General features: G+C 69.7%; 49 protein-coding genes, 1 tRNA gene and 1 pseudogene (2 of these 51 only partly in view). 27 read left to right on the top strand and 24 right to left on the bottom strand.

The annotated features are described in order from the left end of the window. Both WME75_RS06810 and WME75_RS06805 read right to left on the bottom strand, forming a co-directional pair. Window positions 1–422 carry the start of a DNA topoisomerase IB gene (locus WME75_RS06810; RefSeq protein ID WP_437487394.1) on the bottom strand. Its footprint begins 943 nt before the window's first position, so only the first 422 of its 1,365 coding nucleotides appear in the window; its start codon is at window positions 420–422; its stop codon lies beyond the left edge, outside the window. Between the two features lie 12 nt (window positions 423–434). Next, window positions 435–773: a polyhydroxyalkanoic acid system family protein gene (locus WME75_RS06805; protein WP_437487391.1), complete on the bottom strand. Its 339-nt coding sequence runs from the start codon at window positions 771–773 to the stop codon at window positions 435–437. Between the two features lie 387 nt (window positions 774–1,160). On the opposite strand from WME75_RS06805, the gene WME75_RS06800 reads away from it, so the two are divergent. Together WME75_RS06800 and WME75_RS06795 are read left to right on the top strand one after the other, a co-directional pair. Next, window positions 1,161–3,008 (top strand): hypothetical protein, encoded by a 1,848-nt coding sequence (locus tag WME75_RS06800; RefSeq protein ID WP_437487388.1) that lies wholly within the window; start codon window positions 1,161–1,163, stop codon window positions 3,006–3,008. Between the two features lie 66 nt (window positions 3,009–3,074). Further along, window positions 3,075–4,058, top strand: coding sequence for an N-acetyltransferase family protein (locus WME75_RS06795; protein ID WP_437487386.1), 984 nt, complete (start codon window positions 3,075–3,077; stop codon window positions 4,056–4,058). 60 nt (window positions 4,059–4,118) lie between these two features. Here WME75_RS06795 and WME75_RS06790 read toward each other — a convergent pair whose 3' ends face one another. Further along, a complete protein-coding gene (locus WME75_RS06790; RefSeq protein WP_437487383.1) occupies window positions 4,119–4,442 on the bottom strand; it encodes an ArsR/SmtB family transcription factor in 324 nt (107 codons plus the stop codon). A 149-nt stretch (window positions 4,443–4,591) separates the two neighbouring features. Here WME75_RS06790 and WME75_RS06785 point away from each other — a divergent pair, with 149 nt between their 5' ends. Further along, the gene (locus WME75_RS06785; protein WP_437487380.1) at window positions 4,592–5,074 is read left to right on the top strand and encodes an SRPBCC domain-containing protein; all 483 of its coding nucleotides are present in this window, start codon (window positions 4,592–4,594) and stop codon (window positions 5,072–5,074) included. Between the two features lie 96 nt (window positions 5,075–5,170). Here the strand turns inward: WME75_RS06785 and WME75_RS06780 are convergent, their stop codons facing one another. From WME75_RS06780 to WME75_RS06750, 7 genes are all read right to left on the bottom strand, one after another. Beyond that, a complete protein-coding gene (locus WME75_RS06780; RefSeq protein ID WP_437487378.1) occupies window positions 5,171–6,763 on the bottom strand; it encodes a pectate lyase in 1,593 nt (530 codons plus the stop codon). 118 nt (window positions 6,764–6,881) lie between these two features. Further along, window positions 6,882–7,376, bottom strand: coding sequence for an alpha-ketoglutarate-dependent dioxygenase AlkB (locus tag WME75_RS06775; RefSeq protein WP_437487375.1), 495 nt, complete (start codon window positions 7,374–7,376; stop codon window positions 6,882–6,884). After that, on the bottom strand, window positions 7,355–8,071 hold the full coding sequence (locus WME75_RS06770) for a cysteine hydrolase family protein (RefSeq protein WP_437487373.1): 717 nt from the start codon (window positions 8,069–8,071) through the stop codon (window positions 7,355–7,357). Before WME75_RS06770 ends, WME75_RS06775 begins: the two co-directional genes overlap by 22 nt. 15 nt (window positions 8,072–8,086) lie before the next feature. Then, entirely contained in the window at window positions 8,087–9,280 is a 1,194-nt protein-coding gene (locus WME75_RS06765) for a PAS domain S-box protein (protein ID WP_437487370.1), read from the bottom strand. 181 nt (window positions 9,281–9,461) lie between these two features. Beyond that, window positions 9,462–10,004 (bottom strand): YkgJ family cysteine cluster protein, encoded by a 543-nt coding sequence (locus tag WME75_RS06760; protein WP_437487367.1) that lies wholly within the window; start codon window positions 10,002–10,004, stop codon window positions 9,462–9,464. A 10-nt stretch (window positions 10,005–10,014) separates the two neighbouring features. Beyond that, complete coding sequence (locus tag WME75_RS06755) at window positions 10,015–10,710, bottom strand: uracil-DNA glycosylase family protein (RefSeq protein ID WP_437487364.1); 696 nt, start codon at window positions 10,708–10,710, stop codon at window positions 10,015–10,017. Between the two features lie 195 nt (window positions 10,711–10,905). Continuing rightward, window positions 10,906–11,184: a hypothetical protein gene (locus tag WME75_RS06750; protein ID WP_437487361.1), complete on the bottom strand. Its 279-nt coding sequence runs from the start codon at window positions 11,182–11,184 to the stop codon at window positions 10,906–10,908. Window positions 11,185–12,362: 1,178 nt separating this feature from the next. On the opposite strand from WME75_RS06750, the gene WME75_RS06745 reads away from it, so the two are divergent. From WME75_RS06745 to WME75_RS06735, 3 genes are all read left to right on the top strand, one after another. Further along, the gene (locus WME75_RS06745; RefSeq protein ID WP_437487358.1) at window positions 12,363–14,168 is read left to right on the top strand and encodes a hypothetical protein; all 1,806 of its coding nucleotides are present in this window, start codon (window positions 12,363–12,365) and stop codon (window positions 14,166–14,168) included. A gap of 140 nt (window positions 14,169–14,308) precedes the next feature. Next, entirely contained in the window at window positions 14,309–15,172 is an 864-nt protein-coding gene (locus WME75_RS06740; RefSeq protein ID WP_437487356.1) for an AraC family transcriptional regulator, read from the top strand. 236 nt (window positions 15,173–15,408) lie between these two features. Beyond that, window positions 15,409–15,816 carry a DUF6223 family protein gene (locus tag WME75_RS06735; RefSeq protein WP_437487353.1) on the top strand — a complete coding sequence of 136 codons (408 nt, stop codon included), beginning with the start codon at window positions 15,409–15,411 and terminating at the stop codon, window positions 15,814–15,816. 232 nt (window positions 15,817–16,048) lie between these two features. On the opposite strand, the gene WME75_RS06730 is transcribed toward WME75_RS06735, so the two are convergent. Beyond that, on the bottom strand, window positions 16,049–16,558 hold the full coding sequence (locus WME75_RS06730; RefSeq protein WP_437487350.1) for a DUF3943 domain-containing protein: 510 nt from the start codon (window positions 16,556–16,558) through the stop codon (window positions 16,049–16,051). 373 nt (window positions 16,559–16,931) lie between these two features. On the opposite strand from WME75_RS06730, the gene WME75_RS06725 reads away from it, so the two are divergent. Then, on the top strand, window positions 16,932–17,678 hold the full coding sequence (locus tag WME75_RS06725; RefSeq protein WP_437487347.1) for an SDR family oxidoreductase: 747 nt from the start codon (window positions 16,932–16,934) through the stop codon (window positions 17,676–17,678). 22 nt (window positions 17,679–17,700) lie between these two features. On the opposite strand, the gene WME75_RS06720 is transcribed toward WME75_RS06725, so the two are convergent. Next, window positions 17,701–17,907 carry a hypothetical protein gene (locus WME75_RS06720; RefSeq protein WP_437487345.1) on the bottom strand — a complete coding sequence of 69 codons (207 nt, stop codon included), beginning with the start codon at window positions 17,905–17,907 and terminating at the stop codon, window positions 17,701–17,703. A 93-nt stretch (window positions 17,908–18,000) separates the two neighbouring features. Here WME75_RS06720 and WME75_RS06715 point away from each other — a divergent pair, with 93 nt between their 5' ends. Then, window positions 18,001–19,380, top strand: a complete 1,380-nt coding sequence (locus tag WME75_RS06715; RefSeq protein WP_437487342.1) for a hypothetical protein — start codon at window positions 18,001–18,003, stop codon at window positions 19,378–19,380. On the opposite strand, the gene WME75_RS06710 is transcribed toward WME75_RS06715, so the two are convergent. Then, window positions 19,278–20,705, bottom strand: a complete 1,428-nt coding sequence (locus tag WME75_RS06710; RefSeq protein ID WP_437487339.1) for a sensor histidine kinase — start codon at window positions 20,703–20,705, stop codon at window positions 19,278–19,280. The two genes, WME75_RS06715 and WME75_RS06710, sit on opposite strands and share 103 nt — an antisense overlap. Window positions 20,706–21,289: 584 nt before the next feature. Between WME75_RS06710 and modA the strand changes: the two genes are divergently transcribed. Genes modA through WME75_RS06695 form a run of 3 tightly spaced genes read left to right on the top strand, consistent with a single transcriptional unit; the run spans window position 21,290 to window position 23,687 of the window. Continuing rightward, on the top strand, window positions 21,290–22,126 hold the full coding sequence (gene modA, locus WME75_RS06705; protein ID WP_437487336.1) for a molybdate ABC transporter substrate-binding protein: 837 nt from the start codon (window positions 21,290–21,292) through the stop codon (window positions 22,124–22,126). After that, on the top strand, window positions 22,123–22,932 hold the full coding sequence (locus WME75_RS06700) for an ABC transporter permease (RefSeq protein ID WP_437487333.1): 810 nt from the start codon (window positions 22,123–22,125) through the stop codon (window positions 22,930–22,932). The genes modA and WME75_RS06700 overlap by 4 nt, the downstream gene beginning before the upstream one ends. Further along, complete coding sequence (locus tag WME75_RS06695; protein WP_437487330.1) at window positions 22,929–23,687, top strand: ABC transporter ATP-binding protein; 759 nt, start codon at window positions 22,929–22,931, stop codon at window positions 23,685–23,687. The genes WME75_RS06700 and WME75_RS06695 overlap by 4 nt, the downstream gene beginning before the upstream one ends. 138 nt (window positions 23,688–23,825) lie before the next feature. On the opposite strand, the gene WME75_RS06690 is transcribed toward WME75_RS06695, so the two are convergent. The 4 genes from WME75_RS06690 to WME75_RS06675 form a co-directional block, all read right to left on the bottom strand. After that, a complete protein-coding gene (locus WME75_RS06690; RefSeq protein ID WP_437487329.1) occupies window positions 23,826–24,359 on the bottom strand; it encodes a GNAT family N-acetyltransferase in 534 nt (177 codons plus the stop codon). Between the two features lie 3 nt (window positions 24,360–24,362). Next, window positions 24,363–24,764, bottom strand: a complete 402-nt coding sequence (locus WME75_RS06685; protein ID WP_437487326.1) for a hypothetical protein — start codon at window positions 24,762–24,764, stop codon at window positions 24,363–24,365. A gap of 144 nt (window positions 24,765–24,908) precedes the next feature. After that, the gene (locus WME75_RS06680; RefSeq protein WP_437487323.1) at window positions 24,909–25,145 is read right to left on the bottom strand and encodes a hypothetical protein; all 237 of its coding nucleotides are present in this window, start codon (window positions 25,143–25,145) and stop codon (window positions 24,909–24,911) included. Window positions 25,146–25,319: 174 nt separating this feature from the next. Next, a complete protein-coding gene (locus WME75_RS06675; RefSeq protein WP_437487320.1) occupies window positions 25,320–25,886 on the bottom strand; it encodes a Uma2 family endonuclease in 567 nt (188 codons plus the stop codon). 223 nt (window positions 25,887–26,109) lie between these two features. On the opposite strand from WME75_RS06675, the pseudogene WME75_RS06670 reads away from it, so the two are divergent. Then, window positions 26,110–26,307 (top strand): annotated as a pseudogene (locus WME75_RS06670) (SDR family NAD(P)-dependent oxidoreductase); the annotation flags it as partial. Window positions 26,308–26,360: 53 nt separating this feature from the next. On the opposite strand, the gene WME75_RS06665 reads toward WME75_RS06670, so the two are convergent. Continuing rightward, entirely contained in the window at window positions 26,361–27,317 is a 957-nt protein-coding gene (locus tag WME75_RS06665) for a LysR family transcriptional regulator (protein ID WP_437487317.1), read from the bottom strand. An 84-nt stretch (window positions 27,318–27,401) separates the two neighbouring features. Here WME75_RS06665 and WME75_RS06660 point away from each other — a divergent pair, with 84 nt between their 5' ends. Next, on the top strand, window positions 27,402–28,607 hold the full coding sequence (locus tag WME75_RS06660) for an FAD-dependent monooxygenase (protein ID WP_437487315.1): 1,206 nt from the start codon (window positions 27,402–27,404) through the stop codon (window positions 28,605–28,607). A gap of 423 nt (window positions 28,608–29,030) precedes the next feature. Here WME75_RS06660 and WME75_RS06655 read toward each other — a convergent pair whose 3' ends face one another. The 3 genes from WME75_RS06655 to WME75_RS06645 all read right to left on the bottom strand — a co-directional run bounded on the left by WME75_RS06655 (window position 29,031) and on the right by WME75_RS06645 (window position 30,788). Further along, a complete protein-coding gene (locus tag WME75_RS06655; protein WP_437487312.1) occupies window positions 29,031–29,285 on the bottom strand; it encodes a UPF0175 family protein in 255 nt (84 codons plus the stop codon). A gap of 206 nt (window positions 29,286–29,491) precedes the next feature. Beyond that, a complete protein-coding gene (locus WME75_RS06650) occupies window positions 29,492–29,863 on the bottom strand; it encodes a hypothetical protein (protein ID WP_437487309.1) in 372 nt (123 codons plus the stop codon). A 766-nt stretch (window positions 29,864–30,629) separates the two neighbouring features. After that, a complete protein-coding gene (locus WME75_RS06645) occupies window positions 30,630–30,788 on the bottom strand; it encodes a hypothetical protein (RefSeq protein ID WP_437487306.1) in 159 nt (52 codons plus the stop codon). 6 nt (window positions 30,789–30,794) lie between these two features. Here WME75_RS06645 and WME75_RS06640 point away from each other — a divergent pair, with 6 nt between their 5' ends. Next, window positions 30,795–30,971: a hypothetical protein gene (locus WME75_RS06640; RefSeq protein WP_437487303.1), complete on the top strand. Its 177-nt coding sequence runs from the start codon at window positions 30,795–30,797 to the stop codon at window positions 30,969–30,971. On the opposite strand, the gene WME75_RS06635 is transcribed toward WME75_RS06640, so the two are convergent. Then, window positions 30,968–31,834, bottom strand: coding sequence for a hypothetical protein (locus WME75_RS06635; RefSeq protein WP_437487300.1), 867 nt, complete (start codon window positions 31,832–31,834; stop codon window positions 30,968–30,970). The two genes, WME75_RS06640 and WME75_RS06635, sit on opposite strands and share 4 nt — an antisense overlap. A 339-nt stretch (window positions 31,835–32,173) precedes the next feature. Between WME75_RS06635 and WME75_RS06630 the strand changes: the two genes are divergently transcribed. From WME75_RS06630 to WME75_RS06595, 8 genes are all read left to right on the top strand, one after another. Then, entirely contained in the window at window positions 32,174–32,755 is a 582-nt protein-coding gene (locus WME75_RS06630; RefSeq protein WP_437487297.1) for a helix-turn-helix domain-containing protein, read from the top strand. 34 nt (window positions 32,756–32,789) lie between these two features. Next, entirely contained in the window at window positions 32,790–35,528 is a 2,739-nt protein-coding gene (locus WME75_RS06625) for a DUF499 domain-containing protein (RefSeq protein WP_437487295.1), read from the top strand. Further along, entirely contained in the window at window positions 35,528–36,544 is a 1,017-nt protein-coding gene (locus tag WME75_RS06620; RefSeq protein WP_437487292.1) for a hypothetical protein, read from the top strand. The genes WME75_RS06625 and WME75_RS06620 overlap by 1 nt, the downstream gene beginning before the upstream one ends. Before the next feature lie 2 nt (window positions 36,545–36,546). Next, window positions 36,547–39,780: a DUF1156 domain-containing protein gene (locus tag WME75_RS06615; RefSeq protein ID WP_437487290.1), complete on the top strand. Its 3,234-nt coding sequence runs from the start codon at window positions 36,547–36,549 to the stop codon at window positions 39,778–39,780. Beyond that, window positions 39,777–40,298, top strand: coding sequence for a hypothetical protein (locus tag WME75_RS06610; RefSeq protein WP_437487288.1), 522 nt, complete (start codon window positions 39,777–39,779; stop codon window positions 40,296–40,298). The genes WME75_RS06615 and WME75_RS06610 overlap by 4 nt, the downstream gene beginning before the upstream one ends. A gap of 92 nt (window positions 40,299–40,390) precedes the next feature. Then, complete coding sequence (locus tag WME75_RS06605; protein WP_437487286.1) at window positions 40,391–41,356, top strand: HNH endonuclease; 966 nt, start codon at window positions 40,391–40,393, stop codon at window positions 41,354–41,356. Window positions 41,357–41,443: 87 nt separating this feature from the next. Beyond that, window positions 41,444–44,218 (top strand): DEAD/DEAH box helicase, encoded by a 2,775-nt coding sequence (locus WME75_RS06600; RefSeq protein ID WP_437494763.1) that lies wholly within the window; start codon window positions 41,444–41,446, stop codon window positions 44,216–44,218. Window positions 44,219–44,811: 593 nt separating this feature from the next. Beyond that, on the top strand, window positions 44,812–46,059 hold the full coding sequence (locus WME75_RS06595; RefSeq protein ID WP_437487284.1) for a Fic family protein: 1,248 nt from the start codon (window positions 44,812–44,814) through the stop codon (window positions 46,057–46,059). 197 nt (window positions 46,060–46,256) lie between these two features. Here the strand turns inward: WME75_RS06595 and WME75_RS06590 are convergent. After that, window positions 46,257–46,332 (bottom strand) — tRNA-Asn (locus WME75_RS06590). A 190-nt stretch (window positions 46,333–46,522) separates the two neighbouring features. Here WME75_RS06590 and WME75_RS06585 point away from each other — a divergent pair. The 4 genes from WME75_RS06585 to WME75_RS06570 all read left to right on the top strand — a co-directional run bounded on the left by WME75_RS06585 (window position 46,523) and on the right by WME75_RS06570 (window position 55,772). Continuing rightward, window positions 46,523–48,145 carry a lipopolysaccharide biosynthesis protein gene (locus tag WME75_RS06585; RefSeq protein ID WP_437487282.1) on the top strand — a complete coding sequence of 541 codons (1,623 nt, stop codon included), beginning with the start codon at window positions 46,523–46,525 and terminating at the stop codon, window positions 48,143–48,145. 214 nt (window positions 48,146–48,359) lie between these two features. Continuing rightward, window positions 48,360–50,033: an energy-dependent translational throttle protein EttA gene (gene ettA, locus WME75_RS06580; RefSeq protein WP_437487281.1), complete on the top strand. Its 1,674-nt coding sequence runs from the start codon at window positions 48,360–48,362 to the stop codon at window positions 50,031–50,033. A 92-nt stretch (window positions 50,034–50,125) separates the two neighbouring features. Then, window positions 50,126–51,250, top strand: coding sequence for an endonuclease/exonuclease/phosphatase family protein (locus WME75_RS06575; protein ID WP_437487279.1), 1,125 nt, complete (start codon window positions 50,126–50,128; stop codon window positions 51,248–51,250). Window positions 51,251–51,284: 34 nt separating this feature from the next. Further along, a complete protein-coding gene (locus WME75_RS06570) occupies window positions 51,285–55,772 on the top strand; it encodes a translocation/assembly module TamB domain-containing protein (protein WP_437487277.1) in 4,488 nt (1,495 codons plus the stop codon). A 27-nt stretch (window positions 55,773–55,799) separates the two neighbouring features. Here WME75_RS06570 and WME75_RS06565 read toward each other — a convergent pair whose 3' ends face one another. Beyond that, window positions 55,800–56,612 carry a phosphate/phosphite/phosphonate ABC transporter substrate-binding protein gene (locus WME75_RS06565; protein WP_437487275.1) on the bottom strand — a complete coding sequence of 271 codons (813 nt, stop codon included), beginning with the start codon at window positions 56,610–56,612 and terminating at the stop codon, window positions 55,800–55,802. Between the two features lie 335 nt (window positions 56,613–56,947). Here WME75_RS06565 and WME75_RS06560 point away from each other — a divergent pair, with 335 nt between their 5' ends. Then, a protein-coding gene (locus WME75_RS06560) for a BamA/OMP85 family outer membrane protein (RefSeq protein ID WP_437487273.1) crosses the window boundary here: on the top strand, window positions 56,948–57,304 show its 5' end (the start). It continues 3,126 nt past the right edge of the window; 357 of the gene's 3,483 nt are visible here — the first part of the coding sequence; it begins with the start codon at window positions 56,948–56,950; the stop codon falls past the right edge of the window.

Raw genomic sequence — 57,304 nt, 5'->3', positions numbered from 1 at the left:
TCCCGGCCGGTGGCCTGGATGTGCCCGCGCTCGCTCTGGCAGATCCACACCCCGGTCCAGGCCGGCGGGATCGCGAGGTGGCGGATCCGCTTCAGGGTCGCCTCGTCCCTGACGAGACGCCCCTCGGGGTCGAGGTACTTGAAGCCCTTGCCCGCCTTCCGCCTGGAGATGCCCGGCTCGTCGTCGTTCACGTACCGGAGCCCGGCCGCCTTCGCGGACTCGATCGGCGACGGCGTGAGCGGCGCGGCCGCCGAGAGCTCGCCCACGGTGAGCGCGAGCTCGACCGTCTCAACGGACTCGATCGACAGGCTGACGCGGCGCCGCCGGACGGCGACGTCGCTCGGGGCGGAGCGGCGCGCGCTGTGTGGAGTGCTCCGCGGGCGGCGCCTGGATCGGGGGGTCGTGCTGCTGGCGCTCTTCATGGCGCGTCGACCTCAGAGGGCTGCCTCCAGGGCCGCGCCCCGCGACCGCTCGCGGTGCGCCTCGTCGATGAACCGCCGCACCTCGTTGTCGATCGCCGCGATCGCCATCCGCTGGAACATGCGCAGCGGCAGCGGCACCTCGATCTCGAGGTCGACGGTCCTGGGCCGGAGCTCGAGCCGCCCCCCGAGCTTGCAGCCCTTGAAGGAGAAGCCGAGATCCGCGCGCCGCTCGTCGCTCCAGAGCATGGACGGGGCGTACTCCGCGTACCGATCGCAATACCGCGCCATCGCCCTCAGGACGGCGTTCTTCGCTTCATCGTCGTTCAGGTCGTGATGGACCGTGTGCTTCATGATGACCTCGGGTGATGGCTGGAAGCTCGGCTCCAGCGGGAGCTGACGTGCGACAGGCTCGGCAGCCCGTCGGTCGCAGAGAGCAAGCTGGGTGCCGCCGGCTCCGGCGGGGACGACCGCCCCGACCAGACCATTTCTCCGGAAATCCGGGCAAGATCGCGCACATCCGCGCGCCGTGCGTGGCGAGGTTCGCCACACGCGGGGCAGATCGCTACGGCGAGCCCAGCGCCCGCACGGCGAGCCCAGCGCCCGCCGGCCCGCGCCACGGGTCAGCTCGGCGGCACGGCACGTGCGTTCCACCCGTTCATGCAGGGAGCTCGGGCCGCGAAGTCACCATCTGGGCTCCGAGGGTGGCTCGGCCCGCGCGCGAGCAAGGCGCTGAAGGGGGTGTTGCTCCTGCCGGTGGCGCTCTGGCTCGGCTACGTCGTCATCGTCAACGTCATGCTGAGCACGAAGCTCATGGCGAGGCTCGTCAGCTACAACCCGATCGACGTAACGCTGGTTTACGGTTCGGCGTGGAGCCTCTGGCCGGGCGTCGTGCACGTCAAGGAGATCCGGCTCAGCGGGGCGGACAGCGTGCTGGAGTGGGCGGTGGTGCTCGACGAGGTGCACGCCGACATCCACCTGACCGATCTGCTCCGGAAGAAGTTTCATGCGGAGGACGTCCGCGGGGAAGGCTTCATGTTCCGCATGCGCTTGCTCGTGGATCCGACGAGCGAGCGCGATCTGGAGGCGCCGCACATCCAGGCGCTGCCCCCCATCCCGGAGTTCACGAACCCTCCGCTCAAGCCGGAGCTGCCGCCGAAGCGCGATCTCGAGAGCTCGGACGAGGGCTACAACCTCTGGACAGTGCACCTGGAGGGCGTGGACACGACGCTCGAGGAGGTCTGGATCCAGCAGGTCCGGTATGCCGGCGGCGGCCGCGTGCGCGGGGGGTTCTACTACAAGCCGCTCCGCTCGGTCCGCGTCGGGCCGATCGCGCTGGAGCTCCGGTCGGGCGAGGTCCACCTCGCCGACCGCGTCATCGCGCGGCTCGACGCCGACGCCGACGTGACGATGAACACGTTCGATCCGCGCGACATCGAGGGGCTCGACATCTTCGACACCACCTGGGCGCGCGTGCGCCTCGACGCGCAGCTCCCGGGGCTCGATTTCATCCACTTTTACACGGGCGAGGGCGCCGAGCCGCGGATCGAGGACGGCAGCGGCGGGCTCCGGACGAACCTCGTCGTGAACCGGGGGAAGGTCGAGCCGGGCAGCTCCCTCTCGTACGGGACGAGCCACCTCGTGGCCTCCGCCTCGTCGCACCGGGCGACCGTCGCGGCCGACGTGGAGCTCCGCGTCGACGAGCGCGGGGAGGCGCGCCTCGCGGTGACGGTGCCCCGCGCGACGCTCGCGCGCCCGGAGAAGGGGCTGCCGCCCATCGTGGTGGAGAGGGCGAGCGCCGTCTTCGATGCGCCGGAGCTCCACCTCCTGCGGCTCCCGCCGGGGTTCTCGTCGAAGGTGGAGGTCGTCGCCGCGGCGATCCCGGATCTCCGCTGGCTGAACCCGGACGGCGCCGCGCCGGACGCGCCGCGGTTCACGGGCGGCGCCGCCTTCGTGCGGAGCAGCCTCGAGGTCGACCGGCTGGGCCGGGGGACGGGCGCGCTGAGCCTCCTGCTCAAGCAGGGGGCGCTGACGTGGAAGGACACCCGCGTGAAGGGCGACGTCGAGGCGCGCCTGGCGCTCGCCGCGGCGAACGTCCTGGGCCCGACGGCCACGCTCGGGAAGAGCCGTATCGAGATCAAGGACCTCGCGATCGAGCACGAGGGCGAGGCGTGGCCGGGCTGGTGGGCGCGCGTCGACATCGACGACGCGAAGATGGGACGGGGGCTGATGGAGGCGGCGATCCGGATCGAGTGCAAGGACGCGATGCCTGCGGTGAGGCTGCTCGACGCCGAGGACGTCATCCCCAGGTGGGCCGCGGGGCTCCTCACCATGGAGGGGCTCAAGGCGTCGGCGACGGTGAGGCGGAAGGAGAGCGGCGTCGATTTCAGGCTGCTGGAGGCGCAAGGGGGGAACCTCGCCATCCGCGGGCGGCTCACGAAGTCGGACGGCCAGGAGCCCCTCGGAGCGTTCCTCGTGAAGAGCGGGCTGCTCTCGGTGGGGATCAATCTCGAGCGGGACGGCGCCGGGGTGCACCCGCTCGTGGGCGACGACTGGGTGAACGAGAAGATGGCCGCGCTGGGCCGGTGAGCCGCCGCCCGCGGGCGAGGGGCCCGAGGGGTTTGCGCGCGGCGCGGAGATGCGCTGAGGTGCCGCATGGACAAGGCCATCCGGATCCGCGCCGCCCGGCCGACCGACGCTGACCGGGAGGCCGTGGCGCGCCTCAACGCCGCCGTCCCGCGCGAGGAGCGGCACGACATCGAGCCGCGCTCGCCCGGCGCGCTGAGGGAGCTCGACGAGCTGCTCGCGCGGCGCGGCCACGCGCTCGGGCGCCACGTGGCCGAGGGGGTCGCGACGGGCGAGGTCGTGGCGTACGGGCACTGGTTCCACGTCCCGTGGGCGCACCACCCGGCGCGGTTCTGGTGCTCCGTGCGGTGCGCTCCGGACCACCGCCGCCGCGGCATCGGCGCCCGGCTCTTCGCGGCGATGGAGCGCGACCTCGAGCGCCTGGGCGCCCGCGAGCTCCGCTCCATGGCGCGCGAGACGCAGCCGGAGATGGTCGCGCTCGCGGCGAGGCTCGGCTTCCGGGAGCTCTTCCGGAGCTGGGACTTCGAGCTCGATCTGGCGCAGGGGAGCGCGCCGCGCGCCGGGGAGGGCTCGCCGCCGCCGGGCATCGCGATCGCGCCGCTCTCGGAGGAGCGGGCGCGCCGGCCCGGGTGGCTTCCGGAGCTGCACGCGCTCTACCTCGCCGTGAGCCGCGAGGTGCCGCTGCCGAACCACGTCGACCCCGAGCTGCCGGCGGAGGCGTTCGCGGCCTACCTGGAGGGGTCGCCGGCGTCGCTGCCCGAGGCGTGCTTCCTCGCGAAGGAAGGAGGCCAGTACGTCGGGCTGTGCATCCTGCACCGGAACGAGGAGGACCCCGCGTGCCTCGACCACCTGTTCACGGGCGTGGCGGCGGGGAGCCGCGGGCGCGGGGTGGCGAGGGCGCTCAAGCTGGAGACGGTCGCCTTCGCGCGGCGCCGGGGCTACGCGCGGATCGCGACGGCGGTCGAGTCGAACAACCCGGGGATGCTGGCGCTGAACGAGCAGCTCGGGTTCGTGCGGCGCGGGGGCCTCGTCGTGCTCGAGAAGCGGCTGTAGGGATCGCGAGGCGATCCCTGCGCGAGACGCGGGCGCGTCGAGCTGCGCGCGCCTCCCGCTTCACGTCTCCAGATCGCACTTCAGCCGATCGAGGAGATCGACCGCGGCGGACGCGTAGCGGCTGATCCACCGGTCGTGGATCCGCTTGATCGGGAGCACGTTCAGGTAATTCCAGCGGTGGCGCCCCTCGCGCCTGGCGATCACCAGATCGGCCTTCTCCAGCACGCCGAGGTGCTGCATCACCGTGCAGCGATCCCAGTCGGCGAAATGGTCGCAGAGCTCGCCCGTGGTCTTCGGCCCGCCGGCGAGCAAGTCCAGGATCTCTCGCCTTCGACCGTCTGCCAGCGCCTTGAAGACGAGGTCATCCGGCTCAGCGCTTGACATGTTATAAGAATATAACATAATGCGGGGGCGGTCAATCGACGCGTGCAAGTAGGTCCGTACGGCCGGTGCGCCGGTACGTCCGCACGCCGGTGCATCGGCGCGCCGGTGCGCCGTGCGAGGTCGAGGCGTTGCCGCGACAAGGAGGCGTCATGGAGCTCAAATTTCAGGTGCAGACGAAGATCCAGAAGCCCGTCCACGAGGTCTTCGATGCGGTCTACAACCCGAAGAAGCTCAGCGGGTATTTCACGACGGGCGGCGCGAGCGGTCCGCTCGACGAGGGGGCGACCGTCATGTGGAGCTTCGCCGATTTCGATGGCGGCAAGCCCTTTCCTGTCCACGTCAAGCAGGTCATCGCCGACAAGCTCATCGCCTTCGAGTGGGCGGCCGGCGAGCCCGGCGACGCCGGCGACGGGAAATCGGTGAAGGAGCTCCCTTACAACACGAGGGTGGAGATGCATTTCGAGTCCCTGGGCCCGAGCTCGACGCTCGTCCGGATCGCCGAGTCGGGCTGGAAGGAGACCGAGAGCGGATTGCAGGCCTCCTACGGGAATTGCCAGGGCTGGATGCACATGGCCTGCTGTCTGAAGGCGTACATCGAGCACGGCATCAACCTGCGCGAGGGCTCGTTCTAGGCTGGCAGCGCCCTCGCGGCGCCGCGCGCGGGAGAGGCTGACCGGGAGACGGGAGCGAGAGCTCAACCGTTCCACCTCAACTTGGGGGATTTCCCCTCACGGGAAGGCCGGTGCGGCCAGCTCGTTGAGGTACTCCTCGAGGTTCGTGTAGCCGTCCCCGTCGTCATCCCCGTTCCGGTCGCCGGCGCCGTTCGGGTCGAGGTTTCGGTCCGTCTCCCAGGCGTCGGGCATGCCATCACGATCCGTGTCGGCCATCGGCGCTCCGGTGGCGAGCGCACCGTATCCATCGGCGCGCACGCCGAGGTCCGACTCGTCCTGGATCTTGATGCCGCCCTGCTCGCCGATGTTCCGCACGAGCAAGGCGTCGACCTCATCGCGGGCAGGAATCACCGCGCCAACCCCGGCCATCACGCGCTCGTAGGCCAGAGGCGCATCGTCGGTGCAGACCTGCGGCGCGGCGAGCCGCTCGTTCAGCTGCGTCGCCGTACCCACCATGCTCCAGTCGTCCTTCGATACGTCGAGCACGCCGTTGCCGTTACCGTCGAGCAGGTTGCCCTCGAAATAGAGGTTGTACGTGGGGACCCCATCCGCGTTTGTCGACCCCGACACGAACGCCTGGGTCGCGGTCCGCTCGCCGTGGGCGATGAAGTAATTGCCGACGGCGTTCGCGTAGTGCATGCCGTTCGCCGTGTCCGCCATGATGAACGGGTGCTTGCTGATGCTCCAGCCCTGCGATTCGCCGTACGGATCAGGAGCGTTCCAGCCATAGATGACGTTGTTGACGAAGTCGAGCACGCGCCCGTCCTCGGAGCGCGCCTTCGGGTTGCGCGTACCGTTGAAAGCATAAACGGAGTGATGAATCGTGGCGTTGCTCGCGGTGAGGAGCGACCCTGCGGAGTGGTTGTTGCGCGCGAGTCCCCAGGCGACGATCGACCATTGCACCGTGAGGTTCCTCGGCCCCACGGCTTCGTCCCCTGGCATGGAAAAGTTCTCGTCGGTCCCGAAGCCGACCGAGCAGTGGTCGATCATCACATCGCTCGCCGCCGAGCTCACGGTCATCGCGTCGTCCCTCGCCGTGGTCGCGACGATGCCGCGCCTGACCCGCAGAAAGCGAACGATGATGTTATCGCCCCCGATGGAGAATTTCCTGCCTCGGACCCCGACGCCGCCCCCCGGAGCCGTCTGTCCGGCGATGGTGATGTTGTTCTGCGTGATTCCCAGATTGCTGCTGAGCGTGATCCACCCGCTCACGTCGAACACGACGGTCCGGTTGCCCGCGCTCACGCATTCCCTGAGGGAGCCTGGGCCCGAATCGTCGAGGTGGGTCACATGACACACGTCCCCGCCGCGTCCGCCTGACGACAGGCGGCCGAACCCCTCGGCCCCAGGGAACGCGAGCCGCTGTCCTGTCGCGAGGGGCTCACAAGGCGCCGGCCCCGCGGGTGTCCCTCCCGCGCTTCCCGAGCCGCCCTCGCCGGCGCCCGTCCCGCCGCCTCCAGCGCTGACCGGGCTGCCGCCCGTCCCGCCGCTGCCCGAGCTCACGGCGACGGTGTCACCGCCGCCGGACGCGCTGCCGCCCGAGAACCCGCCGGCCCCGACCGTCCCTGGGTCCCCGCGCGAACCGTTGCCGGAGCTGCAAGCGGCAGAGAGGATCGTGATGCACAGAGCCCATGGTTCGAGGTGGCGCATGAGCAATCCCTCAGCACGACCGCCAAGCCACGGCAAGGAGGCGCCCCTTCAGCCGAGCCCGAGCCTCCCACAGCGCGAGCTCGCGCTCGACGCCCGAGAGCGCGCCCAGGACGACCGCTCACCGGTCGCCTCCGGGCTCCTGCAATGTGCGGAAGTTGAGCGCCTCGAAGCCCGGGCGGTAGGCGGCGGCATCGAAGGCAGGGTCGATGTTCTCGGCGCGGAAGAGCTGCAACATCCGCTCTGCCTCGGCGCGCTCCGCCCCCTCGCGCTCCGGCCCGGGGAGCGCGGACCTGGCCCGGGCGCGCGCCTCGGCCTCGGCGCGCTCGGAAGCGGGCGCGCCGACGCCCCAGACCGCCCCGGTCGCCGGATCGTGGAACGTGCCGATGTGCCGGAACGTGAGCGAGATCCGCGACGTCCGGCCCTCGCCCTCCGCGTCGCCCTCCTGCCGGATGGCGTGATAAAATCGGCGGTTCGTCTCCAGGTCCATGACCAGCAGCGAGCCGTGCGGCAGAGGGACCTTCTGGAGGGCCTCTCCTTCCGCGGCGCGCTTGGGCCGGAGCACCATGGTGCGCTGTCGTCCCAGCGAGACGTTCACGATGAACGACGGGCGCACGAGGTCGAGCGTCTTGTCCGAGTGCCGCAGCAGAGCGACGTCTCGCCCGCGCCGATGCCGGTGACGCGCACCGGCCCGGGTCCGTCGGTGAGCAGGTCGGCCCAGCGGCGGTGCCGGCCGCCCAGGCCCTCGATCTCGCGCAGCGCCGCGGCGTGCTTGCCCGCGGTCCCCGCCGAGGTCGCGTCCCCGAGGACCTCGACGTCGTAGCCGAGCCGGCGCGCGTCGCGCGCGGCGGCGAGGACACACACGTTTGTCGCGACGCCGCACAGGACCACGGCGGTCACGCCCGCCTCCTCCAGCCGGGCGTGCAGATCGGTGTCGCGGAAGGGCGAATACCAGCGCTTCTCGACGTGCCATTCCGCCGTCCCCGCGGGGCGCTCGGCCCGCACCGGCGCGAGCGCCGGGAACAGCTCGGCGCCCCACGTGCCGCGGGCGCAGCACGCGCTGCCGGTGTGCGTCTGCCCGCGGAGCGCGTCCGGGGCCGCGTCGAGCTCGCCGTAGACTGCGGTCACCCACACCACGACGCGCCCCTGCGCGCGCGCGGCGCGCACAAGCCAGCCCACGCTCTGCGCGAGCGTTTGCGGATCGCAGTGCCGCTTCGAGAACGCGCCTCCCTCCGCGAGGAAGTCGTTCTGCATGTCGATGATCAGCAGCGCCGTGCGCGCCGGGTCCCGGGGGTGTGGCCGCTCTGTCACGTCCTTCGTGTCCTGTCACCGGGGACGAGCGGCGCTCTGGCCTTGAGCGCCTCGAGTCGTCTTGCCTTGTTCGCCTGCGGGGGCGCTCCGTTGCTGGCGCAGGATGGAGTGCTTCAGCCCGGCCTGCAGGTTCGACAGCGTGGTGAGGTTCTGCAGATCGAGCCCGAGGCTCACGACCGTCTGGGCGACGGTCGGCCGGATCCCCGTGATGATGCCCTCGGCGCCGAGCAGCTGGAGGGCGCGGATGAGCTTGATGATGTAGTTGGCGGTCTGGGTGTCCACCGTCTCGACGCCGGTGAGATCCAGGATGGTGCACCGCGCCTGCGTGCGGACGACGGCCTCGAGCAGGCTGTCCATCACCTCCGCTGCCCTCGCGCTGTCGATGACCCCGATCATCGGCAGCGCCAGCACCCCGTCCCAGACCTGAAGGATGGGCGTCGACAGATCGCGAATGACCCGCTGCTGCACCTCGATGAGCGCCAGCTTGTCCTGGAGATCCTGCTCCCGGCGGCGGCTCTCGGTGATGTCGATCGAGACGCACGCGGCCGCCATGGTCGTCTCGCCGCCGGAGCGGACGGGCATGAACCAGGTCTCCCAGGTGCGGCCGTTCCCCTCCGCGACGTTGTGGGACGCCTCGCCGTCCAGGGCCTGTCTCAGCGCCGTCATGTCCTGGCCCGCGTAGAGCTCGAACACGTTCTTCCCGAGGGCCCATCTCGGGGCCAGACCGAGCACCTTCAGCGCCGCGCCATCGTAGTAGAGGAACGTGCCCTCCTCGTCGACTGCCCAGCACGAGACCGGGAGGCTCTCCACGATGGTGCGGAGCAGGTGCTCCTCGAGGGCGTGGCGCGCCTCTTTCTGGACCCGCGCCGTCACATCCCGCCCGAAGCACACGACGCCGGTCACCTCCCCTCGCTCGTCGACGATGCGCTCGTGCAGCCACTCGCAGTGCGTCTCGCCCCCGTCCTTGCGGACATGGGCCCAGATCCGGGGCTCTCCGGCGTCCTCCTCGAGCAACCGCCGCCACGCCGCGGCGTCGCCCCGCGCGGCGACCAGCGCGTCGATCCTCCGGCCGATCGCCTCTCCCGGCGCGAAGCCCAGCAGGCGCTCCGCCGCACCGTTCCAGGCGACGATGTCGAGATCACGGGAGAGCTCGACGATCCCGAGCGGCGCTCGCTGCAAGAGGGCCGCGTACCAGTCCGCTGACCTCACGGTCGATCCGGACGTTCCCTGCGGTGGTCTCGTGCTCCCCATGAAGACGTTATACGACGACCCGCGCAGCGCGGACAGAGCTCGTGCAGTGAGCGCTGATTTCGGCTCATCGCCTTTCAACCTGCTCGGTGCTCTCGCGCCAGAGTGGCTCGTACCGCGCGGGCGCCACGAAGCGCGCGTGTCAGCCCTCGCCCGAGAGCACCGCGGCGATGGCAGCGCGCTGCCCTCGAGGCCGCCCGGCCGCGTCGGCGTGGGCCATGTCGAGGGCGGCCAGCACCGTCGAGAGCGTCGTCTGGTCCAGGATCGACGACGCCTCGATGGCCTGGAGGTCCTCTCCAACGAAGTTCCTCGGGCAGGCGTCGATGACCGGCAGCGCTCGCCCACCGGCCGGCGCGAACCGGATGGGCAGGCCGTGGGTGCGGCAGATGAGCGGCCGCGCCGCGTAGATCGCGCACCGCCCCTCCCCGTCGAGCGCCGGGCACACGCCGGGGTCGCCCGCCCGCGCGCGCCCGGCGAGCGCCGCGCGGCCGGCCTCCGGGAGCGCCGCGAGCGCCTCGCGGATCGCGTCGGCCTCGATCGACGTCACCGAGAACCGCCGCCGGCAGCAGTCGCTGCACCCCGACGCGCAGGCCATCCGCCCGCCGTGGCGCGCGCTCGCGCTCGAGAAGAACGCGTCAACCTTGGCGAAGAGCTCGCGGAGACGCTCGATCGGCGGGGGATTCACGCGCCGGGTTCTAGCAGCCCGAGGACCCCGGCGCGTGGCATTCGTTGATGGGATCGGGGAACGACACGCCTTGCTCGAGCAGGAAGGCCCGGAGCTGCCGCCAATCAGCCCGCTGCTGCTCCGCTCGGCGGCCGGCCGGACCGTTCCGGGCGAGCATGCTGGTGTGGAACAGCGGGAAGAGCCAGCGACCATACCAGCGCACCGGTCGCGCCACGGCATTCCTCATACCGCGCAGACAATGATCCTCGATAATCCGAGTGGCGGCCAGCGCTGCACCCCCCACTGGCGCGACCACCTTTGGCCGCAGGACCGCGATCTGCCGCTGGAGGTTCCCCGAGCATTTGCGGGTCTGCAAGACGCGCACAGGGAACTTTCCGCCGGAGCCTGCCGGCAGGCAGAGCACGGAGTTCGTGACCTGAAATGCGGACGCCTGCAGTCCAAGCTCCTCGGTCAAGAGCTGATGGGTGAAGCTCCCGGAGGGGTCCGTGTCCGGATCGACAGTAAGATACTGCTTCGCCGGGTTGACCGTATCGTCCAGATTCGGGGCCTCGAAGACAAAAAGCACGCCTTCCGGCCAGGGACGAAAGCGGCCAAAGAGCGGGCGCGCTGCAGCGTCGATCAACGGCGGCGCGCAGCTCTCCCGGCAGACCTGGCACGGTCCGAGATCTCGTTGAAGCTCTCGCCAGCGCGCCTCTACCGATTCCATGACGCTCCCTCCTCGAAGTGCACCACGTCAACCGAACGCGGCGAGGCTTCGATCACGACCCCGTGACTCGTTAGCACCTCGATCACAACGTCCAAGAGCATCCTTTTCCCCGCTTGGCAATATCCTCCAGCAGTAGCCGCAACTTGCGCCCGCCCACGCCGCTGCCGGGCGTCTGCGCGCCAAGCGTCGTCGGTCTCATGACGGCCGATCGAGCTCGCGGTGGCGCGTGCGCTCGGCCAGCCCGCCGGTCCGCTGTCGGCGGGCGCGCTCGAGGATGCCGTTGCGGCCTTGCTCGATGGCGGCCAGCTCGGCGTCATCAGCCTCCGGGAGGAAGCGCCGCCAGGACTCCTGGCTGAAGGCGACGTTCGTGCCGTACCCGAGCCGGGCGCTCCGTCGCCGCTGCGGGCGCCGGCCGCGGAGCGCGTGGCAGAAATCCATTGCAATTTCATCATATTGCGGCCTCTTGTGTCGCATATATGCATCCATGGTAGCACATCGGAACGATAGATAATGCGTAGCTGCGCTGCGCGACGCTTGCGCTGGCTCCTGCGCTGCGGCAAGTGGCGGCCAAAGAGGCCTCGATGAGCGCACGACTCGCTTGCCGGCTCCTGGCGGGGCGGCTCGTGGGGTGCACGCGCGCTGGGGGACAGACCGGGGAGGATCGCCTCCGATCCCTGCAACTCCCCCCGGAGGCGGCTGGTCAGACCGTGGAGCATGACCTCACCGACCCGACGCCCTCGGCGTGGGTGGAGCGCAAGGCCAGCGCAAGCGGCGCTCGGCCGACGCGTCGCCGCTCACGCGGCAGGCGAGCTCGCCTCGATCCACGCATGCCTTCGTTCATCCCGCCGTGCGGGCCGTGAACGCGAGTTGACAGCTGTCCAAACGAGGCGCTCGCAGCGCCCTCGACGAGCCTGTCACACGCTCGACGCAAGCGGCCCTCCCTTCACAATTGAACGCAAGATTCAGTCGATGGAATTTTGTTCTCCGGAGCTTGACGGTCGCGCTCGCATCGAACACTCTCCCGCCTGCATCGAGGCTGACGCCGCTTGGATCGCCTGCCACCGGCTTCGGGGCGCGGCTTGATCTGGGCCGCGTCCAGCAGGACATTTACTTAGGATGACACGACCCGAATCGTGAATAAAATCACGGGCTCGGCCGCCATGATGCCGTTGTTGATCAGCTGCGCCGCCGCGGCTGGAGACGAAGGTTATCGGGCAGGAGAGAAGAACATCGGAGAGCGATGTCGGCGTCGCCGAACAGCACTGGATTGGTCCTGGGATCATCCATTGTGACACCGGCCCTCAAGAAGTCCGATCGCCATGCGAGATGGCCCTGAATCGCATGAGCTCGGAGCTCGACGCCAGAGGCATCACGATCGGCAACGACGGGATTCTCTTCGAGCTCGATGATCCGACGGACAGGAAGACCGACGCCGGACACTCCTGAACCGTGAGGGCCGAGCAGCGACACGCGCTCGGGAGGGTTCGGCTTCCAGGATCGGGCCTGTTTATCTCATCCCCTTCGTTGCGACGAGGGGATTGACGTATGGTGTGACGGAGAGGATCGACGCAGCTTGGGGCCGCGATGCACGCTTCCCGTGTGCGCGAGCCCTGAGCCGGCGCTTTCCTCGTTTCAAAGAAGAAGGTTGGTTCATGGTGTTGGTTTCCAAGAAGATCAAGCTCAGAAGTCTCGCTGGGGTGCTCGCTGGTTGTGTCGGTCTGGTCGCCGCGCAGGCGTCGGCAGGCGTGGTCGTGGGTAAGCCCACCCCGCACGGCAACACGGCGTACCCCGAAGCCGCGACAACCATGGCACGGGCAGGGACCTTCACGCTGGTCGGCGCGCTTCAAGAGCACGTGAAGATCAGCGGCGAGGCAGAGCCCACGTTCCCCAGCACGATGCAGGGCGCCGTCTATTTGATGAACGGGACGAGCACCACGCCCGAGCGCGTCTACCAGTTCCCCGGGGTCGCCCAGTTCAACCTCCAGGCCGGGAGCCAGCTCGCCATCTCGAGTCGCTTCCTCGCGTTCGCGACGCGAGGCACGAATCTCTCCGCCTCTCCGCAGGCGAATTCGGTGTTCATCGCCCGGAACAACAACGGCTCATGGGCGGAGTGCCCCCTGGTCAGCGGTCAGCGAAACTGCAACGGCGCGGTGCGCGAGAACGGACAGAACATCAGCCGCGCGCTCACCCGCATCCCGCTCACCTACCCCGCGAACAGCAGCTTCAAGGACATCGCGCTCGCCCTGTCCGACGACTACCTCGTGATCGGCTACAAGCGACACAGCGTGCTCGAGATCTACCGCTACAACACCTCGAACGACACGTGGGTCCTTGAGCTCTCGCTCGACGAGCCGGACGAGCGCTTCACCGGCGCTGCGGTCGCGATCGACGGCGACCTTGTCGCGGTCGGCTCGCCGTGGTCCGAGGGCGGCGACGCCGGGGCCGAGCTCGGCTCGGTCCGCATCTTCCGCAGGAATGCCAGCGTCAGCACCTGGAGCTCCGTAGCCATCGCGAGCGGCTACTTCTCGACCGGCGCCTTCGGGCGAAGCCTCGCCATGGCTTCCGGGAACCTGGCTGTCACGTCCGGCGTGACATTCCCCGTGAACGGCGTCACGCCGCAGCAGCACCTCTCGTTTTACCGGGTGGCGACCGACGGTGCGATCTCCGCGCACCAGTCTCTGGTAACTGCCTACCCCCACGTGCACTTGGCGCTTCACGGCGACACGTTGGCCAGTACGGTCAGCGGTGGAGACGAGGGCCTTTCGCTCTACAAGCGCGCTGCCGCGTCGGGGCAGTGGGCCTACGAAGCCGGTCTGATTCGCGACTTCTACAAGAGCGTCAACAGCTCCGGCATCGGGTACGGCGGCATCGATCCCATCGGCCTCGTAGGGGATGACCTGGTGCTCGGCTGGCGCGCCTTTTCGGGCCTGCTGGGCGGCGTGGTCCACGAGAAGGCCAGCCTGATCGACGCTTGCCGAGATCCTCTCAACCTCGTGAATAACTGTTCTTTCGATAACGTGACCAACACCGCGCTCTCGGGAAACCAGAGCAGCAGCGGCTGGCAGGTCCTCAACTGGAACGGTGCCTCGGCGTGGGCGGACTTCAACGGCCGCCAGATGCGCATCAACGTGCAGCAGCCCGGCTCCGACATGTGGCACATCCAGGCTCGCACAACGGTCAACTTGCCGCAGGCGGGAGGCTACCTGCTGACATTCCGCGCCAAGGCGGACGACGTGCGCACATTCGTGGTGAACCTGGGTCGCAACGGCAACGGCGACAACAACTGGGCGAGCTACGGTCGCGTGACCGCGGCGGCGGGCCCCGAATGGGTCATCTACTCGTTCGAGCTCCCGAACATCCCGCAGGATTCCGCGGCGTTCCTCGACTTCAACGTCGGCAACGCAGGAACCGCGGCCGTCACCGTGGATAGCGTGAAGCTCGTTCGTCTGGCGCCGTAAACACGTCGCGCAGATCGCAGAAGAGGGGCTAGCGAAAGCTGGCCCCTGTTCGGGTCGACCGACGTGGGCGACCGCCGCGCGGCGAGGTGGCCGGCGACGTGATTGTCCGCCATAGTGTCCACGTGTTGTATGTCCGCCACGTGCCGGGTCCGCCCCTTTCGGCGCACGTCGCCGAGCTCTGGTGCCTTTCGGCTGCTCCGCCCCGCGCGGCCGCGCGCATCCTGCCCTCCGGTACCCTCCAGCTGGTCATCAACCTCGACGAGGACGGGCTCCGCATCTACGACGGCCCCACCCTTCGCCGCTACTCCGGTGCCGCCGTGTCGGGCGCGTACCAGTCCTCCTTCGGCGTCGACACACGCGAGCACGCGTCGATGGTCGGGGTCCACTTCCGCCCCGGCGGCGCGTGGCCGTTCCTCGGCGCGCCGCCCGGCGCGCTGACCGACACGCACGCCGACCTCGCGGAGCTCTGGGGGCCGCGAGCGGCGGAGCTCCGCGAGCGCCTGTGCGCGGCGCCGGAGCCGCGCGCTCGCTTCGCGCTGCTCGAGCGCGCGCTGCTCGACCGCCTCTCGAAGGCGCGCCCCGGTCATCCCCTGGTGCCGCACGCGATCGCGGCGCTCGAGGGAGGCGGAAGGCGCGTCGCCGACGTCGCGGCCACGCTCGGCATCAGCCACCGCCGGCTCATCGACGTGTTCACCGCCGAGACCGGCCTCGCCCCGAAGACCTTCGCTCGGATCACACGCTTTCGGCGGGCGCTCGCGCGGGCCGAGATGGAGCGCGATCCGGACTGGGCCCGGCTCGCTGCCGCGTCAGGGTTCTGCGATCAGTCGCACCTGATCCGCGAGTTCGTGGCCCTCTCCGGTGATTCGCCGACCGCGCTCATCGCCCAGTCCTCCCGCGAACGCGTCAAGTTGCACCACATCGCCATCGCCGCGTCAGCCGCGCCGGATGGGGCGCGGGGAAGGCGCCGGCAACACGCGCGACCTCGAGGCGTCCTGACCCGATGACCGCGAAGGATCGGCGCGGCGCCGGGGCGCACCGCAGCGCGACCGGCGACGAACCCGACGGCTTCCAATTTGTCCAAGACCGGGTTGCCCGCCGGGGGTAGACGTGGGTCATGACGCAACGCTTGCTCCAGGTTGACACAGAGGTCGGCGATCCTGGGAAGAAGTGCAAAGGAGCTCCGCAGGCGGCCGCGCGGCCGCGCGAGACCGTTGGGGTGATCGGGGCAAGGAAGCGCTTTATGACACGCACCCGATCGCGGATCCGGGTCGTCGCCGCCGCAGCCGCCCTGCTCGGAGGGGTCGGGCTTGCCGCACCGGCGGCCGCGCAAGGTGCTATCGGCACCGGCTCCGGGCGAACCGGGGCCACCGTGGCCGCGGTGGTGGCGCTGTTCGGCGTGGTCGTCGGTGGGCTGGCTCTGGCCCGCTCCGCCGGTCGTATCGGCACCGGCAACGGGCGAGACGGGGCCATCGTGGCCCTGGTGTCAGGGCTGCTCGGCATGGTCCTCGCTGGGCTGCACCTGGCCACCTCCACCGGGGGTATCGGCACCGGCAACGGGCGAGGCGGGGCCATCGTGGGCCTGGTGCTGGGACTGCTCGGCATGGTCCTCGGTCGGCTGGCTCTGGCCCGCTCCCGCCGCAGCGGCTGAGCACCTGCGGCTTCGACGGCTTCGACGCGCGGAGCCGCACGGTGACGGCGGACCTCGACGGAGGAGCCAACCGCTACGCCAGCGACGACTACCTTCGACGAGGAAGGCGGATCGCGTAAGGACCCTTGTGTCACCTGAGGTGAGCGCAGCGATTCGCCATAGAGACCCTCGAATCGTTTTGTTTTTTGCCTTCTCCGAGCGAAAATCCCGGCGGGATTTCTGACGCGCGGAGCTAGCAGTCGAAGACCCCGGCGCCCCGCTCGATCTCGCCGAATGGATCCATGAGCGCGCGCACGAGCACGCGCGCCGGTGCGCTCTCGATGCCCCCGGCCGCGCGCCACGTCGCATAGCGGAGCTCGCCCAGGAGCGCCCCGGCGAGCGGCGTGTAGACGAGGTCGAGCGCCGACGGCCGGACGCCGTTGGCCTCGTAGCCGTACTCCCAGAGGTGGGTGCCGGCGATGGCGAAGGCGACCGCGGCCGGCACGCCGAAGCGGCAGCTCCGCGCCCTGAAGTAGATCTCGCTCCCGAGCAGGCCATGACCGATCACGTTGATCGGCCACGGGTCGTGATCCCACCGGAAGGCGGGCTGAGCGGCGTCGAAGAGCGGCGGCTTCGTGAGCGCCTCCCCATAGTGGTATCCCCAGCGCTCCGGGCGAAAGTCGGCGAACGGCTCGGGCCACAGCACCGCTTCCACGCTGCGGGTCACCGTGAACACGGCCAGGGTGTGCACGATCGGCGGCACCCAGGCAGGCTCCGCGGTCCCGGCCGTGATCGCGGCGCGAGGCCGCGCCCCGGGCGCACCGGCCCGAGACGCGCGTTCCGGAGGAGCGGCCGGTCCGGCCTGCGGAGAGGCCGAATCGACCGGCGGCGCCGTCACAGGCGGTGCCGTCACAGGCGGTGCTGTCACAGGCGATGTCGCCGCGGACCGGCCGGCGCACGCGGACGATAGGACGGCGAGGACAGCGGCGGCGTACGGGCGGATCAGGGCCATCGGACCATCTGGCGCGGCGCGCGCGCCCGGAGACGGCGGCCGGACACGAGTCTAGCGCGCCGGCGACCCCGGCGACCCCTGCGATGCGCCGGCCTCCCCGGCGCCCGGGTTATCCTCCCGCCCCATGGCCGGGATCATGATCGTCACGGGCGGCAGCCGCGGGATCGGCGCCGCCACGGCGCTGCTCGCCGCGAGCCGAGGCTACGCGGTCGCGGTGAGCTACCTGCGCGACGCGCTCGCCGCCGCCAGGGTGGTCGACGAGATCCGCGCCCACGGCGGCGTCGCCCTCGCCATCGCGGCCGACGTGAGCGCCGAGGACGACGTCGTGCGCCTCTTCCAGACCGTCGACGACGCCCTGGGCCCCGTCACCGCGCTCGTGAACAACGCCGGCGTGCTCGATCGCCAGGCGCGCCTCGAGGACATGACCGCGGCGCGCGTGCAGCGCGTCCTTGCCACGAACGTCGTCGGCACCTTCCTGTGCGCGCGCGAGGCGGTCCGGCGCATGTCCACGCGCCGCGGCGGCGCGGGAGGCGCCATCGTGAACGTCTCGTCGAGGGCGTCGCAGCTCGGCTCCCCGGGCGAGTACATCGACTACGCCGCCTCGAAGGCCGCCGTCGACACGCTCACGATCGGCCTCGCGAAGGAGGTCGCCGCGGAGGGCATCCGGGTCAACGCCGTGCGGCCCGGGATCATCGCGACCGACATCCACGCGAGCGGCGGCGATCCAGGGCGCGTCGAGCGGCTCCAGGCGAGCCTGCCGCTGGGCCGCGCCGGCAGCCCCGAGGAGGTCGCGCACGCCATCCTGTGGCTCGCCTCCAGCGAGTCCTCCTACTGCACCGGCTCCCTCCTGGACGTCGCCGGCGGCCGCTGAGCCCCGCCGGGCCGCCCTCGCGTCAGCGCCGCTCGCCCGCGCCGATCGCCTCGCTCACCACGGCCGCGAGCGTCCGCGCCGCCTCCCGGAGCGCGGGCTCCGCGTGCGCCCCGAACCCCAAGATGAGCCCGGGCGCGCGCGGCGTCCCGGAGCGCGACCCCCCCGCGCGCCCCGCCGCGCTGCGCGAGAGCGGCAGCGCGTCCACGCCCCGCGCTACCAGCGCCCGCACAGGAGCTCGAGGACGCTGGCACCATCGAAACCGGCTACCGTGGCACTTTCCAGGGTGCCAGTTCCGCGGCACGGTGTCGACGAGGAGCCCGCCATGCCCACCGCCGACGACCTCACGACACGGGCCACCGCTCGCCCGGCGCAGGCCACCGCCGGCCCGCCGCGAGCGCTCGCCGACGGCAGGACGGGCGAGCTGTCGTCGCGCATCGCGCGCCGCGCGGCCGAGGCGCACGCCGGCGAGCCGCTCGATCGGCTCCTCGCGGAGCGCCTCCCGGGCAACGAGCTGACCACGCTCCTGCTCCACTGCCTGCGCCAGCGCGCGCTCCGGCGGAGCTTCGCCGAGGTCCTCGATCACGCCGAGCGGGCGCCCATGACCCACGCCTCGGCCGCGGACGCCCGGCGGATCCACGCCTTCGACGCGGCGGCGTACGCGGCGGCGGCGGGGTTCGAGGCGGTGGATCTCGCGCCGGTCGGGCCGCTCGGCGCCACGGCGTGCGCGGGCGTCGAGCCGAACAACGTGCTCGCGACGGTGCGCTTCGCCGAGGTCGCCGCGGACCCGACCACGGGGCTCGCGCTGCACGCGGCGCGGCGCCGGCGCGAGACCCGGCGCGGCGAGCCGCTGCGCTTCTGCGCGAGCCAGCGCGTGCTGCGCATGCAGCCCACGAAGCACCCGGGCTTCACGCCCCACTTCCGCCTGTTCGCCCTCGTGACCGCGGCCCGCTCGCCGGGCCGGGGCGAGGACGACGCGTGCGAGCGGCGCGCCCTGCTCGAGCACCTCCTCGTCTGGGCCGACCTGGTCCGCGCGCTGCCGTCCGCCGGCTTCCGCGCGGCGGGCCTGCGCGTGGTCCTCTCCGACACGGCCGTGGTCCGGGCGTGCCTCGGCGCGCGCGGCCTCGACCCGGACGCGCTGGCGCAGCGGGCGAAGGCGCACGAGCCGGGGTCGACGGAGGCCGCCCTGCGCGAGGCCTCCGTCGATCTGCCGCGCGCCGCGGCGGACTACGCGGGCGCCGTGCGCTCGCTCGGCCTCGGCCCGGAGCTCGTCGCGCGCGCCGAGCGCTGGGTCGCCGAGGTGGGCGAGCCGCTCTCGCGCGCGCGGCCGGAGGTCGAGATCGTCCATGATCTCGCGCGATTGCAGGGGCTTGGTTACTACGCCGGGCCGTTCGTCCAGCTCGTCGTCCGGCGGGACGACGGCCTCGAGCTCCCGCTCGGGGACGGGGGCGCGGTGCCGTGGCTCGGCGCGCTGCTCTCGAACCGCCGCGAACGCATGGTCGCGACCGGCCTCGGGACCGAGATGCTCGTGAAGCTCTTCGATCGATCGGACTCGGACGCTCGGGCCGGCGAGGCTCGACCGGAGGAATCGCGACGGGCGCCTCATCCGCCTCGATGCGGGTCGATTCCTGCCGAGAGCACGGGAACCTGCTCCGCGGCGGGGGCCTCGTGCGCGGCTGGCTCGGCGACCGGGAGCGTGAAGTAGAACCGGGCGCCGCGCCCGACCTCGCTCTCCGCCCAGATGCGGCCTCCGTGCGCATCGACGATCCCCTTGGCGATGTAGAGCCCCAGCCCGGTGCCCCTCTCCCCCGACGCCTCCACCTTCCAGAACCGCTCGAAGATGCTCGAGAGGTTCTCGCGGGGGATCCCCGGCCCCGTATCGACGACGGCGAAGCGGACCGTCGTCCCCTCCCGGTCGACCGAGAGGGTCACGCGACCGCCCCGGGGCGTGAACTTCAGCGCGTTCCCGAGCAGGTTCGACAGCACCTGGAGCACGCGCTCCCGCTCCGCGCAGATCACGAGATCGGGCTCGTTCACGCTCTGCTCGAACCGGACCTGCTTCGATTCGGCGAGGGGCCCGAACATCTCCAGCGTCTCGCCCAGGAGATCGTCCACCGCGCACGGCGCCGGCGTCACGGAGAACTTGTAGGCTTCCATCGTCGCCGCGTCGAGCATGGTCCTGATGAGGTGCTCCATCCGCTTGGCGACGTGCTCGATCGACGCCGCTTGCTGCCGCACGCTCTCGGAGTCCGCTGTCCTCCGCAGCCGCGCGGCCTTCAGCGTGATGGCGCTGAGCGGGTTGCGCAGGTCATGGGCCACGATGCCCATGAGATCGTCGCGGGCCGTCACCGCCTTGCGCGCGGCCTCGCGCGCCTCCCGCACCTGGTGGTACGAGCCGCCGAGGCGCCTCGTGAAGTACCACGCGATCCCGAGGCTGGCCGACACAAGCAAGCCCAGCAGGCTGTACAGCCGCAGCGTGAGCTCGGCTCGCTCCGCCCTCGCGTCGACATAGATGCTCTCGACGACCCTCTCCTTGTAGTCGGTGAGACGCACGAGGGAGAGCTCGACATCCTCGCGAAGCGGCCGCAGCTCCTCCTCGAATCGACGCGCTATCAGCGTCGGGTCCTCGGGCCGTTGCCGGGCGGCGAACAGCTCTTCCTGGAGCCGTATGAAGCTCCCGGCCGCCCGCTCGACGTCCGCGAGCAGCTGGACCGCCGGCGGGCTGAGCGGCCGGCTGCGAAGCGCGCGGACGTTCTCACGGAAGAGCGCCTTGGCGTCCTCGGCCTCGGTGAGGCGATCGTGACTTCCGGAAATGAGGTAGCCCCTGCCGTGAGACACGATGAGCTCGCAGCTCCACCGGAGCCGCTCCACGAGCGTGATCTCGCGCTCTTTGGCGCTCAGACGCTCGCTCTGAGCGTCTGCCACGGACGAGAACCGTCGAACCGAGAACGCCATCCCGACCGCCAGGAGCAGGGTCAAGATGGCGTAGCCCGCCCTCGCCGTGGCCTCGAAGCGCGTCCGCGTCGGCATGACCGAGGTTCCTTCCTGCTCTCGACGGGGCCAGCGGATCGGGGGGGGCCTCGCTCCTTCATGGAGGGTCCTTCTCCTCCTCAACTCCCTCAACTCCTCCTCAAAAACTAGGCCCAGCGGCGCGGAGAGCAAGCCGTCCCTCAAGCCGTGCCGGAACGACGTCGAGCGCGCCGGCGGCGAACGGGAGCATGGCAGGGCGCCGGGAGCATCGTGAGCACCCTGGAAACACGGCGGCTCATTCGCTGCTTCCTCTGTGCTGGTTCGACACAGCGGGAGCGGCCTCGGCGCGCGCGGGAGCTCGCCGGGGCGCACGCGGGTCGGCGGGTCGCCCCGGCTCGCAAAGCGGGGCGCGCGCGCCGGCCTCGACCGGAGCCGGGAGCGGGACGGCTGGGCCGCAGTGAAGCGGTGTCCCGGCGCGCGGCCGCAGCCAGCAGGGTGGCTCGGCCGGCAGGCCGAGGGAGCGCGCGCCGACGGTGACAAGCAAGCGTTCCTCGATGTAAAGAACACGCGTCGTGGCCGACCGAGGAGCAAACCGGATCCGCGGGCGGCGCGAGGCGCGCGCGGAGCCGCGGAGCCGAGGCGCCATGCAGAGGCAGCGCGCCCGAAGACGGTGGCTCCGGGTCCTCCCGCTCCTGGTGCTCGCGGCGTGCCTCGCCGCCCTCGGTGGCTGCAAGCGCGCGGAGCCGGCGCCTCCGGGGCGCGAGGACAGGCTCGTCGTCTTCGCCGCCGCCTCCCTCCGCGAGGTGTTCACCGCGATGGGCGAGGACTTCGAGCGCGCGCGCCCGGGTGTCGAGATCACGTTCAACTTCGCCGGCACGCAGGAGCTCCGCACGCAGCTGGAGCACGGCGCCGCGGTCGACGTGTTCGCCTCGGCCGATCAGCGCCACATGGACGAGCTCGTGAGGTCCGGGCGCGCGGTGGGCCCCGTCGTCTTTGCGCGCAACGAGCCCGTCCTCGTCGTGGCGCGCGAGAGCGCCGGGACGATCCGGGGGCTCGCCGATCTCCCCGCGGCGACCCGCATCGTCATCGGCGCCCCGGAGGTCCCGATCGGCCGCTACACGCTGCAGCTCCTCGATCGCGCGTCCGCGACCCTGGGCGCGGACTTCCGCGCGCGCGTGGAGGCCAGGGTCGTCTCGCGCGAGCTCAACGTGCGCCAGGTGCTCACCAAGGTGCGCCTCGGAGAAGCGCAGGCCGGCGTTGTCTACCGGACCGACGCGCACGCGGCGCAGGACGGCGTGACCCTCGTGGCGATCCCGCCCGAGGTCAACGTCCTCGCCGAGTACCCGATCGCGGTCGTGGCCGGCGCCGCGCACCCCGGGCTCGCGCGCGCCTGGGTCGACCTCGTGCGCTCGGAGGCCGGGCAGAGCGCGCTCGGGCGCGCCGGGTTCCTGGCGCCGTCCGGGGACGGATCGGGCCCGTGAGCGTGCGCCTCGGCGCGGAGCGGGGCGTCCTGGCCGCGGTCGGCGGCGTCCTCGTGGCGTTCCTGGCCGTCCCGATCCTGGCGCTGTTCGTGACGGCCACGGCGTCGGACGTCGAGCAGGGGCTCCGTCACCCCCTCGTGTGGCCCGCGCTGCGCCTGAGCCTCGTCACCACCACGGCCAGCCTCGCCCTCGTGGTGCTCCTGGGAACGCCGCTCGCCTGGACGCTCGCGCGCGCGCGCGGGCGGCTCGCGCGCGCGGTCGAGACGGCGGTGCAGCTGCCCATCGTGATCCCGCCCGCGGTCGCGGGGGTCGCGATGCTGCTCGCCTTCGGGCGGCGCGGGCTCCTCGCCGGCTGGCTCTATCCCGAGGGGTGGTCGGTGACGTTCACGACGGCGGCGGTCGTCATGGCCGAGGTGTTCGTCTCGGCGCCGTTCTTCGTGCAGGCGGCGACGAGCGCGTTCCGGCGGGTCGACGCGAAGCTCGTGGTGGTGGCGCGGACCTTCGGCGCGTCGCCGCTCCGGGTGTTCTTCCGCGTGGCGCTGCCGCTCTCGGCCCCGGGGCTCGTCGCGGGAGCGGCCATGAGCTGGGCCCGCTCCCTCGGCGAGTTCGGCGCGACGCTCATGTTCGCCGGGAACCTGCAGGGCAGGACGCAGACGCTGCCGCTCGCCATCTACACGGCGCTCGAGTCGGACATGCGCGCCGCGCAGGCGCTGTCGATGGTCCTTGTCGTCGTGGCGTTCGCGCTGCTCCTGTTCGTGCGGGCCGTGGCGCGGCGATCCACCGCGCGCCGCGAGGCGACGCCGTGACGGCGGCGCAGAGCCTGCGCGCGCGCGTGACCGCGCGTATCGGCCGTTTGCACCTCGACGCGGAGCTCGAGACCGGGCGTGGGACGCTGGCGCTCGTGGGGCCCAATGGCTCCGGGAAGACGAGCTTGCTCTCGCTGCTCCTCGGCGTGCTGCCCGCGGAGCGAGGGCGGGTGGAGGTCGGAGGCGCGGTGCTCCTCGACACGAGGGCCGGGATCGACGTGCCTGTCGAGGAGCGCGGGATTGGCTATGTACCGCAGGATTATGCGCTGTTTCCGCACCTCAGCGTGCGTGAGAACGTCGAGTTCGCGGTGAGGAGCGCGGCCTCGCGGCGGAGGGGGGCGGCCCGCGCCGAGCGCGTGGACGCGATGCTCCACGAGCTCGGCATCGCCGCGCTCGCCCATCGCCGGACGCAGACGCTCTCCGGGGGCGAGCAGCAGCGCGTGGCGCTCGCGCGCGCTCTCTCCGTGGGCCCGCGCGCGCTGCTGCTCGACGAGCCGCTCGCGGCGCTGGACGTCCATTCCCGCCGCGAGGTGCGGGCGTTCCTCGCCGACTACCTGCGAGCGCTCGCCCTTCCGACGATCGTCGTCACGCACGACGCCGCGGACGCGCGGCTCCTCGGCCAGCGCATCGCCGTCCTCGAGGCGGGGCGCGTGACGCAGGCCGGGACGTGGGAGGAGCTGGCTGCCCGGCCGGCGTCGCGCTTCGTGGAGGAGCTCGTGGCGTCGGCGCGCGGCGGCGGCGGCGGCGGCGAGTAGCGGGGTCGCGCCGTCCGCGGTCCGGGGCCACGGACAACCGGCGAGCGCGCTCCTCCCGCCAGCTCGTGTGGGGAGCAACGGGCAGCGTGGGCAGGAGCCGGCACGATCAGGAAAGCGTCGACTCAGGGGCGCCGGTGGTCAACGTGGCGAGCGGATACTCAGGAGCGGCCTTAGGTCGAGCACCATGCGGCAGGGGAGCTCGTCTCCGAGCTGCGCGAGGCCGAGCCGCTCGTAAAAGCGTGCGGCGTCCGCGTCGATGGCGTCTGTCACGAACAGCCGGAACGCCACAGGCCCCGTGTGCGCGAGCTGGAGCGTCAGGCCGAGCGCCTCCTCGAAGAGATACCGGCCGAGCCCTTGGCCCTGAACGCGGGCGTCGATCGCGAGCCGTGCCAGGAGCACTCCGGGGACCGGGAAACGCGGGAGCCGATCCAGCTCCGGCAGGCGCGTGACCGTGGCGCGCTCGACGCTCACGACCGACAGGCTGAAGTAGCCTCCGAGGCGCGTTACGCCCGAGACCTCATCGATGGCCAGGTACGTCCGCGCGAGCATGTCCCTCTCCGCGTGGCGAAGCGCGAACCGCTTGAGGTACTCGACGAGCGATGGGTGCTGGTTCTGGAAGTCGGCGAGCAGGGTACGGTGAGAGCGGCTGAGCGCCTCGATCCGGAGCGCCATGGGTCAGACAGCCGGCTTCTTCCAGCGAAGCTTCGGCGGGCGGCGCTTCGGGTTCGCCAGGTTCGCCAGTGTCTCGCGGAGGGCAGCGGAAGGCTCGAAGCCTTGATCGAGGACGTTGGCCAGGCGAGCTGTCTCGGCGTCGCTCAGCGTGAGGCGCTCGCCCATCCGCTGCTGCCGTCTGGCGCGGAGGCGCTCGATCGCCGGATGAACGAGCGGCTCCACCTCCTCGCCACGACGTGCCTCGATGGCTCGCCCCTGCTCGGCCTGCCGCACGACCCACCCGGCGAGCGCGGCGACCTCGCGCAGGAGGTCGGCTTTCTGGTTGGGCTCGAGCCCGAGCCGTTCCCGCAGCATTTCCAGCTCGGCGTCGAGCACGCTGTTGGTCAGGGCCTGGAAGCGGGACATGACGACCTCCTGATGAGTAAAGTATTACTCACATGGACACCGGCGACAAGGACGATCTGCGGGCGCGCGGCGCTGGCTCACTCGGGTCGCGGTCACGTCGGCTTCGACTGGTAGGTCTGTAGCGGGGCGCGCACTGTATCGTGCTCACTCTCCACGCCCCTCGCGTGCGGCCCGTTCGCGCTCGCGTGCGGCCCGTTCGCGGGCGCGGCCTTCGTCGATGCTCAACTGGATGAGCAAGCCGATCCAGAGCGGGAACAGCGCGCGGATGACGTCCAGGGCCATCGGTTGCAGTCGCTCGTGGTAGCTCGCCACCATCGGAGCAGCCAGCAGCCCTCCGCACAGCAGAATCCCGAGGATCCTTAGCGGCCTGAGGTCGGTCATCGTCGACGCGCCTCAAAAGAGCCCGCACAGTACGCCGAGGCCAACGAATCCACCGCCTGTCCAGTAATCGCAGCGCTTCCTATCTCGCTCCGTCCTCGCATGCGGGCAGATGGCTGATGAACACTCCAGCCTCGCCACCGCGGGCGCGCGGGCTCCCTCACCGCGGCTGTAGTACTAAGGCTCCCGCACGGGCTCGTCGTCTTCGTCGTCGCCGAAGAGCACGCCGACCTGCAGCGGGGTCGTCTCGAACGGCTCGGCCCGGACCTGCTCGCCGCGCTCGGCGGCGAGGATCTCGACGTAACCTTCCTGCGTCCAGCGATAGACGGCCAGGGTCTCTTCCTCGGGGTCGATGATCCAGTAGTGCGGAACCTGGTGCCGGTGATAGACGCGCTTCTTCTTGATGAGATCGTTCCGCTTGTTCGTCGAGAGGATCTCGCATATCCAATCGGGGCGCACCATGATCGGGATACCGCGCGGGCGCTCCGGGACGCGGTCTCGTCGCCAGCCGACCACGTCGGGGCGGACGGTGTTCGTGGCGTCGAAGTGGACATCGACCTCGGTCGCGAACCACCATCCCCCGGGCCTGCGCCCGCCGGGGCGCTGATCGTAGGGGTCGACGTAGGCGGAGAGCTTGCGCTGCACGGCCCCGTGCTCGCCGGTCGCGGCCCCCTTCTCGACGATGCTGCCCTCGATGAGCTCGTGGCGCCGCTCCTCCTCGGGGATCGCAAGGAGATCCTCCAAGGTCGCGGGACGGGCAGCCTTCGGCGCGGATGCGGTCATGCCCCGACGATAGCAAATCCCTTCGGGCGGCGCCTCCCGGCGGGCGTGGCGCAGTGCGAATCTGGTGGAGCTCGAAACACGCTCTCGATGAGGTCGGGCCCCCTGGCTCCTGGGGCTTGCGATCTCCCTGGACGTCACCAGGAGAGACTGGAGAGCACACGCACAACGCTCTCGGGAGAAGAACATGACCAAGACCGAAGATCTGCGGCGTGATCTCGAGGGCAGGGTCGCGATCGTCACCGGCGCAGCGAGCGGCATCGGTCGGGCCACGGCGCCCTTGCTGGAGGCGCGCGGCGCCGCGGTCGTGGCCGAGGACATCCACCCGGCGGTCGACGAGCTGGCCCGCGGTGACGGCCGCATCGTGCCGTTCGTCGGGGATGTCGCCCAAGCGCCGAGGGGACACGTGTTGCTCTCGTGACCGCCCGGGAAGACGCCTCAGCGCTTGTTGCGCTTTCGCTCGGCGGCCCTGGGGGAGCGCGCGCGGTCTGCGGCGTGCTGCAGGAGCGGGCTCACCTCTCGCGCGCTCTCGATCAGCGCTCGCACCACGGGCGCGCCGCCGTCCTCCGCGCGCCATGTGACGACTTCACTCAGATCGATGTGGAGATCTTCGACGGACCGCCACAGCAACGAGGTCTGCGAAGCCAGCTCCCAGAACTTCTCCGAGAGGAAGGTGACCGCGTCGCCGATCACGACCAGCGCCAGGAGCGCCTCCAGGTCGAGCACCTCCGCCGTCACGTGCAGCGTCACGCCCTGTGCGCGCGCCGCCGTGATGAGGTCCGCGTGGAGCCTCGGATAGAGCTGACGTGGCTGGAGCAGCACGCGCTCGCTCTCGAGGTCTCGAAGCCGGATCTTCTTGAGCCGTGCGAGTCGATGCTCAGGGGAGAGGAGCAGCCCGAGTCGATCGCGGGTCATCTCGAGGTGGCCGAGGGCGTCGTCATCGGGCGCGTAGGCCCCATAGCCGAAGGCAATCGTCCCCTGCCGCAGCGCCGTCCACTGCTCCAGGCTGCTCGTGGGGACGAGCTGGAGGCCGACGTGGGGCGCTCGCCGACGAAACGCCGCGACGAAGGACAAGAACGAGCCCATGAAGGACGTGCCCGTCTCAAAGCCGATGACCACGGTACCGAGCCTGCCTTCGGCGATCCCCTTGGCTTCGTCGACGGCCGCGTCGACGCTCGCGAGGATGCTCCTGGCTCTCTCCGCGAAGGACTTCCCGGCGGCCGTGAGCTTGATCCCGCGTCCCTCGGGCGCGAAGAGCTCAACGCCCATCTCCTCCTCGAGGTCCTTCATCTGCCGACTCAATGGAGACTGCGAGACGTGGAGCCTGGTGGCGGCTCGGCGGAAGCTCTGCTCCTCGGCGATGGTGACGAAGTAGCGGAGGTGTCGGAGTTCCATGGTCTCAACCGTTACCCTGGGGGCATCATATCCGTGCGATCCATGTCTTGGACGGCTCGGTTCGAGAAACGTACCATGCTTCCCATGAACTCGACGATCCCGAAGCGTCCCGCCTCCCGGGTGCTGGTCTCCGGCGCCAGCGTCTCCGGTCTCACCATCGCAACTTGGCTCGCCCGCTACGGCTTCGCGGTCACGGTGGTCGAGCGTGCGCCGCATCTACGCCCGGGCGGGCACGCGCTCGACGTCCGGGGGCCGGCCCTGGAGGTCGCGGAGCGGATGGGCATCCTCGCTGCGCTCCGCGATCGAAGCACGAGGCTGACGGGCATCTCTGTGGTCGACTCGGCCGGTCAGGAGATCTTCCGGAGCACGGAGAGCACCTTGACGGGCGGCCGACTCGACAGCCCCGATGTCGAGATCTTGCGCGACGACCTGTGTCACGTGCTTCACGAAGCCGTGGGCACCCAGGTCGAGTACCTCTTCGCCGATTCCATCGCGTCGCTGACCCAGGACGAGTCGGGCGTCGACGTCACGTTCGTCACGGCTGCGCCTCGCCGCTTCGAGCTGGTGGTTGGCGCCGACGGATTGCGTTCGGGGGTGCGGCGGATCGCCTTCGGCCCCGATGAGCAGTTCGTCCGCGCCTTCGGCGACCTGTACATTGCGACGTTCGGCATGCCGAACTTTCTCGGTCTCGAGCGCTGGCAGGTCATGTACCAGCAGCCGGACTCCGTCGGCGCGCTGGTCATGGGCCTGCGGAGGGATGTCAACGCGAGGACGTATCTCGGCTTCAACGCGCCGAAGGGGATCGACCACGACGTCCGCGACATCGACGCGCAGAAGCGGTTGCTCGCCGACCGCGTCGCGGGCGCTGGCTGGGTGATTCCGCAGATCGTGGAGCACATGCTGCGCGCGACCGACTTCCACTTCTACTCGCTGAGCCAGGTCCGCATGAGCAGCTGGTCACGTGGGCGGATCGTGCTGGCCGGCGATGCTGGCTACGCCGTCTCTCTGGGTACGGGGCAGGCCACCTCGGTCGCGATGGTCGGCGCTTACGTTCTGGCCAGTGAGCTCGCCATGCACAAGGAGGATCTGGTGGGTGGCATAGCCGCGTACGAGGACGGCCTGCGCGCCTACGTGATTCGCAATCAGGACATCGCGCTGGAGCAGAACGCAAAGCCTGACGAACCGACGGACGAGGGGCAGACCGCCCCCGGCGGCAGCATCCCAGACTTCGGAGCGCTGACGCTGCCGTTCGATCTCAAGGACTACCAGGATCTGGTGAGGCTTTCGTGAGGCTTCGGTGAGGCTCCGCGAATCCCGATGCTCCGAAGCGGCCTGGCCGCCTTGTGTCGCTGCGCCTGGACCTCTCCACCCGTGAGGCCGAGGTCCGGCACGTCGAGGTGGTGGAGAGCTCGCGGCGCCTCGGCGACATCGAGGCGAGCGGCGGCTCGAAGGACGAGCCCGCGCAGATCGTGAGGACCTCGATGACGGCGCTCGATCTCCTGGAGCGCGCGGGCAGGAGGCGATCGCAGCTCGATCCAGTCCAGGGTGGTCACGTCGGGCAGGTCCCTGCCGAGACGAAGCCCGACATTGAGCTCAGCAACGACGGCGGGTGGAACGAGGACGTGCCGGTAGAGTTGTTGCAGGATGTCGAGACGCCCGAGTCGGTGAAGGTAGCTCAGCGGCCCGTGTCGCGGATCACCGCAACCGGATACGTCATCTTGCCGCCGTCCTGGCAGCATCCACATCGGCCAGGTCGAACGCAGCGGTCGAGATGCCGATCTCCGCGAGCCGGGCGGCGAAGCGAAAGCGCTCCACGCACGCGATCTCGGCGGCCTTGACCAGCGACACACGACCCTCCTCGTAAAGCCGGACCGCGGCGGCGAAGGCGATCTCGGACGCCAGCCGTTCGGCCGGGACCTGGAGCGCTGCGCTGAGGTCGTCGGGTACGGTCAGGACGACGAGGGTCATGCCTCACAGGTATCGCCGAAGGCCCCCGGTGTCGAGATGGGCTCGGGGACAGAGGACCGATCACGCCGCCGCCTACTTGTTGGAGTCGAGCCGCCTCTGCTGGTCAGCTCGCTCTCGTGCCCGGCCTTCGGCCAACCAGCACCGGGCGAAGAGGATAGGAGCAACAACTAAACCTAGGATGGGCGCCGAGCTCGATGAAGGCATCGTTACGGCGGAGGGAGCATCTGGACGCCGGCGCCGGTGTCTGCGAGGACACCCCACAGCTTCCGCGCGAGCTCCTCAATTTCCGGCGACAGTTCTCCGCCCGCGAGCCATTGTTGCACGAGCGATGAGAGCCGCTCAAGACGCTGGATGTCGTCTTCTGTGACCTTTTCCGGTCCACCCTGCGCCAGGCCCTGGTCGCGCAGCGCCATGAACCGACGAAGGCCGTTCTTTAGTTCTTCCAGGCCATCGAGCAGATGCGCCTCGTAGTTGGCGAACACGCAACGCCACACGAGCATCTGAAGCAGCCCTTCCCCATTAAAAATGGCCGCAGCCGTCTCAGCACTGGCCGCACGCTCCGCATCTACGCCACTCAACGACGCCTCCTGTGATGAATATTGTCATCATATACACAGCGATGCAGGACCTCTACCAAACGGAAAATGACAATTGTCGCCGTTTGGGTAAGTGTACGAGCACATCCATCCAGCCGGCACAAATCGGTTACAGGCATACAGCTTGCCATTGCCGACGCTCGGTTTTTTTGGATGAACGGCATAGGCGGCGTGGCAGTAGATTTTTTGTGCCACGCATTTGTCGGAACATGGGCCGCCATGTTCTCCCTCCTTACGAAGATTCTATTGGTCAAGACCGCCTCGGAGACCTCCGAAGTTTGCTCCTCGGCGCCTTGTTCCGTAGTCTCACCGTTGTCGCCTGGGTCAACAACGCATCCCACCACAAAAATGGCACCGATCAGGAATGCCGGCCATCTCATAGATCATCGCCCCCCTCTCGTGAAGGTTCAAACAGCTAGAACCGTGCCTTCCGGACGTGAGATCCGGCGAACCAGAGCAGGTACGCGCGCCGTGCCCGCTCGCCTCGCGAGCCTCATCGAAGCGAGTGCCAGATAGACATGCGAGCGAGCTTATCCTTATGACGTTCTTTTGAAGCGAACAGAGGTAAAGCCGCAAAATCGGTCAAGTGGGTCGAGATGACACTGTCGGCCTGACCTGCGCAGCTCGCCGCGCGGCAGCTGAGGTCGTGGGAGGCTGGCAGTCGTCGTTCAGTGTGAGCAGGCGGCCGTTCAGTGGTGGAGGGTGTTCGTCAACCGATCGACCGACGAGCGGCGAGCTCCGCGCCGGATCAGAGCGCGACCACGTCCGCCTCGACGCCGGCCGCACCGAGGTCGCCCTGCTGGACATCGGCCCGGCCTCGCCGAGCTCGACGAGGCCGGGCCGCCGGCGCGGTCCAGCGGATCATCGCCTCCAGGTAGAAGCGCCGCTCCCGCCGGAGCTTGGTCATGACGCGGTGCCTGATGTGGCGATGGGCGGGGTGTCGCTGGGCAAGGCGACGATCGACGTCTGCCTCTTCTCGCCCGTCTGGACTGGGGTGGATCCGGCGTCGCCCTTCCCTGGCGGGCCGCCGTCCACGTGGCCGAGCTCGGGCGCGTGGACGGCGAGGCGCTCGAGGACGCTGCCTGGCTAGGAGGTCGCGGGCGCGGGGGTCCCGGGGGCGGGCGCCGCCGCCGGCTTGCCGCTGGCCTCTGCCGGCTTGCCGTTGGCTTGTCCGGGCTCGGTGGCCTTGCGGGCCTTCTCGCGCCGCGCCGCCGCGCGCCGGCGCCGCTCGTAGGCGCTCGTCACCTCGCGGGCGATCTCGGGGTGGCGCCGGAAGACGTGGGCCGCGGTCTTCCGGATGGCGCCGACCCGCTCGACCATGAGGTGCAGGAGCTGGTTGCGGGTCGTTGTCGCGGCGGCCGAGGCGCCGGCTTCGGGGGCCACCTCCAGCGCTCGCCGTTGCAGGTCCTCCGCGAGCTTCCTGGCCTCGGCGATGAGCCGCACGTCAAACGCCTCATCCGCCTCGACGAGGCGGCCCTTGAGCGACTCCGCGAGCCCCGCGTAGTCGCGGAGCGCCTGGGAGAGGGCGCTCGATCGCTGGCCGTCCTGCGCGTGAAACTCCTTGATGCGCGCGAGCTGCGCGTCGGCGGGCTCGTCGACGTCGTCGTCGAGCAGGAACTCGAGCGCCGACTCGAGCTCATCGACGAGGAGCCGGGCGCGCTCGCCGAGATCGGCCACGGCCGGATCGACGATGAGCAGCAGCCGAGTCTGCGCTTCCTGCACGGCGTGCACGATGGAGAGCAGCTCCTCGCTGCTCGAGGCGGGCAGGCGGTTCTTGACCCGCTTGAGGCCCGGGCGCTCGCCGTCGGGCTCCCAGTACTTCTTCGCGAACGCCGCGGCGGCGACCGCCTCGCGCACGGCAATGTCGTACGGAATATTCAGCGGGTTGTCGGTCCGCTCCGACCCGGCGGCGACCTTGACCCAGCGATCGAAGTTCGGTCCTTGCTTTGCCATGATGATTGCTTGATCCCTCCTCCTGCGACCCGCGCCCCCCGGGCACGGCGCAATGCGGCAAGGATGAGCTCGGTCGGGGGAGAACGTCGAGCACGGAGCAAGATCTGGACGTGGGTGGGGGGAGCCGGGAGGCGAGGCGGCGGGGTGGGATGTCCAGATGAGCGAGGGGGATGTCCAGATGAGCCGGGGGGTGTCCAGATGAGCGGGCGGGATGTCCAGATGAGCGGGCGGGATGTCCAGATGAGCGGGCGGGATGTCCAGATGAGCGAGGGGGATGTCCAGATGAGCCGGGGGGTGTCCAGATGGGCGGGGGGCGCGAACGGCGGCGGGACGGCGTCGATGCGCCACACGGCGCAGGTCGCCCGGATGCTGGCCCTCGCGCACCACCTCCAGGGCGCCATCGACCGGGGACTCCTCGCAGCCCAGCGCGCCGTGGCCCGCAAGCTGGGCCTCACGCGGGCGCGGGTGACGCAGCTGCTCGACCTGCTGCTCCTCGCGCCCGATCTTCAAGACGCCGTCTTGGCGCTCGAACCTGCCGACGGCGCCGAGCCGATGGCCGAGCGGCCCCTCCGGGCGGTGGCCCACGCGGGGACATGGGCCCAGCAGCGGGCGGCGTGGGCGCGGAGGTACCCTAAGTCGCCGTGGAAATTTCGTCCTCGGCGTTGTCTTGGTGAAAGTGCTTCCGTATCCTCGTGCGGCCCGATGCCAGCGCGAGGACTAGCCCTGCCCGAGGACATCCTCACCACCCGTAAGGTCGCGGACCACCTGAAGGTGATCGAGCGCACGCTCTACCGCTTGGTCCAGGAGGGAAAGCTCCCGGCGTTCAAGGTCGGCAATTCCTGCCCGTTCCGCCGCGAGAACCTGGAGCGGTGGATCTCCGAGCAGTCGCGCGGAACAGACATGAACCACGAGGACGACTGACTTGAGTACGCCATCTGCCGAACGGAGCCGAACGATGCTGGGATTGACACTGCGCGAGGAGTTTCAGGGCCGCCGCCTCAAGGGCACGGCTATCGAGCTCGCGAACGAGAACAACACGGGCGCGACGCAGATCGGCGCTGCCAAGTTTCTCGGCATCACGTACCCGACGGCCGACGTGATCTCAGCGATGGAGGCAATCGGGCCTGAACGCGGCCAGCCCGTCGTGCTCATCGGCGAGCGCGGACAAGGGAAGTCGCATTTGCTAGCCGCCGTGTACCACGGGTTCACGAGCCCCGAGGTCACCTCGGAGTGGCTCAAGGCGTGGGCCATCCGCCTGGGCCAGCCGAAGCTCGGCGAGATCAGACTGCGACCGAAGACACGCGTCATCAGCGAGAGCCTCCACCGCCAGAACTACAAGTTCCTGTGGGACCTCGTTTTCGAGCGTCACCCGCACGGCAGCTACATCAAGGGGAAGTGGGAGGCGCAGGGCGACAAGAAGACCGACATCCCTGGTGACAAGCTCCTCATCGAGCTCTTCAAGCACACTCCGACGGCGCTCATCCTCGACGAATTCCAGACCTGGTACGACGGCCTCACAAACACCAAGCACTTCCCCTGGCGGACCTGGGCGTTCAACTTCATCCAGCTCCTCTCCGAGATCGCCAAGGAGCACCCCGAGTTGCTCGTGCTCGTTGTCTCGGTCCGTAACGGAGAGACCGAGGCGTACCAGCAGATCCACCGCGTCAACCCGCGTCAGATCGACTTCAAGGGGCCGAACGCGCGTCGCGATCGGCTTCGTCTCCTTCTGCACCGCCTCTTCGACAATCGGATGCAGGTGCCCGCGCAGCAGATCGAAACCGCCATCGCGGCACACGTTTCGGAACACCTCCGCCTCGCCGAGGTTGCGCCCGCGGAACACCAGCGTGTCCGCACCGAGTTCGTCGAGGCGTGGCCGTTCGCGCCGCATCTAATGACGCTGCTCGAAGACCAAGTGCTGGTTGCGACGCAGGCGCAGGAAACCCGCGACTTGATCCGAATCCTCGCCGACGCGTTCAAGTCACGGAACGCCAATTCGCCCATCATCACCGCCGCCGATTTCCGACTCGACGACGACAAGAGCGGCATCGCCGCGCTGCTCGACTCGGTCTCCAACCAGCACCATGCCAATCTCCGAGAGAGGGCGCAGCGCAACCTCAGTGCCGTGCTCGACGCGGTGAAGGACCCGGCGCAGAACGTCCCGCACCTCGCCGATATCGTGGGTGCACTCTGGCTCCGCTCGCTCGCGCTCAAGAACGCCGGTGCCGAGCCTGCTGAGCTACACGTCGACATCACGCGAGCGAAATCGATCGACGACAATTTTTTCCAAGCCGAGTTGTCCACCATCGTCGAGAACAGCTTCAACATCCACCAGGAGGGTTCGCGGCTCGTCTTCCGTGAGGAGGAGAATCCGCAGGCGAAGCTCATCGCCAACGCCCGCAATGACAAGCTGTTCGGCGACGGCTCCGACAAGCTCCAGCTCGCGCGCGAGGTCCGCTACGTTATTGGCGGCGCCGAGAGCGTCGCCGAAAAGTTCCGAGTCGTCGTGCTCGGCCCGAGCTGGACCTCCAACCCGTGGGCGGGCGTCGAGGAAAGCGACCTCCCCGCGCAATGGAATGAGCGTATCCCGCTGCTCGTCGTGCCGGAGCCGCCTGACAAAGTAGAGGCGCGGCTCGGCACTTGGCTCAAGGAGCGGCTTCAGACGCGCCGCAACGCCGTTCGCTTCCTCCTGCCGCGCGACGGCAGTGAGAACCTTTTCTACGACCGCGATCTCCTCGTGCTCGCGCGTGCGGTCCTGCTCGCCCAGAAGTGGAAGACGCAGAACCCCGAATTCAAGAAGCTGCACACGAAGTACGAGCGTGAGCTGCGCGATATCCTGAAGCGCCGATTCGACCGCTTCGCGATCCTCGCCACGTGGAATTTCCAGACCCCCTCGCAGTGTACGTTCCACGTCGAGAGCCACAAGGCCGAGGGCGCGCAGATCCCGGAGACTGTCGACGGGCTCGTCTCCAAGAACCTCTTCGTCTCGGAGGACTTCGACGCGCTCGTCCTCGCGGCCGCCCAGCAGAACGAGTCGGTCGGCAAGCTCCTTCGCGAGCTGCAGGAGCCGCGCCCTGGTGGCGAGGACTGCATCCCGTGGCTTGGCGAGATGCTGATGAAGGAGAAGCTCGTCAGGATCTGCGCCCGTGGTGAGGTCGCCATCAACCTGCGCGGCATGGAGTACTTGCAGGTGCGCGCCGGCGAGAACGAGGAGACCGCGTGGAAGCGGATGCGCGGCAAGCTCGGAACCGGCAAGCACCTCGACGAGACCTACGTCCTTCTCCCGCAGGCGGTCCCGCACGCGGAAGGTGTGGTGCCGCCACCGCCGCCCCTCGTCCCGACGTCGAAAGGCGGCGCGGGTGGCCAGCGTCCTCTCGGGCCGCCGCAGTTGCCGGTCACGGGCGGTGATGCCGGCGCGACGGCTGGCGCGGATCAGGGCCCGATCTCGACGCCGCCTGGCGGCAGCATCTTCGGTGGCGGCCCGAGCACGATCGTTCGCCAGTTGAGCACGGCGGGCGCCACCTCTGCACTCAACCTGCTCGGCAAGGTGGAGAGCTGGGGTATCACCACCGGCACGCAGCTCCAGGACGTCCAGCTCAAGGTCGCGAGCCTTACGGGCGCGCAGCTCAACGATATTCTCAAGAAGCTTCCCGACGGCATCACCTACGAGCTGACGCTGAACAAGGAGGAAAAGTGATGCCGTTGCCGCTCACCTTGCTGCGGCAGCTTCAGGCCGCCTCTCCTGACAACGCTTGGGCGAGTCTCTTCAAGCACGCGTGGAACACGTGTTCTGCGCCGCTCGCACCGGAGAAGGCGTCGTCGGAGGTGACCAAGCGCGATGCCGAGCTGGGAGCGGCGGACCTGTTCCTCGCGACGGCGGGATGGGACCTTTGGAGATCCTACGAGGCCGTCGTCCCACGCACTGCCGACGTCCTGGCCTCGTGGTGGGCCGAGCGTGGCGCTGGGCGCGCGGCGCTCGTCCTCGACGCCCTCTCGCTCCGCGAGGTGCCGTGGCTCCTGAAGGGGGCAGGGGAGCACGGCTACACGGTTCACCAGGCTCGCCCCACGGGCGCCGAGCTGCCGGCAGACACGACGCCGTTCGCCGAGGCCCTCGGCTTCGCGAGCCGAGGCTCGCTGCAGAACAACGGCGGTGCGGGCAAGGGGCGCCTCGCGGGCGCGACGACGGACTCGACCGATCTGCCTTGGGAGGACTGCGCCGCGCAGATCAACGCCTCACAGGACTGGCTGCTCTGGCACCACTGGCCCGACGAGCGACTGCACGAGCTCGGCGCGCCCGGGCACGGCCTCGCTGCGCTCGCCAAGGAGGCCGCCGAGAAGCTCACCAGCGACGCCTTCTGGGGCCTCGTCCACACGCTCACGACGGGGCGACGCCTCGTCATCACGGCCGACCACGGCTATGCGGCAAGCGGGCACTTCCCCGACACCGCCGATCCTACGCAGGCGCAGTACCTGAAAGCCCGGCTCAAGAGCGGACGGTGGAGCGCGCTCGCCGAGCTCGAGCAGCCCGATCCGGGCAACTGGGTACCGCCGCTCGATCTGCATCTGAAGACCGCCCACGCCGACGCGACGTTCGCGCTCGGCCGACGCAAGTGGAAAAGCCAGGGCGGCTATCCAACTCTCACGCACGGTGGCCTCTCGTTGCTCGAAGTCACGGTGCCGTTCATCGAGCTTTCGCGCACGGGTGGAGCATAGACATGGCCAGAGCAAATAGCAGTGGAACGACGAAGCCCCAGCGCGTGGCGAAGGCGGTTGCCGACGCCGTCGGCGCAGGCCGCGCAGTGCAAGTTGAAACGGTCGACTTCAACGATCCTAACCGGCCGAAGACTTGCCTCGAGGTCGACTTCCCGATCCTCCCGGTGAACCAGGTCGCGGCGATTGAGGGCAACGCGAGCAAACCCATCTACCAGATGTCGAAGTGGTGGGCGCGGCGTCGCTCGAGCGTGTTCCGCTCGCTCTTGCTCTCGGCATCAATGAAGGCGCCCGGGGACACGTCGCAGGCAGCGAAGGCCGTGTGGGACGTCTACTACGCGAACCACCAGAAGAAGCGTTCGTTCGCGAACCTCAAGGTCGCCGACATCTTTATGGGGGGCGGCACTACCATCGTCGAGGGCAGCCGCCTCGGCATGCAGATGTTCGGCAACGACCTGAACCCGGTCGCGTGGTTCGTCGTGAAGACCGAGCTGGCCGACGTGAAGAAGGCCGAGGTCGAGGCGCTACTCGCCGACATCGAGGCCGAGGTGAAGCCGCAGATCATGCCGTTCTACGCGTACAACGGTCCGCACGGCGAGCGCGGAACGTGGACGCGCCTGTCGGACGGAAAGGTCATGGGCGACGACTTCGATCCGCTGGCTCTCAAGCCAGAGGAGCGCAAGGGCTACAAGTACGACGGGCCCGAAACCGTTTACGTCTTCTGGGGCAAGCACATCCCGTGCGCGATGACCGGCTGCGGGCACCGCACGCCCGTCATGACGTCGCCCGTCATCGCGCTGAAGGAACTCTCGGTGAAGGCGTGGGCGCACACCTGCAAGGCGTGCAAGACGTCATTCGACATCGAGGATTCCGAAGCACGCATGGCGCCTGACGCGAAGCTCATCGTGTCAGCCGATGAGAAAGCGTTCTGCGCGCTCGACACGAAGAGCAGCAGCATCAAGTGCCCGTCTTGTGGAGAAAAGGATTCGTTTCCGAACCTCGGGAAGCCGACGAAGAAGAAGGTCCAACTTGCGCTGATGGCACATCCGCGCTGGCTGGCAGGAATTACCGGCACGAGCTCCGACGGCACGCTGGGGGGCAGTGTCACCGACAACGCGACCGACACGTGCCGGTGGCTCGAGGAACGCTCGAGGGATGCCGTTGTCGTCGAGCTTCGAGGCTCGTTGCCGGAAAGCATCACCGTAGACGGCATCGTCGTGCAGCCTAGCGCCAAGGGCGGCACGGTTCCGAAGGACGGCCACTTCGCCTGCGGCGCCTGCGGTGCCGTGCAGCGGATTGTGGTGGCGACCAACGCTTCGGGAAAATCGGCGCCGGTGGCGCCACTCGTGATGCAGTGCTTCAGCCCTGGACTCAGGAAGACTGGCGCTGCCTATGGCGGTCGATTCTTCACGGCGTCCCTCGATTCAGCTCCATTCGAGGCTGCGTGTCGCGAGTGGGAAGTCCGGCGCGAAGCCGACCTGAAGGGGTTCTGGCCCGAGAGCGAGATCCCGTTCGGCCATATGACCCACCAACGACAACCGCTTCCTCAGCACGGCTACCTCCGCTGGACGGACATGTTCAACGCGCGGCAGTTGCTTGTGCACGCGCTACTGTTCAAGACGATCTCGAGCGTTGGCGGCGCGAAGCACCGATGGGAAACTCGGGAACTCGTGCTCGGGGCGTTCCAGCAGTACCTGCGGAACCAGAACATGTTTAGCTTCTGGAATATCCAAGCCGACAAGCTCGAGCCCCATATGAGCAACAACAACTACCACCCGAAGCACGTAGTGGTTGAGAACAGCGTCTTCGGCGCGATGGGGCGCGGCAACTGGTTATCATGTACGGAGTCGCTGACCGAGACTCTCGATTGGCGAGAGCACCCCTGGGACGTCGTGAGTAACGAATGGCTCGCCCAGCATTCGCCGGTCATCGCTCCAGACCTCACCGGAAAAAGTGAGAAGGGCTACCTCGGTGATCCTCCGTCTGTGCCATCGACGCTCAAGTGCGGCTCCGCAAGCGGCATCGATGAGTGGAAGACCGGAGCCTTCGATCTGGTCATCACCGATCCTCCGTTCGGCGGCTTGCTCTTTTATGCCGAACTCGCGGACTTCTTCTACGTCTGGTTGCGCAAGGTCCTCCGCGACAAGTACCCCGAGTTTTTCTCGTCCGAGTACACCCCAAAGACGCTCGAGGCCATCTCGAATCCGGCCCAGCACCCGGACGACGCCGACGCGCACTACAAGCGCGTCTTGACCGAGAGTTGGCGTGAAGCTTCGCGGCTCCTTCGTCCATCGGGCATCCTGGCATTCACGTTCCACCACAGCGAAGACGCGCCGTGGGTTGCGGTGCTCGAAAGCCTCTTCGACGCGGGCTTCTATCTTGAGGCGACGTACCCAATTCGCAGCGACGAGTCGAAGGGCGAAGGCGAATTCGGCTCGAAGCAGATCGAGTACGACATCATTCACGTCTGCCGGAAACGCACTGAGGAGCCCACGGCTGTGAGCTGGGCGAAGATGCGCCGGCAGGTGCTCCAGGACGTGCGCGCGCTGAAAAGCATGCTCGAACACCATCAGAAGGCCGGTTTGCCCGAGGCCGACCAGCAGGTCATCCGCCGTGGCAAGGCGCTCGAATACTACTCCCGCCACTACGGCAAGGTGCTGGTCGACGACGGCCGCTCTATAAGCGTACTCGAAGCGCTCGTAGGCATCAACCAGCTCCTCGACGAGGAGACGGGCGGCATCAAGGATCCGCCGCCCGTGGCCGCCGAGCCGTTCACCCGTCAGTTTCTTCGTCTCTTCGATAGTGTGAAGGAGATCCCGCGCGACCACATCCAGAAATTCCTGCGCGGCACAGGCATCGCGCCGTCGGACTTCGAAGCGCGCGGCTGGTGCAAGGAGGAGAAGAAGGTCTACCACATGACCCCACCGCTCGACATCGCGCGCGCATGGGCTGGCAAGCACCGGAGTGGGATGACGAGCGACTACGACCAGGCCGCGTTCCTCATCGGCGCGTGCTTCGAGAACAGCGGAATCAACGCCAACGACACGCTGTCCAACGAGCGGTTCAAGCCGCACCCGGCCCTCGGCTCGCTGCTGGAATGGTTCGCTACGCGTGGCGCGACGTCGGAGATCCGTAACGCCGCCTCGCGAGCGCAGACCATCCTGCGCTCATGGCGCTCGAAGCACGAGAAGCAGCATCAGCAGATGACGCTCTTCTTCGAAGACCAGGGGGCCGCATGAGGGTCGAGAGGTCACAACGATGGATGCGTCGCGGCTTCTCGCTTCTGTGGGAGCCGCGCGTCCTGACCGACGTCATCGCGCCGACTGCCGTGGTGTCGATCCGCGACTTCTTCGCATTGCGGAAGGCGTGGCCCGATGACCTGCCGAGCTCTGAAAGCGATGCACTTGTCGTCGCCGGTCTCGACGGCTGCCTCGACTCGCTCTCGGAGCAGGACGCCGAGTCGTGGCTCGAGAGCGACCTAAAGCCGGCGGTGCTCAGCTTCCAGGAGCACTACGAGGGACAAGCCGCACTCATCCTCTGGCTCGCGTCGGGCCGCGCGCGCGTCGGGATGGACCTCGCCGACGAGGAGTACTTCTGGAAGATCAGCGCTGGCCGCGACGGCGCGCGCCTTCCGCTGGGTCGGTGCCTGTGGGGCGGCGCAGAGGCGGACGTCGCCCGCATTTTGTTCTCCGAGGAAAAGGACCCGGACTTCGATGGTGCGGCGTACGTAGGACTACATCACCCGAGAATTTCCTGACTCTATCGATCACGGAGGATGATGTGCCTGGACTGCCACAGCATGTACTGAAAGCGAAACTCGCGGCCGCGTTGCCGCAGGGGACAGATTTCTTGACCGGTGAGGAGACGCGGCCTGCGATTGTCACGATCCCCGACTTCGGCCGGGCGCGTTTCTACCTGTGGACCGTCACCCACGTTGCATCCTCGGATCGCCCTCCTGACGAGTTCAAGATTCAGCTTATTCTGCCCGGGCAAGCGCGCGGAGATCGCGGAACTCTAGAGTGCGACTCGCCCCCCACATTCCTTCTCGGATACTCTCCAGATTTTGGTGTTTTTGTTGCGTGGGAAGCAGCAATGCACGCCGACTTCTCCTTCAGCAAAGCGGTGCAGGTGCCGGAGGGACTACTTAGCGAGGCGCGAAGAACAGGATGGGCTGTAGCGGCGCCACGGTCGATACGTCAAGCAAATGGGTATAAAGAGGTTCGTGTCGCATGTACATCTGGCAATTTGCTTCACTTCATGAAGCAATCTTACCTGGCAGACGCGCAACGTCTTAATGGAAACGACCGAGAAGCCTTCTTTCTTGTCAACACTCCCAACATCGGCACCGCACCGACGACCACGACTCCAGCGAAGCCCGCTAAGACGATTCGACGACGGATAGCGCTGGAGCGCCTGGAACGCGATCAGCGATTCGCACTATTGGTGCGCAAACAATATGATTTCGCATGCGCAGTTTGCTCTACGCAGCTTAACATCGCGGAAGGAGCGCATATCATCCCAGCTTGCGAACCTAAAGGAGTAGACGAGGTCTGGAACGGAGTGTCGCTCTGCCCAAATCACCACAAGCTCTTTGACGCGAAAGTATATGTCGTCCGGCCGACACTTGAAATTGTAATTGACAGCCACGCCATCGAGTTCTTCATGGAATGCAAGCGATCTAATGGACTTGACGAGCTGCTTATTCGCTACTCCGGTTGTCAGATTCGCAGGCCAGCGTTCTTTGAAAGGGACAGTGAACTGACCGCACGCATGAAGAGGGCGCTCGAGGTACGGATGGCCTCCGCAGCGCTATGAATCGGACGTTTGCCCGAGGAAAGGCGCCGAACTTCGACATTGACACGTACGTCGGTCTGCACCACCCGAGAATTTCGTGAGGATCGAATGAGCCAAGCCGTTGCGTTCAACCCCGGACAGCGCGTCAGGCACGCCGAACATGGCGAGGGCGTTGTCGTCGACTCCGAGCGCAACGGCTACGTGCGTGCCTTCTTCGCGGACGGTGAGCGGCTCGTTGCGGTCACAGCGCTCCAGCCGTTCCTCTCGCGCACCGACCGCGTCATCAGCTCCATCGCGGGTGGCGACGACCGCCGGCGCGAAGCATGGCTCGAGTACGAGGCACATGTGCTGCCCCTCATGGAAAGCGCGGCCGCGCTGACCGCGGCGCCGATCGATCTCCTCCCGCATCAGGTCGTGCTCACCCATCGCATCGCGACAGCGTCTCCGCGCCGCTACCTCGTGGCCGACGAGGTCGGGCTCGGCAAAACGATCGAAGCGGCGCTCCTGCTTCGTGAGCTGGCCAGCCGGGGCGAGCTGAAACGCGCGCTGATGGTCGTCCCAGCGGGCCTCGTGAACAACTGGCACCGCGAGATGAACGAAGTCTTCCGCCTCGACTTCGAGGTGTTCGGCAGCGAGGGCGACGTCACCGATCGCAAATCCAACGCCTTCGCCAAGCACGACAGGCTGATCGCCAGCATCGACACGCTCAAGCGGCCCGCCCGCATCAAGCGGCTGCTCGAAGCGCCGCCCTGGGACCTCGTCGTGTTCGACGAGGCGCATCACCTGACCGCCTTCCGCAACGGCAAGAAGGTCACGAAGACCGAGAACTACAAGCTCGCGGAGGCGCTGAAGGGGCATGCGCGCGACCTCGTGCTGCTCTCGGCAACGCCGCATCAAGGTGACCATTTCCGGTTCTGGATGCTCGTCCAGCTCCTGAACCCGACTCTCTTCAAGAGCCCGGAGGACATGGTCGACAACCGGCATCGCCTCAACTCGGTGGTGTTCCGCCGAACCAAGGCAGACGCCTGTCGTCCCGACGGTTCGCCGCTGTTCGCCCGGCGCTGGGTCCACACCGAGTCGTTCACGATGGTCGATGAGGAGCGCACGTTCTACGCGGCGCTCAAGGAGTACCTCGAGGACGGCTTCGCGCTGGCGCAGCGGCAGGGCAACCAGGGCCGAGCGCTCGGCTTCGTGATGACGATCTTCCAGAAGATCGCCGCGTCGAGCTTCGCGGCCGTCCGGCGCACACTCCGTCGGCGCATCCTCATGCTCACGCTCCACGAGGCGATTCTCAAGGACCAGGAGCTGGACATCGACGCGCGCGAGCAACTCCTCGCGGAAGCCCGAGAGCTGATCCACGACGAGTTCGAGGTTGCGCGCGACTCCGTGGGACGCGGCCAAGTCGACGCGATCCTCGCCGAGCTTCGGGTGAAGCTGCTCAAGAAGCTCAACGAGGAGGAGCTGGAGCTCGCATCGGACGCGAGCGCCGGCGAGCTTGCATCGACCGGCAGCGAAGATATGGCAGTGATGGCGGTGAGCCTCGCGCTTCCCGAGGAGCGCCTGCGCATCCGCGAGCTGCTCCGCGTCTTTCCCGAGCGCCGCGAGACGAAGATCGAGAAGCTCTTGCGCGGGCTCGGGGCACTGTGGGAGCAGGACCCAAGCGAGAAGGTCGTCATCTTCGCGACGTACCTCGGCACGGTCGACCTCCTCGGTCGCGAGATCGAGAAGGCGTACCCGGGCCAGGGCGTCGTCGTCCTGCGTGGTGGCGACCACGGCGCGAAGCTCGCTGCCGAGCGGAAGTTCAAGAAGGCCGATGGCCCGCGCGTCTTGGTCTGCACCGCGGCGGGACGCGAAGGCATCAACCTTCAGTTCGCGCGCATTCTGTTCAACTTCGACCTGCCGTGGAACCCGATGGACATGGAGCAGCGCATCGGGCGCATCCATCGCTACGGCCAGAAGCACACCGCGCAGGTCTATAACCTGGTCCTCTCGGATACGATCGAGGGGCGCATCTTCCTGCTGCTCGACGAGAAGCTTCAGGAGATCGCCAAGACGCTCGGCAAGGTGGATGAGCACGGCAACGTCGCCGAGGACCTGCGCAGCCAAGTACTCGGGCAGCTCTCCGAGCGGCTCACTTACGACCGGCTCTACCGGGAAGCCCTCGGTGATCCCGAGTTGCGTCGCACGAAGGAGGAGCTCGAGGCCGCGCTCTCGAACGCCTCGGAGGCGCGCAAGGTGGTCTTCGAGCTGTTCCAGGATCTCGATGGCTTCTCGCTCGACGACTACGAACCATTCGCCGACGTGAAGCCTGGCCTCGAACGCGTGCTGGAGTTCTTGCGCGCGTCGCTGGCCGCCGAGGGCCGCCGCGTCGAGGCGCAGGACGACGGCACATACGTCGTCAAAGACGCTGAGCAGAAGGCGGTTTGCTGCTTCACACTTGACCGCGAGGCGGCGCGGGCGCGCGCTGACCTCGACCTCCTCGGTCTCGATCACCCGCTCGTGCAGGAAGCCATCAAGCGTTGGCAAGCGACCTCGCCCGAGAGCATCGGTGTCGCGGTCACGGGCGCCGAGGGGCCCGGCGTGCTGACCTGGTGGCTCGTCGAGACGCGCGGGCCCTCCGGTGAGCACCGCGCCTGCGTGCTGCCGCTCGGCGTGAGCGACGACGGCAAGCGCAACGCTCGGCTCGAACGCCTGGGCGCGGGTGTCTTCGCGCGACCAGGCCACGTCAATGGCACGACGTCCTCAGCCCGCAAGGCGCTCCTCCACGAGAAGGTCGAACCGATGCTCGAGCGCGAGCTGCAGCACCGCGAGATCGTTCCCGAGGGCGGCAGCTACGCTGCGAAGCTGATCGGCTGGATCGAAGTAAGCGGGGGCAATGCATGACGGCGACGAAGGACGCGGCTCCGAGGACGGCCAAGAGGTCCGGACGAGAATCCTATGGGTGGTTCTGGGCATCAACCTCACGACCGACGGAGAGCGCTGATGGACGTCATCGAAGAGCTCGATGAGCCGCTCGTCCCCATCGCGCAGGCGTGTACGGCACTCGGCGTCAGCCGTGCCACGCTTTACCGGCAGACCCAGCCCGCGAAGCCGCCCGCGCTGCACGACCCCGCTCCGAGCCCACGCGGCGCCGCCGCACACGGGCACGACCAGCGACGCGTCCGAACCTGGCGTCACGCCCACCGCCGCGGCGCGACCTCAACCGCTCACATCCCAGAGCCGGAAAGCGCCTCTCAACGCGACTGTCTCAAACCTGTTGGCAGCTTCCGGAACGCTCTCGGCCTCTCTCTCCCCGGCGGACGGAAGAGAGCGGCGGCCCCGAGATGTGGGGGCGCCCGCGCGTCGCTAGACTAGTAACACAAACTTGACTAACGGTTCTCGCTAGTAAAGGATCCGTGCCTAGCGCTTCGCTGTAGGCACGCGGGCTTTCCTGGCCGTCGCACCTGGACAAGCGGGCGTTCCTGGCGAACCCGACGATGCCGAAGCGAACGACCGGACGCTACGAGCGGACCACCGTCGGTGGCGAGGAGGTCGCCGCCTTCGTCCCGCACGCGCTGCCGCCCGCGGACCCGGCGATCGTCGTCGACGCTGCGCTCACCGAGCGCCTCCGCGCCGCCGAGCAGGCGCTCGTCCGCCTCGAGCTGGCCGGGGAGATGATCCCGTCGCTCGACTGGTTCATCTACGCGTTCGTCCGGAAGGAGGCGGTCCTGTCCTCGCAGATCGAGGGCACGCAGGCGACGCTCGTTGACCTCCTCACGTTCGAAGCCCAGGAGGGCGGTGAGCAGAGCGCCCCGCCGAACGCCGACGTCGAGGAGGTCTGCAATTACCTCGACGCGCTCACGTACTCGCGCGCCCAGCTCGCCGATCCGAAAGGGCTGCCGCTCTCGATGCGCCTGTTGAGCGAGACGCACCGGCGGCTCATGCGCGGCGTTCGCGGCGCCGAGAAGCTGCCCGGCGAGGTGCGGCGCAGCCAGAACTGGATCGGCGGCAGCCGTCCGGGCAACGCCGCGTACGTCCCGCCGCCGCCGCACGCGCTCGGCGAAGTCCTTGGCGCCTTCGAGAAGTACCTGCACGCAGACGACATGCTGCCGCCGCTCGTGCGTGTGGGACTCCTTCACGTGCAGCTCGAGACCATCCACCCGTACCTCGACGGCAACGGCCGTATCGGGCGCCTGCTCCTGACCCTGCTGCTCGATCACTGGAAGCTGCTGACGAAGCCGCTCCTGTATCTGAGCCTCTTTTTCAAGCGGCACCGCGACGACTACTACCGTCGGCTCAACGCCGTGCGCGTCGATGGCGACTGGGAGGGCTGGCTCGACTTCTTCCTCGACGGTGTTGCGACGATCGCGGACGAGGCGGTCGCGTCGGCCCGCGAGCTGTTCGCGCTCGTCGCCGCCGACCGCGCGCGTGTGCTCGCGCACGACGGAACGTCGGTCGTGGCGCTGCGGCTCTTCGAGCTGTTGCCCCGCCACCCGGTGGTGACCGTCGCGTCCGTGATGAAGCTCGTGGAGACGACGAAGCCCACCGCTGGCCGCGCGACCGAGCTGCTCGTCGCCGCGGGCGTGCTCGTTGAAACGACGGGCAAGAAGCGCGACCGCGCCTTCGTGTACCAAGCCTATCTCGACCACCTGCGAGTCGGCACTGAGCTCGAGGAGCACGCCCAGCGACGCGAACGAGTGCGCGCATCGACGACGCCCAGGATGGGATCCACGCGGAGACGCTGAAGAAGCTCTCGGACTCGTGACCGGCCCACCGATCGATGCCCGCGGCGCTCCCTGCGCGAACGCTGTCCACGCCGCTCGCGGCCTCGCCCGACGCGCAACACCACGAGCTTCCCCGGAGAAAACGAAACGGCCCCGAGGATCGCTCCTGGGGGCCGCCGTTGATTGGCCGGTCACCGAAGTGGGTGTGACTTCGTGAATGGCTCCAGCTGCTGGACTCGAACCAGCGACCCGGCGGTTAACAGCCGCCTGCTCTACCAACTGAGCTAAGCTGGAATGCGTCGGAGACGGCGCGAGAATAGTCAGCCGGACCTTCCCGTCAAGCGAATCCGCACGCCGCGTCGCTTTGGTGACGCGCAGGTGAGGTCGCCCGGTCTCTCCCCCCGCCCCGCCCGTCCCCCGCGCGCTTCCCCTCGCCCGCACCCGCGAGATTGCCCGCCTGGCGTGCTTCTGCGACAACCCCGCCGTGCCGCGCGCCGCCGTGCCCTCCCCGCCGCCGCCCGAAGTCCCCGACCCCTCGCAGGCTCCCCCGGACCCCGCGCAGGCCGCCCCCTCTCCGCCCTCCCCCTCCGCCGCCCGCTCCGCCGGCCGCGGCGGCCTCGCGATCGCGGGCGCCAAGGTCTCCTTCATCGTCTTCGGCTTCGTCCAGCAGCTCATCCTTCCCCGGCTGCTCGGCACCGACGGCTACGGCGAGGTCTCGATCGTCCTCGCCGGGGTCGGCGTGGTCAACAACGTCATCGTCGCGACCGGCATCCAGGGCGTCTCGCGCGCCGTCTCCAGCGTCGCCGACCGCGACGCCGCCGAGGCCTTCCGCCGCACGCTCGCCCTGCACGCCGTCCTCGCCATCGCCGTCTCCGCCTCGTTCGCGCTCCTCGCCGGCGCCATCGCCGACTTCTCCGAGGCCCCGCACGTCGCCGGCCCGCTGCGCCTCGCCGCCGGCGTCGTCCTCCTCTACGGCCTCTACGCCCCGCTCGTCGGCGCGCTCAACGGCCAGCGGCGGTTCCTCACCCAGGCCGCCTTCGACGTCGGCTACGGCGCGCTCCGCACCGCGACCATCGCCGCCGGCGCCCTCCTCTTCCTCCGCGCCGGCCAGAGCGGCGTCCTCGGCGCCATCGCCGGCTTCGTCGCCGCCGCCGGCATCATCGTCCCCCTCGCGCTCACCCGGACCGGCCTCGGACGCCGCGGCAACGCCGGCCCCTCGATCCGCGAGCACCTCGTCTTCCTCCTGCCGCTCGCCGTCTCGCAGACCTTCCTGAACTTCCTGCTCCAGACCGACTTCTTCCTCCTGCGCCGCTTCCTCGGCCAGGCCACCCACCACCTCGCCCTCGGCGCCAGGGCCGCCGACGACCTCATCGGCGTCTACCGCGGCGCGCAGCTCTTCGCGTTCCTCCCGTACCAGCTGCTCCTCTCCGTCTCCTTCATCCTCTTCCCGATGCTCGCCCGCGCCCGCGCCGAGGGCGATCGCGCCGCCGTCCGCCGCTACACGATGACCGGCGTCCGCCTCTCGTTCCTGCTCACCGGCCTCCTCTGCGGCCCCATCTCGGGCCTCGCGCCGCACGTGCTGCGCTTCGCCTTCCCCGTCGAGATCTACAGCCGCGGCGGCGACACGCTCCGCGTCCTCTCGCTCGGCATGGGCGCCTTCGCCATCCTCGGCGTCGCCTCGGCCGCGCTCACGAGCCTCCGCAGGGAGCGCATCGCGGCCGCGCTCACCGCCGCCACGGTCCTCCTCGTCGCCGTCGGCTGCTCCGTCGCCGTCCCCCGCGCCGCCTTCGGCCCCGACATGCTCGTGAGCTCCGCGACCGCCACCTCGCTCGCGCTCGCCACCTCCGCCGTCGTCGCCGGCGTCCTGCTCCACCGCGTCGCCGGCGGCTTCGTCCGCGCGACGACGGTGCTCCGCGTGGGCGTCGCCCTCACGGTCGCGATCGCCGTCGGCACGCGGCTGCCGTGGCTCGGCAAGGTCGCCGTGCTCGGCGAGGCCGTCCTCGTCGGCCTCGTGTACATCGCCCTCCTCGTCGCCACCCGCGAGGTCGGCCGGGACGATCTCGCCGCCCTGCGGCAGGCGTTCGGGCGCGGCGCGCGCCGGGCCTAGGCCCAGGCGGCTCCAGCGCCGCGCCAGGCCCGCGCTCGCCGCCCGGCAGCGCCCGCCCGCCGGCCTTCTCCGGCTCGGACGCCCGCCTCGAGGCCCCCTTGACCGTCAGCCGGCGATCTCGCATACGGCCTCTCCCCCAGCCCGGCCAGCGCCGCGCCCGCTCGAAGGCCGAGCGGCGCCCCGCGACGCGCCGGCACCCCAGGCAGGCGAAGACGTGGCTCCTCAATTCATCTTCACGATGCAGGATGTCCGGAAGGTGCACCCCCCGAACAAGGAGGTGCTGAAGGGCCTGTGGCTCTCCTTCTACCCGGGCGCGAAGATCGGCGTCCTCGGCTCGAACGGCGCCGGCAAGAGCACCCTGCTCCGCATCATGGCGGGCGTCGACAAGGACTACCTCGGCGAGGCCAGGCCCGCCGACGGCGTCCGCATCGGCTACCTCGCCCAGGAGCCGCAGCTCGAGGCAGGCAAGACCGTCCTCGAGCACGTCGAGATGGCCGTGCACGACGTCCGCTCCCTCGTCCAGCGCTTCGAGGAGATCGGCACCCTGCTCGGCGAGTCGCCCCCCGACATGGAGGCGCTCCTCGAGGAGTACGCCGCGCTCCAGGACAAGATCGAGGCCGCGGGCGGCTGGGAGATCGACCGCGTCGTCGAGCGCGCCATGGACGCCCTCCGCCTCCCCCCGCCCGACGCCGACGTCACAAAGCTCTCCGGCGGCGAGCGCCGGCGCGTCGCCCTCTGCAGGCTCCTCCTCGAGAAGCCCGACATCCTGCTCCTCGACGAGCCGACAAACCATCTCGACGCCGAGAGCGTCGCCTGGCTCGAGCGCTTCCTCCACGACTACCCGGGCACCGTCGTCGCCGTCACCCACGACCGCTACTTCCTCGATAACGTCGCCGGCTGGATCCTCGAGCTCGACCGCGGCGCCGGCATCCCGTACGAGGGCAACTACACAGGCTGGCTCGAGCAGAAGAAGAAGCGCCTCGACCTGGAGCAGAAGCAGGAGAGCTCGCGCAAGCGCACCCTCGAGCGCGAGCTCGAGTGGGTGCGCCTGGCCCCGCGCGCCCGCCAGGCCAAGAGCAAGGCCCGCCTCGCCGCCTACGAGTCGCTGCTCGCCGAGGACAGGTCGAAGAAGGTCGAGGAGAACGAGATCCACATCCCCGCCGGCAATCGCCTCGGGAACGTGGTCGTCGAGGCCGACCACCTCCGCAAGGGCTACGGCGACCGCATCCTCGTCGACGACCTCACCTTCTCGCTCCCGCGCGGCGGCATCGTCGGCATCATCGGGCCGAACGGCGCCGGCAAGACCACCCTCTTCCGCATGATCATGGGCCAGGAGCAGCCCGACGGCGGCGCGCTCCGGATCGGCGAGACCGTCGAGCTCGCGTACGTCGACCAGTCGCGCGACGCCCTCAACCCGAACAACAACGTCTGGCAGGAGATCTCCGGCGGCGAGGACCGGCTGATCGTCGGCAAGCGCGAGGTCAACTCGCGCGCCTACGTCTCCAGCTTCAACTTCGCCGGCAGCGACCAGCAGAAGAAGGTCCGCGACCTGTCCGGCGGCGAGCGCAACCGCCTCCACCTCGCCAAGCTGCTCCGCCGCGGCGGCAACGTCCTCCTGCTCGACGAGCCCACAAACGACCTCGACGTCGATACGCTCCGGTCGCTCGAGGACGCGCTGCTCAGCTTCGCCGGCTGCGCCGTGGTCATCAGCCACGATCGCTGGTTCCTCGACCGGATCGCGACCCACATCCTCGCCTTCGAGGGCGACAGCAAGGTCGTCTGGTTCGAGGGCAACTACGCCGACTACGAGGCCGACCTGAAGCGCCGCCTCGGCGCCGACGCCGCCGAGCCCCGCAAAATCCGCTACCGCAAGCTCACCGCGGGCTGAGGTGGCGCAGCGCACCGCGCCCCGCGGCGCTCCAGCCCCGGAGCACGTTTCCGATCTGGTGCGACGCGGGCGCCCGCAGTAGCTCCTCCTCCATGCTCCGGAGCACCCTGGGCGCAGGTAGCGCATGGCTCAGCGCGGCCGCCGCGGCGGCCACCCTCGCGACGACGGCCGCCGCCGGCTGCCGGGACGCCGCCGAGACCCGCTCGCCGTTCGCCGTGGCCCCGTCGAACGGAGACGGGGGCGGCGGGGCAACGGGCGAGGGCGGCTCCGGTGGCCAGGGCGAGGGCGGCTCCGGCGGCCAGGGCGAAGGCGGCTCCGGTGCCGGCGACCAGGGCGCCGGCGGCTCCGACGGCGGCGCCGGGCCGGGGGGCCCGACGCCGGAGGGCGCGCCGCTCGCGGTCGTCACCTGGAACACAAAGGACTTCTTCAACGATCAGGACGACACCGAGGGCTCCGAGGAGACCGTGCTCACCGCCGCGCGCTACCGCGAGAAGCGCGAGGCGATCGCGGCGGTGCTCGCGGACCTCGACCCCGACGTCGCGGTCCTCCAGGAGGTCGAGCACCTCGAGGTCCTCGAGGACCTGAGCCGCATCGAGCTCGGCGGCGCGTACCCCCACGCCGCGCTCGTCGAGGCGTACGACCCGCGCGGCATCGACGTCGGCGCGCTCTCGAAGATCCCCTTCGACAAGGTCGTGTCGCACCGGGACGACCGCTTCACGCTGCGCGGGACGCAGGGGCCCGTCTACACGTTCACGCGCGACTGCCTCGAGCTCCACCTCACCCCCCGGGGCGGCCGCAAGGTCATCCTGCTGGGCGTCCACTTCAAGGCCAAGGCCGCGCCCGACAACCCCGACAGGCGCCTCGCCGAGGCGCAGCGCGCCCGCGCCATCGCCGACGCGCTCGCCGCAGCGCACCCCACCGCGGCGATCGCCGTGCTCGGCGACTTCAACGACCTGCCCGGCTCACCCCCGGTCGAGGCCGTCGCCGGCGCCGGCGCGACCCGGTTCGAGGACGTCGCAACCGCGGCGCCATCCGCGGATCGGTGGACGTACGACTTCAACGGACAGCTAGAGCTCATCGACCACCACATGGTCAATCCGTTGCTCCGGCGGATGCTCGATCCGGGCTCGGTCCAGGTCCCGCACGGGCCGTCGATCGAGGACGCGAGCGACCACGCGCCAATCTTTTCCGCGTACAGGATCACCCCGCCCACGTAAGCGTTCGACCGCGCTTCAGCTAAGCTGCGCCCCGATGCACGGCACGAGGAGAAAAGGCTCCCCGCCGCGAGCCCGGAGGGACTGGGGGCGCCTCGCCGTGCGCGTGCTGTGCGTCGTGTTCGCGGTGATCGGGGCGATCCCGCTCGCGGTCGGCTTCCTCGTGCGGACCCAGGCCGTGCGGGCCTGGGCGGCGGCCGAGACGGCCGCGCTGCTCCAGAACGAGCTCGGCATCACCGCCCGCTACGACGTGCGCGTGCAGGCCTGGCCCCTGATGGTCGGCCTGAACCGCCTCGTCGTCGACTCCTCGGACGGCGGCGCGCCGTTCCTCGAACTCGAGCGCGTGGCGATCCGCCCGCGCCTGTTCTCGCTGATCGCGGGGCGCATCGACGCCGGCGACGTCGAGATCGTCGGCCCGCGCGTCCGCGCCGTCGTGAAGGACGGGGAGCTCCGCAACCTCAACCTCCCCCGCACCCAGAGCAGCAGCGACAAGAGCTTGCTCGACCGCGCGCCGCTCTCCTCGGTGGCCATCACCGACGCGCAGGTCGACCTGACGATCGACAACCTCCGCATCCAGGCCCGCGAGGTCGACGTCGACGTCTCCGCCGAGCCGGCCGACGCGTTCGAGATCGCGATGCGCTCCGGCCTCGTCTCGGTCGTCCACACGCACGCCGCGCCCGGCCGCGAGGCCGAGGAGGACAGCGTCGACGAGGACGTCGTCTGCCGCTTCGACACGCGCATCCGCGTCGAGCCGGACCGCGCGCTCGTCCGCCGGCTCATCCTGGAGGGCGCCGCCGACTTCGATCCGGATCCCGGCACCGCCCCGCCCTGCGCGCTCCAGGAAGGCGACTGGCGCCGGGTGGAGCTCGAGCTCGGCGCCCTCCGCGCCGTGGGCCTCGGCGGCGGCATGCCCCACCGGATCGAGGGCCGCGTGCGGGCGCGCCTGCCGGTCCCGATCGTGCACCGCTTCGTGGACCTGCCGCCCTCGTCCGGCTCGCTCGCGATCGACGTCGACGCCGAGTACGACGCGGCGTCCGCGCCGTTCGGCCTCGCGCTCCCCCGGGTGAAGGGGACCCTCGCGATCGACCAGCCGGGCCTCGACGGCAGGGTCTTCGTGACGCGCCTCTCGAGCCAGCTCGCGACGACCCCCGACGCCGTGCAGCTCTCCGACACCGCCATCGCCTGGGCCGACGGCACGCTCAAGATCTCCAGCGCCGAGATCAAGCCGTTCGAGAAGGGCATCCCGCTCCAGGTGGGGCCTGTCGACTTCGCCGGCATCCAGCTGCCCGGCCTCCTGCGCGACCTCGGCGTGCACCCCCAGGCGCACGTCGCCTGGACGCTGCGCGAGGGCCGGTTCGATCGCTTCGGCGGCACGCTGTCCCCGCTCTCCCTCGAGGGCCCGCTCGCCGTGCAGACGCACGGCTTCGACATCTTCGATCGCCCGACGACGGACCCGGCCCGCCAGCGCCTGATGGGCGTCAAGGAGGGCACGGTCCGCGGCTCGTTCCAGGTGCGGCCGAACGCCGTCGTGCTCTCCGGCTTCTCGGTCGACACGCCGGGCTCGCACCTCCGGGCCACCGTCTCGCTCGGCTTCAACGACCAGCTCGGGGTCGAGATCCACCCGGGCTCGCAGGTGGACCTCGCCGATGTCTCGCCGCTCGCCGAGCTCGAGCTCGCCGGCGTCGCCACGCTGAAGGCCTCGATGCACGGCTCCTACGGGCACCCGAAGCTCAAGGGCGAGGTCGGCATCGAGAAGTTCGTGTTCGCCGGGTTCCCCATCGGCGACCTCGAGCCCTCGCCGGTCGCGTTCGAGCCGCTCGCCGTGACGCTCGAGAACGCGCGCGTCCGGCACGGGGCGAGCCGCGTCCGGGTCCCCTCGATCAAGATCGACTTCGACCCGGCGGGCAACCTGCCGAAGGGCCGCTCGCTCGACAGCGCGTCGGGGATCGTGGTCGTGGACGCGACCGTGGACACGCGCGAGGCGCCGCACCTGGCCGCGCGCGACCTCCTCGAGATGCTCCGCCTCGAGAAGGATCCGCGGTACGCCGGCTACAAGGCGACCGCGAGCGGGACGGCGCGGGCCCACTTCGCGCTCGGCGGCCCCGAGGACCGCTGCGGCGGCGGCTACCTCGCCGTGAGCGCCGGGATGCGGCTCAGCGGCGTCGAGCTCCTCGAGGAGCGCTTCGACGAGGGCGAGGTCGACCTCAACCTGATCTGGGACGACCAGGCCGCCGGCGGCGACGGGATGCGGCTCGACGTCCGCTCGGCGTCGCTGCGCAAGGGCACGGGCTCGGTGCTGGCGAGCGTGTCCGTGGCGCACGGCGGCGCGCTCAAGGGGAGCGTCATCGCGAGCGGGCTGCCGCTCACGCGGATAGACGCGCTCGGGCCGGCGGCCTCGCTGTTCGACGGCTCGGTGTCGCTCGTCGCCAGCCTGGGCGGCACCGTGAGCCGGATGGCCGGGTTCGCGGACGTCCACGTCTCGCGCGTCGGCATCCGCCGCACGCACGCGAGCCTGCCCCCCTCGCGCGTCGAGCTCACGATCGTGCCCACCGAGAGGGCGCCCAGGATCGTCGGCAAGACGCCGATCTGCGGCAACCCCCAGGGCGCGCCGTTCGACCCGGCGGAGCTCGAGCGCGACCTCCCCGACGGCTCCTTCGTCGCGAACGGCTCGCTCTTCGGCGGGCAGGTGGCGCTGGAGGGGCTCCGCGTCACGCGCCAGCAGCGCAAGATCGTGGACGGCAAGGTGCGCATGGACGCGCTCGACCTCGGCACGCTCGCGAACCTGATCCCGGGCGTCGCGTTCTCGGCGGCGACGCCGAAGGGCACGCTGACCGCGACGCTCGACGTCGAGCGGCTCCCGCTCGCGGACCCGAAGCAGGCGGCGCTCACGCTCACGGTCGGCGCGCTCAAGCTGGAGCGGGAGGGCCAGGGGCTCCACCTCACGGCCCCGAGCGGGCCGATCCGCCTCGCGGGCAACGCGCTCCGGGTGCCGGAGCTCCGCCTCGAGGCGCACACCGCCTCGCGCCTGTCCGCCGCGTTCACCGCGTCCGGCGAGGTCCAGCGGGTGTTCACCGCGCCCGACCTCGACATCGCGATCCGGGTCAGCCCGACGAACCTGTCGCGGCTCAGCGCCGACATCCCGCAGATCCGGCACGCGCGCGGCACGGTGCAGGCCGAGGTCCAGGTGAGCGGTCCGCTCCAGGGGCTGCGCTACACGGGCTCGGCGACGCTCAAGGAGGGGGAGCTCGACGTCGTGGGGCTGCCCGTGTCGCTCGACGACATCGACGTGGAGATCGCGATCGGCGGCGATCTCGTGCGCCTCACGCGGGCGACCGCGCGGGTCGGCACGGGCACGGTGAGCGCGGCCGGGCACATGCCGGTGCGCGGCCTGAACCTCGGCATGGCGACGGCCTCGATCGTGGCGACCGGCGTGAAGCTGCCGGTCGCGGACGGGGTGAACCTCACCGCGAACGCCAACCTCGTGGCGCGCTTCCAGCCCGGCGTCGAGGACGACGCGTCGGGCGAGAAGAACCTGCCGGAGGTCGAGGGCAAGATCACGCTCACGTCGTTCAACTACACGCGCCCGATCCTGATGAGCGTCGATCTCGGCGACCTGACGGGCCGGCAGCGGACGACGGTGCAGACCTACAACCCCGCGGCCGACGCGGTCCGGTTCCGCGTCACGGTCCTCTCGCCGAATCCGCTCCATTTTTCAAACGATCTCGCGGACATGCGGCTCGAGGTCTCGCCGACGGGGCTCGAGCTGTCGGGCACGAACCAGCGCTTCGGCGCGCGCGGGTCGCTGCGCATCCTGCCCGAATCGAAGCTCATGCTGCGGAGCACCGAGTTCAACGTCCGGGAGGGCTACGTCCGCTTCGAGGATCCGTTCCGCATCGCCCCGAAGGTCGACGTGCGCGCCGAGAGCGAGTACCGCCGCTACACGGCCATGAGCAGCGCCACGGCGGACCCGGCGGCCGGCGCGGAGGCGGCGGCGCCCGGGGGCATCGGCGCCGGCGCGAACGCCGGCGGGCACTGGCGCATCCGGCTGCACGCCCAGGGCGACGCCGACAACCTGCAGCTCAACCTGACGAGCGATCCGCCGCTCAGCCAGGAGGACATCGTCCTGCTCCTGACGCTCGGGATGACGCGCGCCGAGCTCAACCAGGGCGTCGTGTCGTCGCTCGGCGAGACCATGGGCCTCGAGGCGCTCTCGTCGCTGACGGGCGCGGACAAGGCGGTGAGGAAGATCGTCCCCATCATCGACGAGTTCCGCTTCGGCACCGGCTACTCGTCGAAGAACGGCGCCCCGGAGCCGACGGTGACCCTGGGCAAGCGCATCACGGACGCGGTGCGCGCCAACGTCACGACGGGGCTCTCGCAGGGCAGCCAGGTGCGCGCGGGCGTCGAGGTGAAGCTCAGCGACCGCATGAGCATCCAGGGGTCCTACGACAACGCGAACGACGCCTCGAGCTCGCCGCTCGGCAACGTGGGCGCCGATCTCCGGTGGCGGCTCGAGTTCGAGTGACGCGCGCGCGCGCTTGAACAGGCGCCGTCAGGGGGCGGCGGCGAGCGCCGCGGTGGCCGCGTCGAGCGCGCCGTACCGGTCGTCGCGGCTGGCCACCCACTGCTTGTGGCCCATGAGCTCGAAGATGCGCCGGTGCTTCGGGTTCTTCCAGGTCATGCTGAGCAGCGCGCGCTGGAACGCCTCGGCCTTCGCCTCGGGCAGCGCCGGCAGCGCGTCGAACATCGCGAAGTCGTAGGCCGGCGTCGTCCAGAGGACGTCGACCCGGCGGAGATCGATGTGGCCGCTCGCCTGCTCGGCCAGCCACACCGCGTCGCCGACCGCCGCCGCCTGCGCCTTGCCCTCGTGCAGCGCCGCGAGCGCCTGGACCTCGCTCGTCGCGGTGTCCCCGTGCTTGCCGAGGTCCACCTCGAACGGCATGAGCTGGATCCTGTCCACCGCCACCCCCGCCTGCCGGAGGAAGTGGAGCGGCAGGATGCGCGCGTGCGCGGAGTCGGCGCTCCCCACCGCGAGCACCTTGCCCTCGAGGTCGCTGAGCGCCCCGACCGCGGCGTCGCGGCGGACGAGGAGCTTGCTATGGAAGTCGCGGTCGATCTCGCGCATCGCCAGCGAACGGGACCGGCCCTCGGTCTGCCGCTTCACCCGCACGTGCGAGAGGGCGCTGTCCCAGGCGACGTCGATGTGCCCGCGGATCAGCGACTCCACCTGGCGCTCGTACGTAGAGAACAGCGCGAAATCAATCAGGATTCCATGCTCACGGAAGTGCTCGCGCAGGCTCTCCCACAGCGTCACCACCTTGAGGTCGTGCGCCACGGCGCCGACAAGCATCGCCAGGTCCTTCATCCGGTGCCTCGCACGGGCGGCGACGCTAGCACGAGGTCCGCCCGCCGAGATCCCCGCGTCTCGCACATCGGCGCATCGAGGCGTCGATCCGACCCGGCCTGGGCCTCCCGGGCGCTGGAGTCCGCGCGGTTCGTGTTGGTGCGCGAACGGGGCGCGGGCGCGGGCGCGGCGACGCGCGGAGGCAGGCGGCCGCGCTGCGGCGATGCAGGGCGCGCGGGCGACGTCGCCGCGCGGGCGGCCTCTTGCCCAACCGCCGCCCAACCGGGCTACGCTGCGGTCCTCGTGCACGCCGGCGCCGGTTCATTTCGTTTTCGTCCCCCGGCGCTCCGCACCTGATGGCTCGCCTCCGCTCCGCCCTCATTCCCCTGTGGCTCGGCCTTTTGCCGCTCGGCGCGCTCGCCGTCCCCGCGCGCGCCGACCAGGCGCCCGTGCGCCTGGCCCAGGCCGACCAGGTGGAGTCCAGCAGCTCGAACCGGGTTCACGCCAATCCCAACCCGGGTCAGGCCAACCAGGTTCAGGCCAACCCCAACCCGGGTCAGGCCAACCAGGTTCAGGCCAACCCCAACCCGGGTCAGGCCAGCGCCGCGGGGCGCGCCGGGCCTCCGGGTGAAGCCGGCGCCGAGGCCACCGACGTGCCGTCGCTCGATCAGCCGCTCGCCCTCGGAGAGCTCGTCGGCAAGCCGATCGTCCGC

It is taken from the genome of Sorangium sp. So ce1014, from assembly GCF_051521505.1.
Classification (GTDB): domain Bacteria; phylum Myxococcota_A; class Polyangia; order Polyangiales; family Polyangiaceae; genus Sorangium.
The sequence above is the reverse complement of the archived record's forward strand: the minus strand, read 5'-3'. Positions and strand labels throughout refer to the sequence as shown.

Coding starts and splice junctions, on each gene's coding strand:
- WME75_RS06680 (WP_437487323.1), bottom strand. CDS start 25,145: ATGACCGACCTCAGGCCGCTAAGGATCCTCGGGATTCTGCTGTGCGGA.
- WME75_RS06690 (WP_437487329.1), bottom strand. CDS start 24,359: ATGGCGCTCCGGATCGAGGCGCTCAGCCGCTCTCACCGTACCCTGCTC.
- WME75_RS06735 (WP_437487353.1), top strand. CDS start 15,409: ATGACACGCACCCGATCGCGGATCCGGGTCGTCGCCGCCGCAGCCGCC.
- WME75_RS06570 (WP_437487277.1), top strand. CDS start 51,285: ATGCACGGCACGAGGAGAAAAGGCTCCCCGCCGCGAGCCCGGAGGGAC.
- WME75_RS06565 (WP_437487275.1), bottom strand. CDS start 56,612: ATGAAGGACCTGGCGATGCTTGTCGGCGCCGTGGCGCACGACCTCAAG.
- WME75_RS06635 (WP_437487300.1), bottom strand. CDS start 31,834: ATGGCAAAGCAAGGACCGAACTTCGATCGCTGGGTCAAGGTCGCCGCC.
- WME75_RS06600 (WP_437494763.1), top strand. CDS start 41,444: ATGAGCCAAGCCGTTGCGTTCAACCCCGGACAGCGCGTCAGGCACGCC.
- WME75_RS06755 (WP_437487364.1), bottom strand. CDS start 10,710: ATGGAATCGGTAGAGGCGCGCTGGCGAGAGCTTCAACGAGATCTCGGA.
- WME75_RS06615 (WP_437487290.1), top strand. CDS start 36,547: ATGGCCAGAGCAAATAGCAGTGGAACGACGAAGCCCCAGCGCGTGGCG.
- WME75_RS06610 (WP_437487288.1), top strand. CDS start 39,777: ATGAGGGTCGAGAGGTCACAACGATGGATGCGTCGCGGCTTCTCGCTT.
- WME75_RS06805 (WP_437487391.1), bottom strand. CDS start 773: ATGAAGCACACGGTCCATCACGACCTGAACGACGATGAAGCGAAGAAC.
- WME75_RS06665 (WP_437487317.1), bottom strand. CDS start 27,317: ATGGAACTCCGACACCTCCGCTACTTCGTCACCATCGCCGAGGAGCAG.
- WME75_RS06710 (WP_437487339.1), bottom strand. CDS start 20,705: ATGCCGACGCGGACGCGCTTCGAGGCCACGGCGAGGGCGGGCTACGCC.
- WME75_RS06785 (WP_437487380.1), top strand. CDS start 4,592: ATGGAGCTCAAATTTCAGGTGCAGACGAAGATCCAGAAGCCCGTCCAC.
- WME75_RS06790 (WP_437487383.1), bottom strand. CDS start 4,442: ATGTCAAGCGCTGAGCCGGATGACCTCGTCTTCAAGGCGCTGGCAGAC.
- WME75_RS06630 (WP_437487297.1), top strand. CDS start 32,174: ATGCGCCACACGGCGCAGGTCGCCCGGATGCTGGCCCTCGCGCACCAC.
- WME75_RS06795 (WP_437487386.1), top strand. CDS start 3,075: ATGGACAAGGCCATCCGGATCCGCGCCGCCCGGCCGACCGACGCTGAC.
- WME75_RS06780 (WP_437487378.1), bottom strand. CDS start 6,763: ATGCGCCACCTCGAACCATGGGCTCTGTGCATCACGATCCTCTCTGCC.
- WME75_RS06645 (WP_437487306.1), bottom strand. CDS start 30,788: ATGACCAAGCTCCGGCGGGAGCGGCGCTTCTACCTGGAGGCGATGATC.
- WME75_RS06715 (WP_437487342.1), top strand. CDS start 18,001: ATGCCCACCGCCGACGACCTCACGACACGGGCCACCGCTCGCCCGGCG.
- WME75_RS06575 (WP_437487279.1), top strand. CDS start 50,126: ATGCTCCGGAGCACCCTGGGCGCAGGTAGCGCATGGCTCAGCGCGGCC.
- WME75_RS06725 (WP_437487347.1), top strand. CDS start 16,932: ATGGCCGGGATCATGATCGTCACGGGCGGCAGCCGCGGGATCGGCGCC.
- WME75_RS06745 (WP_437487358.1), top strand. CDS start 12,363: ATGGTGTTGGTTTCCAAGAAGATCAAGCTCAGAAGTCTCGCTGGGGTG.
- WME75_RS06625 (WP_437487295.1), top strand. CDS start 32,790: ATGCTGGGATTGACACTGCGCGAGGAGTTTCAGGGCCGCCGCCTCAAG.
- modA (WP_437487336.1), top strand. CDS start 21,290: ATGCAGAGGCAGCGCGCCCGAAGACGGTGGCTCCGGGTCCTCCCGCTC.
- WME75_RS06660 (WP_437487315.1), top strand. CDS start 27,402: ATGAACTCGACGATCCCGAAGCGTCCCGCCTCCCGGGTGCTGGTCTCC.
- WME75_RS06750 (WP_437487361.1), bottom strand. CDS start 11,184: ATGCGACACAAGAGGCCGCAATATGATGAAATTGCAATGGATTTCTGC.
- WME75_RS06685 (WP_437487326.1), bottom strand. CDS start 24,764: ATGTCCCGCTTCCAGGCCCTGACCAACAGCGTGCTCGACGCCGAGCTG.
- WME75_RS06655 (WP_437487312.1), bottom strand. CDS start 29,285: ATGACCCTCGTCGTCCTGACCGTACCCGACGACCTCAGCGCAGCGCTC.
- WME75_RS06620 (WP_437487292.1), top strand. CDS start 35,528: ATGCCGTTGCCGCTCACCTTGCTGCGGCAGCTTCAGGCCGCCTCTCCT.
- WME75_RS06595 (WP_437487284.1), top strand. CDS start 44,812: ATGCCGAAGCGAACGACCGGACGCTACGAGCGGACCACCGTCGGTGGC.